The 57,671-nt window shown below is 65.1% G+C and carries 35 protein-coding genes and 1 pseudogene (1 of these 36 running past the window's edge); 24 read left to right on the top strand and 12 right to left on the bottom strand.

Annotation, left to right across the window (positions count from 1 at the left end; genetic code table 11):
• The 13 genes from N5C91_RS24270 to N5C91_RS24210 form a co-directional block, all read left to right on the top strand.
• Positions 1-503 carry the 3' portion of a hypothetical protein gene (locus tag N5C91_RS24270; RefSeq protein WP_279832559.1) on the top strand. It extends 154 nt beyond the left edge of the window, so 503 of the gene's 657 nt are visible here — the last part of the coding sequence; its start codon lies off the left edge, out of view; the stop codon is at positions 501-503.
• Positions 504-505: 2 nt separating this feature from the next.
• Positions 506-1,030, top strand: coding sequence for a hypothetical protein (locus tag N5C91_RS24265; protein WP_279832558.1), 525 nt, complete (start codon positions 506-508; stop codon positions 1,028-1,030).
• A gap of 533 nt (positions 1,031-1,563) precedes the next feature.
• Positions 1,564-3,732, top strand: coding sequence for a lipase family protein (locus N5C91_RS24260; RefSeq protein WP_279832556.1), 2,169 nt, complete (start codon positions 1,564-1,566; stop codon positions 3,730-3,732).
• Entirely contained in the window at positions 3,729-4,517 is a 789-nt protein-coding gene (locus N5C91_RS24255) for a hypothetical protein (RefSeq protein ID WP_279832554.1), read from the top strand. The genes N5C91_RS24260 and N5C91_RS24255 overlap by 4 nt, the downstream gene beginning before the upstream one ends.
• Before the next feature lie 887 nt (positions 4,518-5,404).
• Positions 5,405-5,665, top strand: coding sequence for a PAAR domain-containing protein (locus N5C91_RS24250; RefSeq protein WP_279832553.1), 261 nt, complete (start codon positions 5,405-5,407; stop codon positions 5,663-5,665).
• 3 nt (positions 5,666-5,668) lie between these two features.
• The gene (locus N5C91_RS24245; RefSeq protein WP_279832552.1) at positions 5,669-6,832 is read left to right on the top strand and encodes a hypothetical protein; all 1,164 of its coding nucleotides are present in this window, start codon (positions 5,669-5,671) and stop codon (positions 6,830-6,832) included.
• A complete protein-coding gene (locus N5C91_RS24240; RefSeq protein ID WP_279832550.1) occupies positions 6,829-10,200 on the top strand; it encodes an ImcF-related family protein in 3,372 nt (1,123 codons plus the stop codon). The genes N5C91_RS24245 and N5C91_RS24240 overlap by 4 nt, the downstream gene beginning before the upstream one ends.
• 60 nt (positions 10,201-10,260) lie before the next feature.
• Positions 10,261-11,847 (top strand): type VI secretion system protein TssA, encoded by a 1,587-nt coding sequence (tssA, locus tag N5C91_RS24235; protein ID WP_279832549.1) that lies wholly within the window; start codon positions 10,261-10,263, stop codon positions 11,845-11,847.
• 27 nt (positions 11,848-11,874) lie between these two features.
• Positions 11,875-13,644, top strand: a complete 1,770-nt coding sequence (gene tssF, locus N5C91_RS24230) for a type VI secretion system baseplate subunit TssF (protein WP_236173452.1) — start codon at positions 11,875-11,877, stop codon at positions 13,642-13,644.
• A complete protein-coding gene (tssG, locus tag N5C91_RS24225) occupies positions 13,608-14,705 on the top strand; it encodes a type VI secretion system baseplate subunit TssG (protein WP_279832546.1) in 1,098 nt (365 codons plus the stop codon). The genes tssF and tssG overlap by 37 nt, the downstream gene beginning before the upstream one ends.
• The gene (gene tssJ, locus N5C91_RS24220; RefSeq protein ID WP_279832545.1) at positions 14,686-15,240 is read left to right on the top strand and encodes a type VI secretion system lipoprotein TssJ; all 555 of its coding nucleotides are present in this window, start codon (positions 14,686-14,688) and stop codon (positions 15,238-15,240) included. Before tssG ends, tssJ begins: the two co-directional genes overlap by 20 nt.
• Positions 15,237-15,674: a type VI secretion system baseplate subunit TssE gene (gene tssE / locus N5C91_RS24215; protein ID WP_279832543.1), complete on the top strand. Its 438-nt coding sequence runs from the start codon at positions 15,237-15,239 to the stop codon at positions 15,672-15,674. Before tssJ ends, tssE begins: the two co-directional genes overlap by 4 nt.
• Positions 15,674-16,906 (top strand): OmpA family protein, encoded by a 1,233-nt coding sequence (locus N5C91_RS24210; protein WP_279832542.1) that lies wholly within the window; start codon positions 15,674-15,676, stop codon positions 16,904-16,906. Before tssE ends, N5C91_RS24210 begins: the two co-directional genes overlap by 1 nt.
• Positions 16,907-16,964: 58 nt before the next feature.
• On the opposite strand, the gene N5C91_RS24205 is transcribed toward N5C91_RS24210, so the two are convergent.
• From N5C91_RS24205 to N5C91_RS24180, 6 genes are all read right to left on the bottom strand, one after another.
• Positions 16,965-18,581, bottom strand: coding sequence for a gamma-glutamyltransferase family protein (locus N5C91_RS24205; RefSeq protein WP_279832540.1), 1,617 nt, complete (start codon positions 18,579-18,581; stop codon positions 16,965-16,967).
• A 17-nt stretch (positions 18,582-18,598) separates the two neighbouring features.
• Complete coding sequence (locus tag N5C91_RS24200; RefSeq protein ID WP_236200168.1) at positions 18,599-19,684, bottom strand: polyamine ABC transporter substrate-binding protein; 1,086 nt, start codon at positions 19,682-19,684, stop codon at positions 18,599-18,601.
• A gap of 21 nt (positions 19,685-19,705) precedes the next feature.
• A complete protein-coding gene (locus N5C91_RS24195) occupies positions 19,706-20,485 on the bottom strand; it encodes an amino acid ABC transporter ATP-binding protein (RefSeq protein ID WP_236173446.1) in 780 nt (259 codons plus the stop codon).
• A 1-nt stretch (position 20,486) separates the two neighbouring features.
• Entirely contained in the window at positions 20,487-21,254 is a 768-nt protein-coding gene (locus N5C91_RS24190; RefSeq protein ID WP_279832537.1) for an amino acid ABC transporter permease, read from the bottom strand.
• A gap of 11 nt (positions 21,255-21,265) precedes the next feature.
• Positions 21,266-22,072 carry an ABC transporter substrate-binding protein gene (locus N5C91_RS24185; protein WP_236200170.1) on the bottom strand — a complete coding sequence of 269 codons (807 nt, stop codon included), beginning with the start codon at positions 22,070-22,072 and terminating at the stop codon, positions 21,266-21,268.
• 126 nt (positions 22,073-22,198) lie between these two features.
• Positions 22,199-22,864 (bottom strand): GntR family transcriptional regulator, encoded by a 666-nt coding sequence (locus N5C91_RS24180; RefSeq protein ID WP_236200171.1) that lies wholly within the window; start codon positions 22,862-22,864, stop codon positions 22,199-22,201.
• Positions 22,865-23,853: 989 nt separating this feature from the next.
• Between N5C91_RS24180 and mqo the strand changes: the two genes are divergently transcribed.
• From mqo to N5C91_RS24155, 5 genes are all read left to right on the top strand, one after another.
• On the top strand, positions 23,854-25,488 hold the full coding sequence (gene mqo, locus N5C91_RS24175; RefSeq protein WP_279832533.1) for a malate dehydrogenase (quinone): 1,635 nt from the start codon (positions 23,854-23,856) through the stop codon (positions 25,486-25,488).
• An 823-nt stretch (positions 25,489-26,311) separates the two neighbouring features.
• On the top strand, positions 26,312-37,894 hold the full coding sequence (locus N5C91_RS24170; protein WP_279832532.1) for an Ig-like domain-containing protein: 11,583 nt from the start codon (positions 26,312-26,314) through the stop codon (positions 37,892-37,894).
• Positions 37,895-37,909: 15 nt separating this feature from the next.
• On the top strand, positions 37,910-39,154 hold the full coding sequence (locus tag N5C91_RS24165; RefSeq protein ID WP_309295672.1) for a TolC family protein: 1,245 nt from the start codon (positions 37,910-37,912) through the stop codon (positions 39,152-39,154).
• Positions 39,154-41,313 carry a type I secretion system permease/ATPase gene (locus N5C91_RS24160; RefSeq protein WP_279832531.1) on the top strand — a complete coding sequence of 720 codons (2,160 nt, stop codon included), beginning with the start codon at positions 39,154-39,156 and terminating at the stop codon, positions 41,311-41,313. Before N5C91_RS24165 ends, N5C91_RS24160 begins: the two co-directional genes overlap by 1 nt.
• Positions 41,303-42,493, top strand: coding sequence for an HlyD family efflux transporter periplasmic adaptor subunit (locus tag N5C91_RS24155; protein ID WP_236173440.1), 1,191 nt, complete (start codon positions 41,303-41,305; stop codon positions 42,491-42,493). Before N5C91_RS24160 ends, N5C91_RS24155 begins: the two co-directional genes overlap by 11 nt.
• 921 nt (positions 42,494-43,414) lie before the next feature.
• Here N5C91_RS24155 and N5C91_RS24150 read toward each other — a convergent pair.
• The 3 genes and pseudogenes from N5C91_RS24150 to N5C91_RS24140 all read right to left on the bottom strand — a co-directional run bounded on the left by N5C91_RS24150 (position 43,415) and on the right by N5C91_RS24140 (position 47,324).
• Positions 43,415-46,126: a cation-transporting P-type ATPase gene (locus N5C91_RS24150; RefSeq protein ID WP_279832530.1), complete on the bottom strand. Its 2,712-nt coding sequence runs from the start codon at positions 46,124-46,126 to the stop codon at positions 43,415-43,417.
• Positions 46,127-46,346: 220 nt separating this feature from the next.
• Positions 46,347-46,466: pseudogene (locus N5C91_RS24145) on the bottom strand (AraC family transcriptional regulator); the annotation flags it as partial.
• Positions 46,467-46,766: 300 nt separating this feature from the next.
• Complete coding sequence (locus N5C91_RS24140) at positions 46,767-47,324, bottom strand: helix-turn-helix transcriptional regulator (protein WP_279832529.1); 558 nt, start codon at positions 47,322-47,324, stop codon at positions 46,767-46,769.
• A 215-nt stretch (positions 47,325-47,539) separates the two neighbouring features.
• Here N5C91_RS24140 and N5C91_RS24135 point away from each other — a divergent pair, with 215 nt between their 5' ends.
• Entirely contained in the window at positions 47,540-48,451 is a 912-nt protein-coding gene (locus N5C91_RS24135) for a LysR substrate-binding domain-containing protein (protein WP_236173437.1), read from the top strand.
• 160 nt (positions 48,452-48,611) lie between these two features.
• On the opposite strand, the gene N5C91_RS24130 is transcribed toward N5C91_RS24135, so the two are convergent.
• The 3 genes from N5C91_RS24130 to N5C91_RS24120 are packed head-to-tail and all read right to left on the bottom strand — an operon-like array spanning position 48,612 to position 51,006.
• Positions 48,612-49,865 carry an OprD family porin gene (locus N5C91_RS24130; RefSeq protein WP_279832656.1) on the bottom strand — a complete coding sequence of 418 codons (1,254 nt, stop codon included), beginning with the start codon at positions 49,863-49,865 and terminating at the stop codon, positions 48,612-48,614.
• 14 nt (positions 49,866-49,879) lie between these two features.
• The gene (locus N5C91_RS24125) at positions 49,880-50,290 is read right to left on the bottom strand and encodes a DoxX family protein (RefSeq protein ID WP_279832528.1); all 411 of its coding nucleotides are present in this window, start codon (positions 50,288-50,290) and stop codon (positions 49,880-49,882) included.
• A gap of 59 nt (positions 50,291-50,349) precedes the next feature.
• Positions 50,350-51,006 carry a hydrolase gene (locus tag N5C91_RS24120; RefSeq protein WP_236173435.1) on the bottom strand — a complete coding sequence of 219 codons (657 nt, stop codon included), beginning with the start codon at positions 51,004-51,006 and terminating at the stop codon, positions 50,350-50,352.
• Positions 51,007-51,352: 346 nt separating this feature from the next.
• On the opposite strand from N5C91_RS24120, the gene N5C91_RS24115 reads away from it, so the two are divergent.
• The 5 genes from N5C91_RS24115 to N5C91_RS24095 all read left to right on the top strand — a co-directional run.
• On the top strand, positions 51,353-52,309 hold the full coding sequence (locus tag N5C91_RS24115; protein ID WP_236200179.1) for a GlxA family transcriptional regulator: 957 nt from the start codon (positions 51,353-51,355) through the stop codon (positions 52,307-52,309).
• Between the two features lie 204 nt (positions 52,310-52,513).
• A complete protein-coding gene (locus N5C91_RS24110; protein ID WP_236200180.1) occupies positions 52,514-53,884 on the top strand; it encodes a winged helix-turn-helix domain-containing protein in 1,371 nt (456 codons plus the stop codon).
• Between the two features lie 501 nt (positions 53,885-54,385).
• The gene (locus N5C91_RS24105; RefSeq protein WP_236173432.1) at positions 54,386-54,955 is read left to right on the top strand and encodes an antibiotic biosynthesis monooxygenase; all 570 of its coding nucleotides are present in this window, start codon (positions 54,386-54,388) and stop codon (positions 54,953-54,955) included.
• 72 nt (positions 54,956-55,027) lie between these two features.
• Positions 55,028-55,846, top strand: coding sequence for an alpha/beta hydrolase (locus N5C91_RS24100; RefSeq protein WP_236200181.1), 819 nt, complete (start codon positions 55,028-55,030; stop codon positions 55,844-55,846).
• 11 nt (positions 55,847-55,857) lie between these two features.
• Positions 55,858-57,671: amidohydrolase (locus tag N5C91_RS24095; RefSeq protein ID WP_279832524.1), on the top strand; the 1,814-nt coding region annotated here is incomplete at its 3' end.

Genomic DNA, 57,671 nt, shown 5'->3' with positions numbered 1-57,671 from the left:
CTACGAGCAGACAAACTGTCGACCTTATTTCACCATTCAGGGAGAATGTAGATAGATTTATCGCTGCCCTGAGTTCTGCGGGGGTGGGCGTGGACATCTCCGCTACTCTTAGGCCGCCTGAAAGAGCATATCTCATGCACTATTGCACTCGGATCGCGGCGGGGGCGATTGCTCCTCAGGATGTTCCCGAAATGGAAGGGGTTGATATTGAGTGGGTCCATCGCGATGCGCAGGGTCAAATTGATTTGGCTCGCTCCAAACAAGCCGCGAGAGCCATGAAGAGTGCGTATCAAATCGTACATCCACCTGCTTTAGTGTCGAGGCACTCGCAAGGACGCGCTATAGATATGACACTGTCAAATGTTATGAATAGGAATGTCGTGAATGGGCAAGGAGTGGAAATTTTGATTTCTTCATCTGCCATTCTTTATCAAGTAGGCTCTAGCTACGGTGTCAGAAAGCTGGTTAGTGATGCTCCCCACTGGTCTGATGATGGGCATTAATCATGAGTGGATTCATTGCTTTTTTGTGCATGACTCTGTTTTCTCTTCTGTGCCAGGCGGAAGAAATTAGCATGGGGTTTATCGAGGGGGTAGAAAAGGGGGGGGAGGGCAAGGTTTACATCCATACTGATAAAAGAATTTCGCGTGGAAGTGCTGTGGAATATCAGTATTCCATTGAAGATGAAACAAAGTGCTGTGGCGTTTTGAAAGGAAAAGATTTGAAGTTTATAGGGACGAGTCAGAGCCTCTATAAGGATGGCGGTTCTCATGGCCTCGTCTATCAGGTTGATGCAAAAAAAATTGATTATCGAAAGGTTGATGGATTTGTCGGCTTCTTAGTGGTAAATGCTCCCGGCACAACAGAAGACTCACCCACAGTTCTGAGAGCGCCGACTCCCAGTGGGGAGGTTGTAATTGAATCATGCTACGGGACTGAAGGGATTAATCTCTATCGGAAGCAGGCCGATAAGGTTGAGGGGCATTTGTATTTTTATTTGAACTACGACATAGAGGCAGATTGCCCGTGATATATCTCTGTTCGAATAATATGGCCTCTCAGTGGCTGATGGCTATTTGGTATGCGACCTGTGAGCACCTGCATACATAATTGCACTATGACTAGCTGAGGCGTCTCTGGAGGAATAGAAGGTCGCAGTTTTTACTATCCTCACATTTATTTTGCTAGTAGTGATTTTGGCGCTGCTGCTTATTTATATGGCAGTCCATGATGCAAGAAAGGTGGGCGAGGTGTTTCGCGAAATTAGAGTGATTTCTTCGTACTATGAAATCTGGGGTAACGGGTCAATCGCTGGGCGCTGCACCGTCCTGATGATAGCCACCGGCTCAATCCTTTGGCCTAGTATTCATATTGCGAGGGGGGATTTGTTGCCTGAAGAACTGGATGAACTTCCCAAGGGCATCCTTGTGCGCATGCGCTTTGCTGCAGGATTAACCATATCCGCTTGCTTGTTAGTTCTAGGATTATTGATTTACGGAAAATTCATTAAATAACTTTAATCAAATATTTGGCTCAAGATATGAAGCGGACTGAGGAGCTGGCATGAACGATAGATTGCATAGAACAGATACATTATGCCCAAGTAAAGACGTTTTGTGTGGCCCTCAGAAACTACACTGGCTTGAGTTTCAGCTCATCGACGAGCGTGGCGATTCCTTGCCTAACCAGACGTACCGGGCAGTCAATGATGCTGTGCGAAGTGGTGAGATCAAGGAGTATACGGGGCAGAGCGATGCCAACGGAGTGATCCGACTGGAGGGGCTTAAGCTACTCGCTGTTACATTGTTTATTGCCGCTGATCCATTCGCCAAAGAGTTGCAAACACGGCGCCTGCGTCCGATGCGTGCCGAAACACCAGTGGAGAAGGTCCACGCCTATACCTACGAGCCATCACCACCAGGCTTCTCACCGCGAGAGAAAGAAGCGCGGGCAGCGGGGCACCTGTACCACTACGTGCGCATTGGGCAATTGAGCGACCGGCTGCCGACTCTCAAACCGCCCATGACGAAAAAAGAGAAACAGCCCGGCTTCCATTTTCCAGACCCGGACTTCAAAGGTTTCACTGTACCGGCTGAGCAATTGGATCGCCGTCATGTGTTGGAAGTCTGCCCCTTCCGTGCCTGGCAACTGGTGCTGCATCACCAGCCCGAGTACAGCATGGTCAACGCTTACAACCTGGGGCTGATGGCCAATCTGTCATACAGCACGCTAGTACAAGACCAGCGCAAGGCGGCAAAGAAGACGGGCAAAGTGGTTGACCCGGCGGTGATATTTGGTGGAGTGGAAGAACTGTTCTTCCGCCAGTGCCTGGACCTGTCGCGTACGCCGACGATGCTGGACCCCAAAGGGCAGAAGTTCCCGGCTGTAGTGGTGGATGTGCCCTTCAACGAGCGCTACACCACCGCGATCATGTTGGACTCGACCGAGGCGGAAACGCTGCCGAGTGACCCTCGCACGCCGTTCCACATCATTGAAAACACCCAACTGTTCTATTTCAGCAACAAGACGCAGGTGGTGGTGGCATGGCGTGGCACCCAGGAACCTACGGATTGGCTGACGGATGCCCAATATCGACCACGACCTGCCGATGGCACCGGTTGTGACGTGAAAAAGTCGGGGAACCAATGCACTTTCCTGACGGCGACGGGCAGCGTCCATGACGGTTTTTTGCAGGCATTCGAGATTGCGAAGAAGTTATTTCCAACCCGCTTTTTAGAAATTGAGCAAGAGATTACCAACAAGAAGCTATTCATCTGTGGGCACAGCCTTGGCGGCGCGTTGGCATTAATACATTCCGCGGAACTGAAAAATGCCAACCCTCTGCTCTATACCTACGGTATGCCCCGCACCTTCACGCAGAAGGCCGTGGAAAGCCTCAGTGCCTTCACCCACTTCCGACATGTAAACGACGCCGACACCATCACCAGCGTGCCGCCTGAGGCGGAGTTGGATAACTGGCTGTACAGCGCCTTCGGCCCGCTTGGGCCGGACCTGGGCTATGTCTGGTCGGTGCCCGAGTTGCTGGTCAGCAAACTCACGGGGTTCGGCGATCCCTATTGGCACCACGGCAAGATCGCCATGCACTATCGCGCCGATCAGCACACGATTATCCCCGCGTCAGCTTACCCGGCCTACAAGAGCAAGGATGGTCTCGGCGCTCCTTACTACAACACCATCAAGGCGCCTCTGCCCGAGCGCGCTTTCCTCTATCTGGTGCCCAGCCTGGATGATGCCGCCAGCCGTTACGCCGGGGAGGAACAAAAGGCGCTGATGAAGTCGTTGTCGAGAGAAAGCATGCAACGTTACTTCCCGCCGCACACCAACCCGGACCGCAGTAACGGCCGTACCAACCCGATGGATCATTCCATGATCAATGCGTATCTGCCGTTCCTGCATAACCAATTGCTGGAACTAAGCGACCCTACTCGAGCGTTGGTGCGGAAGGAACAGCGCAAGCGCTTCGAAGAGCAGATGAGCCACAAGGATATTCCCAAGGCGGAGCTGCAACGCAACCAGCATTTCCTTGCCTTACAGAAGCTGATGCCCATGACCCTGCGCATGACCCAGGAAATGGAAGGTGGCCGCGAGGCATTGCAGCGTTTCTGCGTGGAGCAGGAAGCTGGCGTACCCATCGAGATCATGCGGGCACGCTCGCACGGTCGAGTACCGCCCCAGGTCGCGACAAGTAAGGTGGAGGAACTCATACCATGAACCAGCGTTCCCGCATTTCTTCCGCCTTGGGTGCCCTGGCGCTACTGGCCAGCCTTAGCAGTTGCGCACAGAGCCAAGCGCTCTCGCCTCCGTCTGGTGGTGCGCAGGTGACCTTTCGTATCAAGGTTCCGCAGGATCTCGCGGCAGACCCTATGCGAGTGATGTATCGCTCCATGAAATGCCCGGTACAGCGCTCAGATGGCAGTGGCGGAAGTTTCGAGGTGGATGGTTATCATGCTGTCGAAGCGGTTCCGCAACGCCAAGGGCAGAGTGATCTGTACGTGGCGACTGTAGCCCGTGATGGCGGTGGCGCTTGTCATTGGCAGTTGAGCAACGTGACCTTCGGTGTGCACTACCAAAACACTTTGCGCTTTGGAGAAAACGTTCTGCCCGGAGGTGGCGGGGGTATTATTGTTTTGTTTGACGATAATCAACCGCAGCAACGTTCTTTGCTGGAGGACCCCGAAGAGGTCAATGGGGACCTTCTAGTCACTAAGGACTATTACTCCTGGGTCGATGAGCAATTTCTTATCCGTCATGAAAAGCGTGCGTGGCTTTTTGGTGATGGCGATATTTATCTAACTTACAAAGCACCACAGGCAAAAGTCGTAATGTTCGAGCCGAGGCTGCATGCTAATGGCGTGGTGTATTCGGTAGGCCCAAAATTAAAGAAAGAAGGAGTTTATACCCAATTCACTTACCCTGACGGCAGCAAAGTGGCTGATGGCAGCAGCAAGCCGAGCTTCGAGAAGTTGCAAGCCATTCGGCTAGGGCGTGATGAATGACATCGCATTCAGTACTGCTATCAGTAGTTCTTGTAATGTTGATCAGCCTTAGCGGTTGTGCACAGAGCCAAGCGCTCTCGCCCCCGCCTGGTGGCGCGCAGGTGACCTTCCGTATCAAGGTTCCGCAGGACCTGGCGGCAGACCCGTTACGGGTGATGTATCGCTCCGAGAAATGCCCGGCACAGCGCTCCGATGGCAGTGGAGGGCGTTTCGAGGTGGACGGTTATCACGCCGTTGAAGTAACTCCTCAACGCCAGGGGCAGAGTGATCTTTACGTGGCGAATGTAGCCCGTGATGGCGGCGGAGGCTGCAAGTGGCAACTGAGTAATGTGACTTTTGGTGTTCGTTACCAAAACACTACGCGATTTGGACAGGATGTTAAGTCGGGAAGGGGGGCGGAGTAATTGTAATATTTGACGAAAATCAGCCTCAGCGAAGATCTCTATTAGAAGAGCCTGAAGACGTTTCTGGGGATTTGGTTATTAAGAAAGACTATTATCCTTGGGTCGATGAGGAGTTTCTTGGTCAGTACGAAAAGCAAGCTCGGCTATATGGGGAGGGGGATTTTTTTCTCACGTTTCGAGCGCTAAAAGCGAACATGGTTTCATTTGAACCCGTGCTACATGAGAAATATTTGGTTGAATCTGCAGGGCCAAGGGTAAAACAGGAAGGTAACCACACTCGCTTCATCTACCCAGATGGTAGCGTAATTGCCGACGGCAGTACCAAGCCAAGCTTTGAGAAGTTGCAGGCCATTCGGCTAGGGCGTGGTGAATGACATCGCATTCGGTGCTGTTATCAGAAGTTCTTTTGACGTGGTGTCGAAGCACTGATGTATCTCGCTTTCTGGTGCTCATGGATCTTTTTGTCAAAGGAAGGAACTCTTGATGTCTCGTGGATTCGTTTTACTGGGTGACAAGACCACCCACGGTGGCCAAGTCATCTCCGCGACCTCTACCTATGAGGTGCACGGCAAGTTGGTGGCGCTGGTAGGTGATCAGGTCAGTTGCCCCGCCCATGGCGTCAACGCCATTGTCGAAGGTTGCACAGACTGGTCCGAGAACGGCCGCGCTCTGGTGGTGAATGGTTGCCGCAGCGCTTGCGGCTGCCAGGTGATTTCCAGCGCCCCCGACTGCTCGGTGTTGTAAGCCATGGCCTGGAATCGTCGTGCGCCTGACGTCATCGAGGCACCCGCGCCGCTGTCGATGATCCGTTGGCTGGGCGCTGCTCTGTTGGCGGTGATCATTGGCATCGGATTGTTCGTGCTGGTGGTGTCCGGGCGGTTGCCCGAACTGAGTAGCTTCAATCCCTGGATGCTGGCCGCCTCGCCGTTGCTGGCGTGGCTGCTGGCGTTCGCGGTGCGTAGCTACACGTATGGCGGTGCGCTCGGTCATTTCCAGTTCCTTGAGGAGCAGGCTGATGACGCCAAGACCGCATGGAACCAGTGGGCGCAGCGGGGCTTTGGGGTGCAGGCGAGTTGCGTGGTATTGCCGGAGCAGGTGTCTGCTGCCGTGATCGTCCGGGGCGCCCCTGGTGAGCCTCGTCGTCCTGGAGAGGTCTGCCGAATCGCCGAACTGCCGGCAGAAGGTGATGGGCGCGTACTAGCGGCGTTGCAGAAGCTGATCGCAGGCGTTGGCCCCGCCTTGAATGCACTTCCTGCAGATCGTGACTTGCGGGTGACCGTGCTGAGTGACCTCGACATAGATGGCCTTGAGGTCTTCCGCACAGCGTGGGGAAAAGCTTGGCTCATGGCCATGCCTGGACGGTTGCAGATTAAGCCGAGCTTTGTCAGCGAACTCTCTCTGCAATGGCTGGAAGACAACCTGAAGGCCCCCGGCGCGGCGATCGAACTGATCCTGGTACTACAGGTCAACGGCGCCAAGGCCTACTCCGATGGATTGGCTGCCTTGTTGCTGTGCCCGGATGCCCTGGCACAGGAGTGGGAGCTGCCCGTGCAAGGCCGGCTGCTGCGGCCGATGCCGCTGAATGTCGAGCAGTTGGAGATTGAGATTCCACTCTTCCTGGACACCCAACTGGCTGCACGGAGCGCCACCGGCATCCTCGCCGACAGTGCGAACTGGCAGCCAAGCCTGGGGGGCATTCTCTCAATGGGGGAGGCGCAGCAGGCGAAGTTCAAGGTGGGGCAGCAGTGGATACAGGAGTCGCTGTGCGGCGTGCCGGGGCCGTTCAGCGCCTGGCTGCTGGCGGCGTTGGGCCTTGAGCTGAGCCGGCACTTCCAGCAACCGCTGGTGTTACTCAGTCAGGAGCCCTCGCAACGTTGGATCAGTACTGTCGCCCCAGGGGAGTTGGCATGAAGACCTATAGCAACTCGTGGCGCCGCGTGGGTGGTTCAACGTTGATCGTGGTGGCGCTGGCGGCAATGGGCTGGCTGATCTGGCGCTATGGCGAGCGGATAGGGCTGGTCGAGGATCGCGACAAGGTACTGGCCTTCCTGCTGCTCTCGGTGATTGTGCTGATTCTTCGATTCGCTCCCAAGCTGCTGGCCCATGTCAAACGCCAACAGCATCAGGAACAGGGCGTGGCGACAGGTATTCGTCCCGCGTCAGATGGCACTCTACCGCCCTCCAGCAAGCGTGCTTCGCCGAAGCAAGAGATCCCTGGACAGTTGCAGGCCCAATACGGCCACTTCTGGAAGCGCAAGGTCCGCCTGCTACTGGTAGTTGGCGAGCCCGAGCAGGTCGAGGCCGTAGCACCAGGGCTGACCAAGCAACTCTGGCTGGAAGGCCAGGACACCGTACTAGTGCATGGCGGTTCGCTCAAAGGCCAGTGGCAAATCGATGTGACCGCACTGTTGAAATCGCTGCGCCGCTCGCGCCCCGTGGACGGTATCGTCTGGGCGCTGACGGAGGCGCAGGGCAGTGACGTGGCCTCCTTGAGTACCGGCGTGCGCCAATTGCGCGACTTGAGCCAGGCGCTGCGCTGGCAGGCACCCTTGTACCTGTGGCAGGTTTGCTCCAGTGGCTGGGTGCAGGAAGGTCGCGAGGGGCAGGCCGTGGGTTGCCTGCTGCCGGCAAACGTCACCGCAGAGCAGATCGAGGCATCACTGCGCAAACTGGTGGTGCCGCTGCGTGAGCGGGGGATGGGCCAGATTGCCGGGCACGCTTCGCATGATTTCCTGCTGCGCCTTTCCCGGGATATGGGGCGTTCCGGCATCGGCCAGTGGCGTCAGGCACTCAGCCCTTTCCTGGCACAGCTCAACCGCTCGGTGCCGCTACGCGGCCTGCTGTTCAGCCCGAAGCTCGCCGGCATCGCTACCGGAACACCGAATGCCTGGTGGCCGGAGGCAAGCTGGAGTGCGGTGCTGGGGGACAAGCAATCCCGAGGCGGTCGGTTGGCCTGGTCCTGGGCGCGCGGGTGCTATATCGCCGGACTGGCGTTTGCCAGCCTCTGCGCCCTGGCCTTGCTGCTGTCCTTCGCCAGCAACCGCAGCCAGATCGCCACGGTGGAGTCGGCGCTGGCGACCATCAATACGCCGGGCGATGCGGATGCGCAGCTCAAGGCCCTGCACGAACTGACCCGCGAGATGGCGCGGCTGGATTATCGCCGCGAGCACGGCGAGCCGTGGTACCAGCGTTTCGGCCTGAGCCAGAACGATGCCTTGCTGGCTGTACTGTGGCCGCGCTACACCGAGGCCAACAACCGATTGCTGCGCGATGTGGCGACGCAGCACCTGGAGCAGCAACTGACGGAGCTCGCCGACTTGCCGGCAGACAGCCCCGAGCGTGCCTCGCGGGCGGAAGAGGCGCATGCCCAGCTCAAGGCCTATCTGATGATGGCCCGCCCGGAAAAGGCCGATGCGGAGTTCCTGGGCAAGTTGCTGACCCGCGAGGAGGCCGCTCGCCCCGGTGTTACGCCGGGCCTCTGGCAGGACCTTTCGCCCAATCTGTGGGCCTTCTACGCGCAGCACCTGGCGGCGCATCCCGAGTGGCGCACGCAGACGCAACCCGGCCTGGTATCCCAGGCCCGGCAGGTACTGCTGGGCCAGTTGGGCCAGCGCAATGGCGTGGCCAACCTGTACCAGCAGGTGCTCGATCGCGCCAGCAACAACTACGCGGCGCTGACCTTGCGCGACATGGTCGGGGAGACCGACGCCCCGATGCTCTTCGATACGCCCAACAGCGTGCCGGGGGTGTTCACCCGCCAGGCCTGGGAAGGCCAGGTGCGCCAGGCCATTGACGAGGTGGCCGAGGCGCGGCGCGAAGCGATCGACTGGGTATTGAGCGACCAGCAGAGCACCCTCGACAGCGACCTCAAACCCGAGGTGCTCAAGGCCCAGCTGACCGAGCGCTACTTCCAGGAGTTCAGCGACGCGTGGCTGGCCTTCCTCAACAGCACCCGCTGGCGCAAGGCAGACAGCCTCTCCGACGCCATTGCACAGTTGACGCTGCTCAGCGATGTACGCCAGTCGCCGTTGATCGCCTTGATGAACACCCTGGCTTACCAGGGCAAGACCGAGGTCAAGGGTGAGGCCCTTTCCGATTCGCTGATGAAGTCGGCGCAACAGTTGCTGGACAAGGACAAGCAGCCGGTGATCGACCAGAACGCCGCTGGCCCGCGGGGCCCGCTGGATACCACCTTCGGGCCGATCCTCGCTTTGCTCGGCAAGGAGAAGTCCGCGACGGCCACAGGCGACAACCTGAGCCTGCAAGCCTTCCTCACCCGTGTGACGCGGGTGCGCCTGAAGCTACAACAGGTCACCAATGCCGCCAACCCGCAGGCGATGACCCAGGCCCTGGCGCAGACGGTATTCCAGGGCACCAGCGTGGACCTCACCGATACCCTGGACTACGGCAGCCTGATCGCCGCCAGCCTGGGTGGGGAATGGAGCGGCTTTGGCCAGAACCTCTTCGTGCAGCCGCTCAACCAGGCCTGGGAAGGCGTACTGCAACCCTCGGCGGCCGGCCTGAACCGCCAGTGGCAGCGGGCAATCGTCGGCAACTGGGAACGCGCCTTCGACGGTCGCTATCCCTTCGCCGTCAGCGGCAGCGATGCCTCGTTGCCGATGCTCGGCCAGATGATCCGCTCCGGCACCGGGCGCATCGACCAGTTCATCAGTTCGCAACTGGGCGGTGTGCTGCACAAGGAAGGCAACCGCTGGGTGCCGGACAGCGGCAATAGCCAGGGCCTGCACTTCAACCCGCAGTTCCTCAAGGCGGTGAACGAGCTGGGCGAGCTGGCGGACATTCTCTACACCGATGGCGGCATGGGCATGTCCTTCCAGTTGCAGGCCAAGCCGGTGCGCAACGTGGTGGAAACGACCTTCATCCTCGATGGGGTGACGCTGGAGTACTTCAACCAGATGGAGAGTTGGCAGCAGTTCACCTGGCCGGGCGGCACCGATCATCCCGGGGCGTCGCTGAGCTGGACCAGCCTCAAGGGCGGGGCGCGGCTGTTCGGCGACTATTCGGGAGTCTGGGGGTTGATCCGCCTGTTCGAGCAGGCCCAGGTGAGGCGCCTGGACGACAGCAATTCGCTGTTCGAACTGGTGCTGACCGCGCCGGACAAATTGCCGCTGACCTGGCACCTGCGCACCGAGCTGGGCAACGGGCCGCTGGCCCTGTTGCAACTGCGCAGCTTCAAGCTGCCGGCGAACATCTTCGATGTCGGGGCGGGGCAGGCATTGCCCTACGCCAACGCCGAGAGCGAGTACATGGGGCAATAGCCGCTGCATGCAGATCAGCGTTGATGCTGCGCCGTATATCTGGGGATGTAGGACACACCGATGAGTTTGCAAGGACTGATATCCACCTGCCTGGATGGGCAGGACGCCGTGGCGCTGGCCAAGGCCCGGGCGAGCCACTGGGAAGCCTGGCTGAAACCCATCAGCAAGGCTGCGCCGGTGGGCGAGGACCCCGGCTACGAGGATGACTTCCAGCACTTGCGCGAGGAGGTCAACAAGCTCTCCGGAGCCGATGTGGAGCGGGTGATAGGGCTGGCGGAACGGTTGCTCAAGCAGCGCTGCAAGGACCTGAGGATTGTCACCTACTACCTCTGGGCACGTACGCAACGCGACGGCGAGGCGGGGCTCGCGGATAGCCTGGAGCTGTTGGCGGCGCTGCTCGAACGCTTCGCCCGGAAAGTCCTGCCCAGCCGCCCGAACAGTCGCCGCGTGGCCCTGGAGTGGGTGGCCAGCGGCAAGGTGCTGGATGGCCTGTCGCTGTTCCCGGAAGTGGTCAAGGCCGAGGCGCAGCGCACCGTCGCTGCCTTGGCCTGGCTGGAGCAGATCGTTTCCGCCTGGCCAAAGAGCGAGCGGCCGGGCCTGGGGGCGCTTTATGCCGCCCTGAGCGCACGCCTTACGCAGTCCGGCGGGGTGAACGCGCTGGTACCGCAGAACAGCGCCGTGCAGGCCGAGCCCACGGCGCATCCGGCCGCGCCAGCGATGTCGGCGATCAACTCCGGGCGCGACCTGCTCGACAGTGGCAAGGCCTTGGCCGGTTATCTTCGCGAACAGCCCCTGGGCTGGCTGGCGGCTCACCGCCTGCTGACCGGCCTGCGCTGGGACACGGTGCACCAGTCGCCGCCGCAGGAGGCCAATGGCAATACCCGCCTGGTGCCTCCACGCACCGAGTACCGCGCGCAGCTCAAACGCCTGTATCTGCAACAGAGCTGGGGCGAATTGCTCGACCAGGTGGAGCGCATGTACGCCGAAGGCGTGAACCATTTCTGGCTGGACCTGCAGTGGTACCTCTGCCAGAGCCTGGGCAAGCTGGGAGTGCCGTACGAGGCGTGGGCGGACATCGTCAAGCGCGACCTGGGGATGTTCCTCGATCGTCTGCCGGGCATCGAACAACTGCGCTGGAGCGACGGCACGCCCTTTGCCGCCGAGCCCACGCGCGACTGGATCACGCAGCACGTCAGCGGCAATCAAGCGGCGGCCTGGATGTCCACGCCAATCAGCGCCAGCGCGGCAACGGACGACATCCTGGCGCTGGAAAGCGAGGCGCTGGCCCAGGCCGACAGTGATGGCGTCGAGGCGGCACTGGCTTGGCTGGCGGCCCGCCCCGAGGTGCACACCGGGCGCCAGCGCTGGCTGCTGCGTCTGTTGATGGCGCGGGTGGCGGAGCAGTACGGCAAGAGCGATCTGGCGACCTACCTGCTGGGCGAACTAGACAGTGTCGCCCAGCAACAAAACCTGCATGCCTGGGAGCCGGAGCTGGGCTTCGAGGTCAAGGCCCGCCTGCTCAAGTTGCTGCGGCAGAAAGCCCAGCGCAATGACGTCGACAAGGCCGCGCTGGCCCAGCGCATGGAGCATCTGCTGGCCACCCTGGTGGCAGTCGATCCGGTGCGTGCCGCGGTGCTCTGTGGCTAGGTCCCTCTTACTTTCAGGATTTTCGTTGTGAGCATGGATAATCTGACGCTGCGCTATTTCGACGCCGAAATGCGCTACCTGCGCGAGGCGGGCAAGGAGTTCGCCGAGGCATTTCCGGATCGGGCGGCGCAGCTCAACCTGGACAAGGCCGGCGCGCGCGACCCCTATGTAGAGCGCCTGTTCGAAGGCTTCGCCTTCCTCATGGGGCGCCTGCGCGAAAAACTCGACGATGACCTGCCGGAGCTGACCGAGGGGCTGGTGAGCCTGCTCTGGCCGCATTACCTGCGCACCATCCCGTCGCTGTCGGTGGTCGAGTTGGCGCCGGACATTCGCGAGATGAAGCGCTGCGAAACCATCGCCAGGGGCTTCGAGGTCCTGTCGCAGCCGGTAGGCGCCAAGCGCACGCGTTGCCGCTACACCACCACCCAGGACATCACCCTGAACCCGATGCGTATCGAATCGGTGCGGGTGGCCAACGAGCCGGATGGCCGTTCGGTGCTGCGCCTGCGCTTCGCCTGCAGTCCGTTGGCGGACTGGTCGCTGATCGACCTGAGCAGCCTGCCGCTCTATCTCAATGCGGATGGCCCACTGGCCTGTGCGCTGCACCGCGCACTGACGCTGAATGCGCAGACGCTTTACGTGCGGGTGCCGGGCCAGACCGACCGATTGAGGCTCGACGGGCATTTCTCGCCCAGGGGGTTCGGCGACGACGACCGACTCTGGCCCAAGGGCGACAGTGCCTTCAGCGGTTACCAATTGCTCCTGGAGTACTTCACCTTCCGCGAGAAATTCATGTTCGTCACGCTCCGTGGTCTGGAGCAGATGCCGATTCCCGCGGAGCTGTCAGGCTTCGAGTTGGACGTGGTGCTGAGCGAGCAGTGGCCGCACGAGTTCACGCTGACGGCCGAACATTTGCGCCTGCACGCCGTGCCGGTGATCAATCTGTTCGCCCTGGAGGCCGACCCGCTGACGTTGTTGCCCCTGCAGACCGACTATCTGTTGCGGCCGATGCGCCTGCAGGATGGCCACACCGAGATCTATTCGGTGGACAGCGTTTCGTCCTCCAAACACTCCAGCAAGCGCGACTACGTGCCCTTTACCAGCTTCCGCCACAAGGGCGGCATGTTGCGCGACGATGCCCCCGAGCGCTACTTCCATACACGGATGAAGCGTGGCGCCAACGGTATGCACGACACCTGGCTGATCCTGGGCGGCGAAGGCTTCGACGCCGACCGCCTGAGCGAGACGGAAAGCCTCTCCCTGCGCCTCACCGGCACCAACGGCCAGCTGCCGCGCAAGGCGTTGCAGAGCACGCTGCTGGACTCACTGGTGAAGTCGCCGCTGGCCGGCCTGCGGGTACGCAACCTGTGTGCGCCGACCTTGCCGTGCTACCCACCCAACCAGGATCGTTTCCATTGGCGGGTCCTCAGTCACTTGGGTTCGAACTTCCTGCCGATGCTGGACAACGCCGAGGTACTCCGCGGCACGCTGGCACTCTACGACTGGACCCACAGCGAGCTGAATCGCCGGCGGCTGGCGGCGATCGTCGAGGTGCGCCATCACCTGATCCAGCGTTTCGAGAAAGGCTTCCTGCTGCGCGGCGTGGATATCGAGGTGACGCTGGACGCCAACGGCTTCAGCGGCGAGGGCGACATCAGCCTGTTCGGCGAGATGCTCAACCGCTTCTTCGCCCTGTATGCCGACATCCACCTGTTCAACCAGCTCACGCTGATCCTGCAACCTACCGGGAAGTGCCTGCGATGGAACGAGAATCACAGTCAGCGTATTCCCGGCTGAAGGCCAGCGGCCTGCTGGAGGCGCTGGGCGGGCGGATTGCCGAAGCGAACCTGTACCGCTTCTGCCAGTTGCTCGAAGCGGCGACGGCGGGCAACCCGCTGCTGGGCTCGACGACTCGCCCCGGCGATGACGCGGTGCGCTTTCGCCCGCACCCCGGCATGGGCTTCCCCGGCGGCGAGCTCAAGGCCATCGAGTACGACGAGGAGCACCCGCAGCGACCGCCCACGGTGCGGACGCGTCTGCTTGGGCTATACGGGGTCGACTCGCCCTTGCCGACCGTCTACCTGGACGACATCGCCCAGCGCCGGGAGGGCCACGAAGCGCTCGAAGCCTTCCTCGACATCTTCAACCACCGGGTCTTCACCCAGTTCTACCGCATCTGGCGCAAGTACTCCTATCCGGCCACCTTCGAGCCCGGCGGCGCGGACAAGACCTCGCAGTGCCTGCTGGGCCTGATCGGCCTGGGCATACCGGGAACGGCCAACCACATCGCCACGCCGGTTTCGCGTTTCCTCGCGCTGCTCAGCGTCATGCGCCTGCCGACGCGAAACGCCGAGGGCATTGGTGCTCTGGTGAAGCTGCTGGCACCGAACACCCAGGTGCGGGTGACGCCGCACTGGCCGCGCAAGGTGCCACTGGCGCAACCCGCCAGCCTGTCGCGGACGAACCCGGTGAGCCTTTCCCAGGGCACTCCGTTGGGAAGCTTGGGCGCGGATGCCAATAGCCAGGTACAGCTTGAACTGGCCACCGAAGACCTTGCCGAGGCCCAGGGCTGGCTGCCAGGGCGACAGCTGCACACTGACCTGCTGGTGCTCCTGCGGGTGTACCTGGGGTGGCGCTGCAATGCCAGGCTGGTACTGACCCTGCCAGTGAAATGCCTGCCCAGGCCGGTGCTCGGCGGCCCTCCGGTCTGGCTCGGGCTGACCGGTGTGCTCGGGCTCGATCCTGATGAGCCGGAGCAGGCCGGGCAGCCGTGCGTCACCGTCAACCTCGGGCGCTACCAGGGACTGACCGAGAACATGAATTCCAGGGAGATACAGCATGTCGCGTACCGTATTTAGGATGCTGCTGGCCACCGCCACACTGGCCTGCGTGCTTATTGGTGGCTGCGGACTGACCCAGCGCGCCGTGGACGGGGGCAGCACGCTTGCCCACGGCATTTTCTACAAGCAGGTCAAGGTGCTGCACCTGGACCTGAACGCCCGTGCCGCTCTCAACACCCAGAGCACTGACATGTCCGGCTTGTCGCTGTCGACGATGGTCCGGGTTTATCAGCTGAAGGACCGCAAGAGCATGGATGCGGCGGACTACCAGGGGCTGTTGAACGAAGGCGATAGCCTCCTGGCCGGCGACCTGCTGGATTCGCAGCGGCTGGTGGTGAAGCCTGACGAGGGGGCGCAACTGAACGTGCCATTGTCCGCGGAGGCGCAGTACGTCGCGGTGGTCGCGCTGTTCCGCTCGCCAGATACGGAAAACCATACCTGGCGCCTGCTGCTGGCCCGCGACGAGCTGGATCCAGACCTGCCCCGGGTGATCGAACTGGGCGACAACGCGTTGCACCTGGTGCCAGCTCCGAAGAAGGATTCCTGGTGGTGAGCGAGCAGAACCCGTCGCTGTACGAACTGTTGCTGCAGAACTTCACCGGCGAACTGGACCTGCACCAGGTACGAGAAGAGGACCAGGTTCTGTTGTCGGTGCTCGACAACCTGCTGCGTATCCTCAACTGCCGCGCCGGCACGCTCAGCCACCTGCCCGATTACGGCCTGCCGGACATGAGCCAGATACTCCACGGCATGCCGGGCAGTGCGCACGGGCTGATGGGGACCATGACCGGCACGCTGCGCAAGTACGAGCCGCGCCTTGCTGCGGTGCAGGTGCTGCTACTGCCGCAAAGGCTCCCGGGGCATCTGGAGTACAACCTGGAAGTCGAACTGCGCGACGGTACCCGCGCCACTTTCGGCACGACGCTGGACCCTCAGGGCAAGGTGCTCATGCGCCATCTGAAGCAGCACGATCATCTGGTGCACTGATGGCAACGCAACTGGATGACGAAGGGGCGGTAGTCGAGGAGAAACTGCGCCTGGGTGGCAATCCCCAGGGGCATGCCCTGTTTCTCGCCTTGGGTTCCGAGCTGGCGAAACTGAGCCACCCAGCGCAGCCGGATATCGACTGGGCGCGGGTGGAGCACCTCGGTCTGGTGCTGTTCCGCGAGCACGGCATGGAGTTGCAGTCGGTGATCGCCTTTGCTCTGGCCAGGGCGCACCTGTACGGGCTACCGGGGGGCAGCCAGGGCTTGCGGCTGACCTGCACGCTGCTGGCCGGCGAATGGAACAGCCTCTGGCCGCGTGCTGCGGCAGTTCGCGTGGAGATTCTCGATTGGTTGTTCGCACAGCTGCGCGCGTGGCTGCGCGGCCTGCCGTTGTCCGACGCGGACCTGCCGGAGCTGCTGCAACTGGGGCAGCCACTGGAGGAACTGGAGGCACTGCTGCAACGCCGGGCGGAGGTCTCCCTGGCGTCGCTGGAGGCCCTGCGCAGCCAGTTGCAGGGGCTGATCAGGCGTCTGTCGGCCGAAGTGGACCCGCCGGCCTCCCGGGGAGCCAGCGTTGCAGCGTCGCTGCCGAAGGTCGATCCGCCTGCGGCCACAATGCCCGTGGCGTTGCCTGCGGTGTTGCGTGAGCCTGATGCCGATGTTCCCGCAGCGGCGGCGCTGGAGCCGGAGCAGGGCGATTTGACGGCCGAGCACAGGCGCCGCTGGCTCTGGCCGTGGCTGTTGGCGCTGGTTGCGCTGATGCTGCTGACGGGGCTGTTTGCCTGGGCGTACAGCCGCGGCTGGCAAACCGTGCAGGTCGAACCGGCGTCGCCGCAGCCAGAACCCCGGGCGCTGCGGTTGGACGGCCAATTGCTGTTCCCGCCGGGCAGGGCCGTGCTGCGCCCCGAGTCGGACAAGGTGCTGGTCAACAGCCTGATCGACATCAAGGCGCAGCCCGGCTGGCTGATCATCATCACCGGCCACAGTGACTCGACCGGCGATGCCCGGCGCAACCTGGAACTCTCGCGAAATCGGGCAGCCGCTGTCCGCGACTGGATGCAGCGGATGGGCGACATCCCTGACGATTGCTTCGAGGTTCGCGGTGCCGGAGACAGCCAGCCGGTGGCGAGCGACGAGACGGAGGAGGGGCGCAATGCCAACCGGCGAGTCGAGATCACCCTGGCTCCCGAGGGCGGAGCCTGCCGCAAGGACAAGGCGCGCCCGGAAGGCTGAGGCTTGCACCGCAGCGGAAGTCAGCCGTGGCTGGCGTCCGTTGCGGCGCAAGGTGGCATCAGCACACCGCGATGTGCGAATCCGCGCGCGGTTCGGTGCCGCCGCAGAGCACGCCGGTCTGCGGGTCGCGGACGATGATCTGGCCGCGCCCGTAGTCGGTGAGGTCGCAGGCGATCTCCACCTCGTGGCCGCGCCGGGCCAGGCCGAAGGCCAGGTCGCGGTTGGCGTGCTGCTCGATGCCGACTTTCATGCCGCCCAGCCATTGCCAGCGCGGGGCGTCCAGCGCTGCTTGCGGGTTGAGGCCGAAGTCCACCAGATTCATCACCATCTGCACGTGGCCCTGGGGCTGCATGTAGCCACCCATCACGCCGAACGGGCCGACGGCCACGCCATCCTTGCTGAGGAAGCCGGGGATGATGGTGTGGAAGGTCTTCTTGCCCGGCGCCAGGGCGTTGGAGTGCGCCGGATCGAGGCTGAACTCCGAGCCACGGTTCTGCAGGCCGATGCCGCTGTCAGGCAGCACCACGCCGGAGCCGAAGCCGTGGTACGCGCTCTGGATGAACGAGACCATGTTGCCTTCGCCGTCGGCGGTGGCGATGTACACGGTGCCGCTGGAGTGCGGGTCTCCATGCCTGGGCTCGGCGGCGTGTTCGCCGATCTCGGCGCGGCGGCGCGCGGCGTAGTCTTCGGAGAGCAGCGCGGTGGTGCTGACGCGCATGTGCTCGGCGTCGGTGATGTAGTGCAGGCCGTCGGCGTAGGCTTTCTTCATCGCTTCGAGCTGGCGGTGCCAGGTGAGCTGGCTGTCGCGCTGGTCGAAGTCGTAGCCCTGAAGGATGTTCAGGGTCATCAGGGCGATCAGGCCCTGGCCGGCCGGCGGGATTTCCCAGACGTCGTAGCCACGGTAGTTGGTCTTGATCGGCTCGACCCACTTCGGCTTGTAGCCGGCCAGGTCCGCAGCGCTCAGCTCGCCACCGGTGGCGGCGGAATGCGCGGCCAGGCGCTGGGCGAGGGCGCCACGATAGAAGCTCTCGCACTTCGTCTCGGCCAGCTCGGCGAGGGTTTTCGCCTGGGCCGGGTTGCGGAACAGCTGGCCGGCGCGCGGCGCTGCGCCGTCAATGGTGAAGGTGTCGAACCAGGCTTCCAGCACCGGCACGGCGGCGCGGCTTTCCTGGTACTCGCGGCGGGCGACTTCCCATTGGTGGGCGACCACCGGGGATACCGGGAAGCCGTCACGGGCGAGGGCGATGGCCGGCTGCAGCAGGTCGGCGAAGGGCAGCTTGCCAAAGCGCGCGGACAGCTCGGCCCAGGCCGAGGGAATGCCCGGCACGGTGACCGGCAGCCAGCCGTGCACCGGCATCTTGTCGTGCCCGGCGGCTTTCACCTTGTCGATGGAAATGGACGCCGGCGCGTGGCCGCTGGCGTCCAGGCCGTGCAACTGGTCCTTGACCCAGACCAGGGCGAAGGCGTCGCCGCCGATGGCGCAGCCGGTGGGTTCGACCACGGTCAGCGCGGCGGCGGTGGCGATGGCGGCGTCAATGGCGTTGCCGCCGGCACGCAGCATGGCGATGCCGGCCTCGGCAGCCAGCGGCTGCGAGGCGGCGACCATGCCGTTGCGGGCGAACACGCTCTGGCGCTGGGAAGCGTAGGGGTACTCGTGGGCAGAGAAGCTCAGCATGGAAAACTCTCTTCGGTTCAGCGGTCAGTCTTGATACGGGTCCATTCGCGGGTGATCACGCGCTGGATTTTCGGCGGCAGGTCGGCGGAGACGTAGAGCTTCTCGATCACCGCGTCGCTGGGATAGATGCCGGGGTTGTCGCGCACTTTCGCATCGAGCAGCGGTGTCGCATCCGGGTTGGGGTTGGCGTAGCCGACGTAGTCGCTCACCGGGGCGATCACTTCCGGGCGCAGCAGATAGTTCACCAGCTCGTGGGCGCCCTTGGGGTTCTTCGAGTCACGCGGGATGGCGAGCATGTCGAACCACAGGTTGGCGCCTTCCTTGGGGATCACATAGCGCACGTCGATCTTCTTGCCGGCTTCCTGGGCGCGGGTCTGCGCCTGCATGACGTCGCCCGAGTAGCCGACCGCCACGCAGATGTCGCCGTTGGCGAGGTCGGTGGTGTACTTCGAGGAGTTGAAGTAGGTGATCGACGGACGCAGCTTCTGCAGCAGCGCCGAGGCCTTGGTGTAGTCCTCGGGATTCGTGCTGTTCGGGTCGAGGCCCAGGTAGTGCAGGGCCTGCGGGATGATCTTCACCGGCGCGTCGAGGAAGGCCACGCCGCAGCCGTGCAGCTTGGCGAGGTTCTCAGGCTTGAAGATCAGGTCCCAGGAATCCAGCGGCGCGCTATCGCCCAGCGCGGCCTTGACCTTGTCGTAGTTGTAGCCGATGCCCACGGTGCCCCACATGTAGGGCACGGCGTACTGGTTGCCCGGGTCGGCGGCTTCCAGGCGCTTCATCAGGCGCGGGTCGAGGTGCTTCCAGTTGGGCAACTGGGCGCGGTCGAGCTTCTGGTAGACGCCGGCGTTGATCTGCTTGGTGAGGAACTGGCTGGACGGCACCACCAGGTCGTAGCCCGAGTGCCCGGAGAGCAGCTTGGCTTCGAGCATCTCGTTGGTGTCGAAGACGTCGTACTGGACCTTGATGCCGGTGTCCTTCTCGAAGTTCTTCAGGGTGTCCGGGCCCATGTAGTCGGACCAGTTGTAGAAGCGCACCAGCTTGTCGTCGGCTTGCGCGGCGGTGGCGCAGGCGAGAAGGGTGAACAGCAGAACTCCATTACGCATGAGCTTTCCTTTCTTCATTAGTCAGAGAACACGGCTGAGGAATTCCCGCGTACGCGGGTGGTGCGGATTGCCGAAGACCTGCGCGGGCGGGCCTTCTTCGATGAGTTCGCCCTGGTGCAGCACCACCACGCGGTCGGCCACTTCGCGGGCGAAGCCCATCTCGTGGGTGACGACCACCATGGTCATGCCTTCGTCGGCCAGCTCTTTCATCACCTGCAGCACTTCGCCGACGGTTTCCGGGTCGAGGGCGCTGGTGGGTTCGTCGAAGAGCATCGCCTGGGGCTTCATCGCCAGGGCGCGGGCGATGGCCACGCGCTGCTGCTGGCCGCCGGAGAGCTGGCCGGGGTAGTGCTCGGCCTTGTCCGACAGGCGCACGCGGGCGAGCAGCCGGCGCGCCTGCTCCAGCGCTTCGCCCCTGGGCATGCCGAGCACCTGGGTCGGCGCTTCTATGATGTTTTCCAGCACGGTCATGTGCGGGAACAGGTTGAAGCGCTGGAACACCATGCCGATGTCGCGGCGGCGCCGGGCGATGTTGCTTTCCGAGTCACGTACCAGCTTGCCGTCGGGGCGCTCGCGGTAGCCCATCAGCTCGCCGTTGACGCGGATGCTGCCGCCCTGGATGTCTTCCAGGTGGTTCATGCAGCGGATGAAGGTGGTCTTGCCCGAGCCGGAGGCGCCGATCAGCACCACCACTTCGCCACGGTGCACTTCCAGGGAAACGCCCTTGAGGATTTCCAGCTCGCCGAAGGCCTTGTGCACGTCGCGGGCCTGGATCACCACGTCTTTCATGTCCGGGATCATCTCAACGCCCCCTCAGCAGTTTCATCGCCTGGCGACCGAACATGCGGTTCGGTGCGGCGGCCTGGCCGTCGGATTTGCCGAAGCGCACTTCCAGCCAGCGCTGGAAGAAGCCCCACAGGGTGGTCAGGGCGAGGAAGTAGATCGCCACCACCAGGTACAGCTCGAACACGCGGAAGGTCGCCGAGGTGACCATCTGGGTGCTCAGCAGCAGTTCCTGCACGCCGATCACGCTGACCAGCGTGGTGTTCTTCAGCATTACGTTGAACTCGTTGCCCAGCGGCGGAACGATCACCCGGAAGGCCTGGGGCAGCACGATGCGGCGCATCAGCTTGGGGAAGGTCATGCCGAGGGATTTGCCGGCCTCATACTGGCCCTTGTCCACCGCGCCGATGCCGGCGCGGATGATCTCGGCCATGTACGCACCTTCGTTGAGGCCCAGGGCGATGATCGCCGCCTGGATGTTGCCGGGCAGGATGAACAGCCCCAGGTCGAGGTCCTCGAAGCGGAAGATGCCGCCGGCGGCCAGTGCGGTGTAGAGGAAGACGATCTGCACCAGCAGCGGCGTACCGCGCATCAGCCATACATAGAAGCGCACCGGGTATTGCAGCAGAGGGTTGGTGGAAAGGCGCATCAGCGCCGCCAGCAGCCCGAGCGCGCAGCCCAGGAGCATGGCGCTGACGGCGATCACGCAGGTCAGCCAGAGGCCGTAGAGGTAGATGTCGCTCGGCCGCAGCAGGTATTGCCAGAACACGTCCCAACTGAAGTTCATGTCTCGTTACCTCAGTCCAGTTTGTCGCCTTCGATGTGCCACTTGGCCAGGAGCGCGGCGTAGCTGCCGTCGGCCTGCATGTCCTTGATGATCTGCGTGACCGCTTCGCTGAGCTGCTTGTCTTCCTTGCGGATGCCCAGGCCGGTGAGGATGCGTGCGAAGGCCGGCACGCCGATCTCGAACAGGTCCGGGGCCATGCTCTGGTAGTAGCCGGCGGTTTCCACGGTGGTGCCGTAGGCGTCGGTCTGGCGGATACGCAGGGACTGGAAAGCGTCGGTGTCGGTGTTGTAGACCACCACCTTCATCGGCGGCTTGCCGGCCTTGGCCAGTTTCTCGTTGTGCGCGTCGAGCAGGGTGCGGATGGTCGAGCCGTTGAGAACGGCGACCTTCTTCCCGGAGAGATCGTCCAGGGTGCGAATGCCCTCGGGGTTGCCCTTGCCGACCACCACCGCCTGGCTGGAGTACATGTAGTTGACCATGTCGATCACTTCGCGCCGCTCGGGCTTGTCGAACAGCTGATCCACCAGCATGTCGCACTGGCCGGCGAGCAGCGCCGGGATCAGCCCGGAGAAGGGCGTGATGCGCCAGTCGATCTTCTTGTCGCCCAGGCGCTTGGCGATCGCCTCGCCGAGGTCGATGGTGACGCCGGTGAGCTTCTGGTTGGCGTCATAGAAGCCCATGGGCGGGGAGTCCATGCCGCCGCAGAAGGTGACCTTGCTGGCGTTCTGCAAGCGGTCGGGAATCTTCACTTCGGCGTGCGCCAGTGGGGCGGCCAGGCAAAGGGCGAGAAGGCACTGCGGGATCCTGCGTTCGAACATGTTGCTCTCCGGGGTGGGGTTGCCAGGGGCAGTTCAGGGACACAGAAGTACGGGTCTAGGCGCCCGTTGCTTCGATTCTCTTCGGTGGATAGCTCGTCGGTGGATTGGGCTTCGGTGGATCGCGGCTCAGGAGGCCTGCGCCTCGAGGAACTTCGCCAGGGACGGGATGGTTCCCTCGATGTGATCGCAGATCACCCGCTCGGCTTCGCGGGCATCGCCCGAGCGCAGGGCGTCGAGGATCACCGCGTGTTCTTCGCGGGCGCTCATGGGTTTGTCGACGTGCTGCAGCCACAGGCGCATGTGCGGCTCGATCACCGAGTACAGCGCGGTGATCTGGCGCAGCAGGCGCGGGCGCCCGGCGAGGCTGCAGAGGTATTCGTGGAAGGCGCGGTGGCGGCTGACCCACTCGGCGCTGTCGTCGCGGTAGTCGTCCATCTCGTCGAGCATGCGCTCAAGGCGCGAGAGGTCGCGGTCGCTCAGTTGCGGCACGGCAATGCGGATGGCCAGGCCTTCGAGGGCGCTTCGCATCTCGAAGACTTCGCGCATTTCCTCGATGTTCAGGCCGCTGACGATGGCGCCGCGGTTGGGCCGCAGGGTCACCAGGCCTTCGGCGTCCAGGCGCTTGAAGGCGCCGCGCACGGGCATGCGGCTCATGCCGATTTCGCTGGCGATGTCCTCGGCCACCAGGCGGTCGCCAGTCTTGTAGCGGCCGGTGCAGATGGCCTGGAGGAGGTAGTCGTAGGCCTCGTCTTCGGCACTCATCGGTGGGCGGGCAGTGGGCACCAGGCGCATGGGGTGTGTCCTCGTGGATTTTTGGATCCAATTATCCATGCATGCAATCAAGCAGTTGCCGTGCCAATGATGGCGAAATGATTGGAAGTGACCGGAATAGAGCCGCGGGCCCAGGAAAGTGGCGTAGGAACTGTGGCGGGGAGCGGGGCGGAACGGTAACGGCTGGGGCGATTCGTGCGCGCTTGCGGTGCGTTTCGGTAACGTTGTGGTGCAGCAGTCCTGTCTAGCTTTAGGTAGGAGCAACTGTCTTTCTCGGGAAGCCCGTGCCGATGCTTTCCCCTCACCCCAGCCCTCTCCCGGGGGAGAGGGAGCAGTCCGTACCGGCTGACACCCAAGATTCATCCTGCACCGAACGGTCCCCTCTCCCCTTGGGAGAGGGCTAGGGTGAGGGGTGGCCCAAGCGCAGAGGTATCTCGTAGGAGCGGATTCTGTCCGCGATGTCTTCCCCGCTGCTCCAGCGCCGGGCGGTTCGCGAGCAAGCTCGCTCCTACAGGGAGCGCTGGCGAGGTGTTCGGCACCTGAAGCAGACATCTACGTAGGAGCGGCCTCTGTCCGCGATCGATTCAAAATCGCTCCGATTGGCCGAGGAGATGGGCTGGCCCATCGCGGACGGAGTCCGCTCCTACGCGCGGAGGGAAATATTGGAGGCAATAACCTGAAACAGCTTACAGGCATACCGGCTGGTCGATAGTTGACTACGGCGCTTGGTGAATGGCCGCTGCTTTCTATAGAATGCACAAACGTTTCAGCAGACCATGCATCCCTCCCACAACAAAAGCCAAAGCCGAAGGCTTTGCGTGTCTCTCTGCGCAGGACGTCCCTCATTCCATCAAGCAGGCCTCAGAGCCGGCGGAGGAGGGAACTGAGTCCCGACTCATCCTCGTCATCTGTCGCCTTGCCCATCGCTCGCACGTTGCGCGCCGGGTTCGGCCTTCACGCTGAATGACGCCGGTGGGGAAGGCCAAGCCCTAACGACGAGAAACCTTTCGATGATCAAGAAAGTTAGCGGGGCGCTGCTGGGCCTCGCCCTGGCAGTGAATTGCGCGCCCGCCTTTGCGGATACCAAGAAAGTCGACGTGCTGCTGATCGGCGGCGGCATCATGAGCACCACCCTGGGCGTCTGGCTCAACGAGCTGGAACCGGGCTGGTCGATGGAGATGGTCGAACGCCTCGACGGCGTCGCCCAGGAAAGCTCCAACGGCTGGAACAACGCCGGCACCGGCCATTCGGCCCTGGCCGAGCTGAACTACACGCCGGAAGACAAGGACGGCAACGTCACCATCGCCAAGGCCGTGGAGATCAACGAGTCGTTCCAGATCTCTCGTCAGTTCTGGGCCTGGCAGGTGCAGAACGGCGTACTGAAGAACCCGCGCTCGTTCATCAATAGCACCCCGCACATGAGCTTCGTCTGGGGCGACGACAACATCGCCTTCCTCAAGAAGCGCTACGAAGCGCTGCAGGCCAGCCCGCTGTTCCGCGGCATGCAGTACTCCGAGGACCCGGCGCAGATCGCCAAGTGGGTGCCGCTGATGATGCAGGGCCGCGATCCTTCGCAGAAGATTGCCGCCACCTGGACGCCCATCGGCACCGATGTGAACTTCGGCGAAATCACCCGCCAGTTCGCCGGCTACCTGCAGACCAAGCCGAACTTCAGCCTGAAGCTCTCCAGCGAAGTCGAGAACATCACCCGTAACGACGATGGCACCTGGCGCGTCGAGTACAAGAACCTCAAGGACGGCAGCGTTACCGAGACCGACGCCAAGTTCGTCTTCATCGGTGCTGGCGGCGGCGCGCTGCGCCTGCTGCAGAAATCCGGCATCGAGGAAGCCAAGGACTACGCCGGCTTCCCGGTGGGTGGTTCGTTCCTGGTCACCGAGAACCCGACCATCGCCCAGCAGCATCTGGCCAAGGCTTACGGCAAGGCATCCGTCGGCGCACCGCCGATGTCCGTGCCGCACCTCGACACCCGCGTGCTCGACGGCAAGCGCGTGATCCTCTTCGGGCCGTTCGCGACCTTCTCCACCAAGTTCCTCAAGGAAGGTTCCTACCTCGACCTGCTGGGCAGCACCAACGTGCATAACGTCTGGCCGATGACCCGCGTGGGCATCGACGAGTACCCGCTGGTGGAATACCTCGCCGGCCAGCTGATGCTCTCCGATGACGACCGCCTTGCCGCGCTGCGCGAATACTTCCCGGAGGCCAAGGCCGAGGACTGGCGCCTGTGGCAGGCCGGCCAGCGCGTGCAGATCATCAAGCGTGACGCGGACAAGGGCGGCGTGCTGAAGCTCGGTACCGAGATCGTCGCTTCCGCCGATGGCAGCATCGCCGGTTTGCTGGGGGCCTCGCCGGGCGCTTCCACTGCCGCGCCGATCATGCTCAACGTGCTGGAGAAGGTGTTCAAGGACAAGCTCGCCACGCCCGAGTGGCAGGCCAAGGTCCACCAGATCGTTCCGAGCTACGGCAGCAAGCTCAACGACAGCCCGGAGAAAACCTTCGAGGAGTGGAGCTACACCGCCAAGGTCCTGCAACTGGACCCGCCGCCGGCCATCGACCAGGCACCTGCCGCGTCGTCGGCCGCCGATGTACCCGCGGCGGAAAAGGCCTCCAGCGACATGGCGCTTTAAATTGTCGCGCTGAATAAGCAAGTCCCGAAGGCTGGATTTAAAACCCGGCCTTCGGCATTTTCCGCTCAATATCCATCCACTCTCGTAGTGCCCGAACTAAAGTCGGGTGCCAGTGGCCGGATAATCTCCCGGCCCTCATGCTGTATTCCCGCATCAACCATGACGCCTGGTGTGTATTTGCGCAGGGACGGGCCATTTCGCGAGTGCCGATCGGGCACGACTGAATATCGACACGGAGTAATCCGCGCATTAGTCGAAGTTTCGCGCTCACGCACTCGCTGACGACGAGCTGTTGCCCATGCCATTGCAGCGCCGGAATTTACATTCATTTTTGCATGTCCACCTGTCTATTCCGCCGCTTCGCTCTGGAGCGCGCACCGGCGGTGGGCGGCAGCCTGGGAATGGCATGACCGTACCGACAGGTTTTCCCAGTGGAATTTTCCGACGAACGGTAATTTTGTAGTCCCTGGATTACGACCATGTAAGCCATCGGTGATAGCTGGAGCAGTGACTGAATATTGTCATGACGATATCGAGGCCGCGAAGTGAAGCAGGCAATCGATGATATCGGGAAGATCTTCCCGGATTGGCGCTGCCTGCAGCTAATGTCAATTAATTGTCGAGAGTGAAATAGGCAGATAACAGCGCTTATATCTGTCGCTGTGCAATGAACTCAGAACTTTTCGGCGGGTGCTTAGGCTACTACCTTTCGATTAAACCTTTTGTCCAAGAGCCTATTGGAGTGCCTCCGGCGACTTGTACAGAAGCTGCTATTTCTTTCAGGCCATAAACAACAACATTGTTCTGGTCAGAGGAAGTCAGCATGGCGATCCAGGCGAAGGTCGTGGCATCTCAGGTGGAGGTAGCCACCGCCACGCAGCAGACGGTTCAAGGAAGCATCGTTCTCGAGCAGGCCAGCAACGTGGCCCTGGATGTCACCGCGGATGCGGTCGCCAGCTACCAGCAGGTCGGCGCAGACCTGGTGGTACACCTGAAGGATGGCGAAACCATCCGCATCGCCAATTTCTACGCGCCGAACCAGCCGCCCAGCCAGCTTTACCTGGTGAATGAGAAGGGCGACCTGGTGGTGACCGACCTGGACCAGGTCGCTGCCGATGGCACGCTGACGCCAACTTATGCCGCCGAACCCATCGATGGCGGATTCGAATCGCTTACCGGCGCCGAGGCGGGCGCCGCCGCAGGAACCGCCGCTGGCATCGGCGGCCTGGGCCTGGCCGGGACCATCCTGGCCGGCGTGGCGGTAGTCGGTGCAGGTGCCGCCATTGCCAATAGCGGTGGTGGTGGCGGCGGCGGAGGTGGTGGCAGCACTCCGCCGCCGGCACCGGCTACGGAAGTCTCCGTCAGCGCCGACGGCTCGATGGTCAGTGGGCGTGCCGCGCCTGGCTCGACCGTGGACGTCGACGTCAATGGCGACGGCACCCCGGACTACAGCGCGCCAGTGGATGGCAACGGCAATTTCCAGATTCCGCTGAACCCGCCGTTGAGCAACGGTGAAACGGTCACCGTCGTTGTGCGCAATCCCGGCGGCAGCAGTTCCGCTGTATCGACCAGCGCGCCGGACACCACCGCGCCCGGCGCGGCCACGGGCGTCGTGGTTTCTGCAGATGGCAGCAGCATCAGCGGCAGCGCCGAGCCAGGCTCGACCGTCAAGGTCGACACCAACGGCGATGGCATTCCCGACGCCACGGGGGTGGCCGGTTCCGACGGGCACTTCCAGATTCCCCTGCCCACGCCGCTGACCGATGGCCAGAGCGTGTCGGTGACGGTGACCGATCACGCCGGCAACACCGGCCCGGCCACCGCGGTCAGCGCGCCCGATACCACGCCGCCGGCGCCGGCCAGCGGCCTGGCCATCAGCACCGACGGCAGCCAGCTGACGGGCCATGCCGAGCCTGGAAGCTCGGTGTCCATCGACCTGAACAACGATGGCGTACCCGATATCACGCTCACCGTGGGGGCGGATGGTGGTTTCAGCCTCACGCTGAATCCGCCGTTGCTGAATGGCCAGCCGGTTTCGGTGATCGTCCACGATGCCGCCGGCAATGCCAGCCCGCAGGTACAGGTGATCGCGCCGGACCCGAGCAGCCTGCCCTCGCCGGTGATCGAGGCGAGCAACGGCCACGTCATCCAGGGCACCGCCATGGTCGGCACCACGGTGTACCTGAGCAATGCGCAGGGCGTGGTGATCGGGGTGGCGCTGGTCGGCGGCGACGGTCACTGGAGCTTTACGCCCGCCGCGCCGCTGCCCGATGGCACGGTAGTCACTGCGATGGCGCGTGGCCCGATGGGCAGCAGCGGCACCTCGAGCGTGACGGTGGACGCGCTGGCGCCGAGCGCGCCGAGCATCGCGCCGAGCAACGGCAGCCTGCTGGAAGGTACTGCAGAGCCGGGCAGCACTGTGGTGCTGACCGGGCCCGGTGGAGTCCCGATCGGCACCGTACAGGCCGACGGCAGCGGCCACTGGAGTTTTGCTCCAGGTTCGGCACTGCCCAATGGTACCGAGGTCACTGCCACGGCACGTGACGCTGCTGGCAACACCAGCCTGCCAGGGCACGTCACCGTCGATGCGCTGGCGCCTGCGGCGCCGCTGGTGAACCCGAGCGACGGCGGACTGTTTTCCGGCACCGCCGAGCCAGGGGCGACGATCCTGCTGTTGAATGGCAATGGCCAACTGATCGGCCAGACCCAGGCCGACGGCGGCGGTGCCTGGTCGTTCACCTTCTCCCCGCCGCTGGCCAACGGCAGCGAGGTGAAAGTCCTCGCCAAGGACGCTTCCGGCAATGTCGGCGCTCCGACCACGGTCGTGGTCGACGACGGCACGGTGCCCGCTCCGATTGTCGAGCCCAGCGACGGCCACATGATCTTCGGCCATGCCGAGCCCGGACTGCGGGTGGAGATCCGCGATGCCAACGGTACGCTGCTCGCTGCGGTCACCGCCGACTCGAACGGCAGCTGGAGCTATACCCCCGGCACGCAGTTCCCCAATGGCACGCAACTGCAGGTGACCGCGGTCGACACTAGCAACAACCACCAGAGCAGCGTGGTCCTGGTGACCACGGACTCCGTGGCACCGGCCGCGCCGCACGTCGACGCGAGCAATGGCAGCGTGATCGCCGGGACCGGCGAGATCGGCGCGACGATTATCCTGCTCGATGGCAATGGCAATCCGATCGGCCAGACCTCCGTCGACGCCAACGGGCACTGGAGCTTCAGCCCGCAAACTCCACTGGCCAACGGCACGCTGGTCAATGCCATTGCCCGGGACGCCGCCGGCAACTCCAGCTTGGCCGGTACGGTAACGGTGGACACCATTGCACCACCGCCGCCAGGCGTGGCGCCGAGCAACGGCCTGGTCCTGACCGGCACCGCGGAGGCGGGCGCCACCGTGCGGATTCTCGATGCCGGCGGCAACCTTATCGGCCAGACCAGCGCCGATGGATCCGGCAACTGGTCGTTCACGCCGCCCTCACAGATCCCCAGTGGTTCAGTGCTGAGCGTGGTCGCCGTCGATCCGTCGGGTAACCCGAGCCTGGCCAGCAGCGTCACGGTGGATGGCCTGGCGCCGTCCGCGCCGGTCATCGCTGCGAGCAACGGCAGCGTGATTTCCGGTACGGCCGAGGCGAATGCCAGGGTGATTCTCACCGATGGCAGCGGCAATCCGATTGGCCAGGTCACTGCTGACGGGACGGGTCACTGGAGCTTCACTCCGGGCGTCCCGCTGGCCAACGGCAGCGTGGTCAATGCCGTGGCGCGCGACGCTGCCGGCAATACCAGTGTGTCGGCACAGACCACCGTGGATGCCGTGGCGCCGCCGGCGCCGCAGGTGAACCCGAGCAACGGCCTGCAGCTCAGTGGTAGCGCGGAGCCGGGAAGCACCGTGCTGATCAGCGATGGCAACGGTAATCCGCTGGGCCAGGTGACGGCGGGCGTGAATGGCGCCTGGTCATTCACCTTCGGCCAGCAACAGCCGGACGGTACGCTCCTGCAGGTCACGGCGCGCGATGCCGCGGGCAATACCAGCATCGCCGCCAGTACTACGGTGAACAGCGCGCTGGTCTCGCCGCCGCAGGTGGACGCCAGCAACGGCGTGGATTTCAGCGGCACTGCGGAAGCGGGCCAGCAGATCGTCATCCGCGATGGCAACGGCAACCTCATTGGCCAGACCTCCGCTGACGGCAATGGCCACTGGAGCTTCTCGGCCGGCTCGGCGCTGGCCAACGGTGCGGCCTACCAGGTGGTCGCGGTCGACCCCGGCAGTGGCCGCAGCAGCGTGCCGGTCAGCGGCACGGTGGATTCGGTCGCCCCGGCCGCGCCGACCATCGACGGCAGCAACGGCACGTCCCTGAGCGGCAGTGCCGAAGCCGGTTCGACGGTGACGCTGCGCGATGGCAGCGGCAACCTCATCGGCCAGGTCAGCGCCGATGGTACTGGCCACTGGAGCTTCACCCCGGCCACCCCGCTGGCCAATGGCACGGTGGTCAACGCCGTGGCCAGCGACGCTGCCGGCAACGCCAGCATGCCGGCCAGCACCACGGTGGACAACGTGGCGCCGCCGACGCCCACGGTGGAGCCGAGCAACGGCGCGCTGGTCGAGGGTAGCGCCGAAGCCGGCGCGACCATCCTGGTGCGCAATGCCGGCGGCAATGTGATCGGCCAGGTGACGGCCGATGCTGGCGGGCACTGGTCGTTCGCGCCGCAGCCGGCATTGGCCAACGGTACCCAGTTGACGGTGCAGGCCCGTGACGCCGCCGGCAATGAGAGCGGCACGGCCAGTGTGACGGTGGATGCCCAGGCGCCAGCCGCGCCGGTGGTCGAACCGAGCAGCGGCAGCGAGCTCAGTGGCACCGCCGAAGCCAATGCCGAGGTGGTGATCATTTCCGCCAACGGCCAGGTGATTGCCCAGGTGCCGGTCGGCCCTGGCGGCACCTGGAGCTATACGCCGGGCACCCCGTTGCCTGACGGCGCGACCCTCAGCGTGGTCGCTGTGGATGCCGCCGGCAATCGCAGCGGCACCACCACGGTCACGGTGGACAGCACGCCGCCGGCCGCACCCGTGGTCAATCCCAGCAATGGCAGCAGCATCAGCGGCACCGCCGAGCCGGGCAGTACGGTCACCGTGACCGATGGCAGCAACAACCCGGTCGGCCAGACCACCGCCGATGGCCAGGGCAACTGGAGCGTCACACCGAGCACACCGTTGCCCAACGGCAGCACGGTCACCGTGGTCGCCACCGACGCCGCCGGCAACCCGAGCCAAGGCACCAGCACGGTGGTGGACTCCAGCGCGCCGAGCACGCCGCTGGTCAATCCCAGCAACGGCACCAGCCTCAGCGGCACGGGCGAGGAGGGCAGCACGCTGGTCTTCACCGATGGCAGTGGCAACACCCTCGGCCAGACCACCGTGGGGGCCGGCGGCGCATGGTCGTTCACGCCCCACCAGCCGTTGGCCGATGGCACTGTGGTGACGGTCGTCGCCAAGGATGCGGCGGGCAACCAGAGCGGCACGGTGCAGGTCACGGTCGATGCGATTGCGCCCGCCAATCCGACCCTGGATGCGAGCAATGGCCTGGTGCTCAGCGGCACCGGCGAGATCGGCAGCACGGTGATCATCAGCGTCGCCGGCAGTGAGGTGGCGCGGGCCGTGGTGGGCAGCGATGGCCACTGGAGCTACACCCCGGGCAGCCAGCTGGCGAACAACACCAACGTCTCGGTGGTGGCGGTGGATGCCGCCGGCAACAGCAGCCAGACCGTCAGTGGCGTCATCGACGGCGTGGCGCCGCCGACCCCGACCATTCTCCCCAGCGAAGGCCTGATCTTCTCCGGCACCGCCGAAGCAGGCGCGACGGTGATCCTTACCGACGCCAACGGCAATCCGATCGGCCAGACTAGCGCTGATGCCGATGGTCGATGGACCTTCAGCGCCGGCACCCAGGTGCCCGACGGCACCGTGGTCAACGCAATCGCGCGCGATGCGGCGGGCAACAGCAGCAGCGCCGCCAGCACCACCGTGGATGCCGATGCGCCCGCGGCACCGCTGATCAACCCGAGCAATGGCTCCAGCGTCAGCGGGACGGCGGAGATCGGCAGCACGATTACCCTGGTCTACGCGAACAATGTGCTGATCGGCCAGGCGACCACCGACTCCGACGGCAAATGGACCTTCAGCCTGATCCCGTCACTGCCCGATGGCACCGTCATCACCGTGGTTGCCCAGGACGCCGCCGGCAATACCAGCAACTCGGCGAGCATCGTCATCGACAGCATCGCTCCGTCGGCGCCCACGGTCTTGCCGAGCAACGGCAGCAGCCTGAGCGGCACCGCGGAGGCAGGCAGCACGCTGATCGTCAGCCTGGGTGGCGTGGAACTGGGGCGTGTCCAGGCCGACATCAACGGTCATTGGACGCTCCCGCTCAGCCCGACCCTGGGCGACGGCACGCAGCCGAGCGTGGTGGCAGTGGATGCCGCGGGCAATGCCAGCGCGCCCACCACGGTCACCATCGATGCCGTCGCTCCAGCTGCGCCGACCATCAGTGACAGTAACGGCACCGTGCTGATCGGCACGGCGGAGGCGGGCAGCACGGTCATCCTCACCAACGGCAGTGGCACTGTCATCGGCCAGGTCACCGCCGATGGCTCAGGCCACTGGAGCTTCACGCCTCCCGTGCCGCTGCCCAATGGCACGAGTGTGACTGCCGTGGCGCAGGACGCCGCGGGCAACACCGGCCCGAGCGCCAGTGTTTTGGTCGATACGACGTTGCCCAACCCGCCCGTCATTGAGCCGAGCAACGGCGCGACGATCAGCGGGAGCGCTGACGCCCTGGCGCTGGTGCGGATCCTCGACGCCGGCGGCAACGTGCTGATCGAGGTCAACGCGGACGGCGCCGGCCACTGGAGCTGGACGCCGAGCGTGCCATTGGCCGACGGCGTGGAGGTGCGCGCCGTGGTGGTGGACGGGACGCGCGTCAGCGGCGTCAGCAGCGTCACCATCGATGCGCAGCCCCCGGCCCAGCCGGTGGTTCAGCCCAGCAATGGCATCCTTCTCAGCGGTACCGCAGAGGCCGGCAGCATCATTACCCTGCTCACTGGCGGCAGCCAACTGATCGGCCAGACCACCGCCGATGCAACCGGGAAGTGGAGCTTCAGCCCCGGGGCCCCGCTGGCTGACGGTACCCAGGTGCAGGTGCTGGCGACGGATGCCGCAGGCAACACCAGCATCCCGGGACTCACCACCATCGACGCGGTGGCGCCTGCTGCACCAGTCGTTGCGCCGAGCAATGGCAGCGTGCTCGCCGGTACCGCCGAGGCCAACGCCACGATCCTGCTGACCGATGGCAACGGCAACGTTATCGGCCAGACCAGTGCCGATGGCAGCGGCAACTGGAGCTTCACCCCGATCGCGGCGCTGGCCAATGGCACCGTGGTGAATGCCGTGGCACGGGATGCCGCGGGCAATACCAGTGTGCTCGGCAGCACCACGATCGACAGCGTTGCGCCGGGCGTGCCCACCGTCGATCCGAGTAATGGCGTCGTACTCAGTGGCACCGCCGAGGCCAATGCCACCATCCTCATCACCGACGGCAACGGCAACCCCATCGGCCAGACCGTAGCCAATGGCAGCGGGCAGTGGACCTTCACGCCTGGCACACCGCTGGCCAATGGCGTTGTGGTGGATGTCGTGGCGCGCGATGCCGCCGGCAACACCAGTGGTGTGGCCACGACCACCGTGGATGCGGTTTCGCCGCCCACTCCCAGCATCAATCTCAGCAACGGTACGTCGCTCAGCGGCACCGCCGAGGCCAATGCCACGGTGATACTCACCGATGGCAACGGCAATCCTATTGGCCAGGTACACGCTGATGGCTCCGGCAACTGGAGCCTGGCAGTCAGCCCTGCGCTGGCCAACGGCACCCAGGTCAACGCGGTGGCCCGGGATGCCGCTGGCAACACAAGCGGGCCGGTCAGCACTACCGTCGACTCGGTGGCACCTGGCAATCCGACCATTGCTGCCAGCAATGGCACCGAGCTGCACGGCACCGCGGAAATCAACGCCACGGTGATCCTCACCGATGGCAATGGCAATCTCATCGGCCAGACCACTGCCAATGGCAGTGGCGTCTGGAGCTTCACCCCGGGCACAGCGCTGGCCAACGGCAGCGTGGTCAACGCGGTGGCGCGCGATGCGGTCGGCAACACCAGTGGCGCCGCCAGCACCACCATCGACAGCGTGGCGCCGGCTACCCCGACCATCGACCCGAGCAACGGCTCGCTGCTGTCCGGTACGGCCGAAGCCAATGCCACGGTGATCCTCACCGATGGCAACGGCAATCCGATTGGCCAGACCACCGCCAATGGCAGTGGCAACTGGAGCTTCACGCCCGGCGTTGCACTGCCAGACGGCGCCGTGGTCAACGTCGTCGCGCGCGATGCCGCGGGCAATAGCAGCGGTGTGGCCACTACCACCGTGGATACCGTGCCGCCGCCGACACCGACCGTGGAGCCGAGCAACGGCACGCACCTGGCCGGTACCGCCGAAGCCGGCGCCAGAGTGATTCTCACCGATGGTGGCGGCAATCCCATCGGCCAGACCACTGCCGATGGCAGCGGTCACTGGAGTTTCACTCCCGGCACGGCACTGGCCAACGGCACCGTGGTGAATGTGCAGGCGCGCGATGCCGCCGGCAACGGCAGCGGTATCGCCACTACCACGGTGGATTCGGTGGCGCCGCCGACGCCGACCATCGACCCGAGCAACGGCACGCAACTGGCCGGCACCGCCGAGAGCAGCGCGACGGTCATTCTTCACGATGGCAATGGCAACCTGATCGGCACCACCCAGGCCGACGGCAGCGGCCACTGGTCGTTCACCCCGAGCCCGGCGCTGGCCAACGGCACCACGGTGAATGCCGTGGCCCAGGATGCCGCTGGCAACACCAGCGGCGCGGCGTCCACCGTGGTCGACAACCTGGCGCCCAATCCGCCGGTCTGCGACCCGAGCAACGGTACCCTGCTGAGTGGCACCGGCGAGGTGGGGGCAACCATCCTGATCAGTGTCGGCGGGGTAACGCTGGCGCAAGTGCAGGTGGATGGAAGCGGCCACTGGAACTACGCGCCACCTATCGGACTGCAGAATGGCGTCCAGGTAAGCGTGGTGGCGCGCGATGCGGCGGGCAACCTCAGCAGCGCCGTGAACGTCACGGTCGACGCCGTGGCACCGCCGCCGCCGGTCATCGCCGCGAGCGATGGCACGGTCTTCGCCGGCACCGCCGAGGCCAACGCCACCGTGGTGCTGAGCATCGGCGGCAGTGTGCTGGCCGAGGTGAAGGTCGATGCCAACGGCAACTGGCAATACGTCCCGGCCGTCCCGGTGGGCGACGGTGTGCTGGTGAGCGCCAGTACGCGTGACGCCGCAGGCAATGTCGGGCTGCCAAGCGATGTCACGGTCGACGCCAGCCTTCCGGCCATCCCGGTCATCAATCCGAGCAACGGCCTGTCCATCAGCGGTACCGCGGAGGCCAATGCGACGGTCCTGATCAGTGTCAACGGCGTCCAGGTCGCGCAGGTGTCGGTCAATGGCGCCGGTAACTGGAGCTATGTCCCCGGCCTGGCGCTGGCCGATGGTGCGGTGGTCACCGCGGTCGCTCGCGATGGCAGCGGCAACCTCAGCGCTGCTGCCGTGGCGGTGGTCGATGCACTGGCACCGGCGGTACCGGTGGTGACACCGAGCAACGGCAGTGTCCTGAGCGGTTCCGCCGAGGCGGGTGCGACGGTGATTCTCAGCGTGGGCGGAGTTCCCATCGCCCAGGTCACTGCCGATGCCAGCGGGCACTGGAGCTATGCGCCGGGTACTGCGCTGGCCAATGGCGTGCAGGTCAGCGTCGTGGCCCGCGATGCCGCCGGCAATACCAGCGGTGCCGCCAGCGTCACCGTGGACAGCGTCGCACCCAACGCCCCGAGCATCGCTGCCAGCAATGGTGTCACCTTCAGCGGTACCGCCGAAGCCAATTCGACGGTGATCATCAGCGGCGCCAACGGCGCGCTGCTCGGCCAGGTCACCGCCAACGCCAGCGGCATCTGGAGCTTCACCCCCGGCGTGCCGCTGGGCAATGGCGTGGTGGTCAGCGTGGTGGCCAAGGATGCCGCGGGCAATGTCAGCGTCGCCGCCAGCACCACGGTGGACGCCCTGGCGCCCAGCGTACCGGTGGTGACGCCGAGCAATGGCGCGTTGTTCAGCGGTACCGCCGAGGCGGGTTCGACGGTGATCCTCAGCGTCGGTGGTGCCGTCATCGGCCAGGTGACCGCCAATGCCCAGGGACAATGGAGCTTCGCCCCCGCTACGGCAGTGGCGAACAACACCCAGGTGAGCATCGTCGCCAAGGACGCGGTGGGCAACACCAGCGTCGCCGCCAGCGTCACCGTGGACGCCGTGGCGCCCACCGCGCCGATCGTCGCGCCGAGCAATGGCACGCTGCTCAGCGGTACGGCGGAGATCGGTTCGACGGTGATTCTCAAGGTCGGCGGCGCGATCATCGCGCAAGTCACCGCCGATGGCAGCGGGCACTGGAGTTTCACGCCGGGTACGGCGCTGGCCAACAACACCCAGGTCAGCGTTACCGCCAAGGACGCTGCCGGCAACGTCAGCGTGGCGACTACGGTCAGTATCGACAGCGTCGCCCCGGTGGCGCCCAGCGGCTTGAGCGTCAGCGCCAACGGCACGCTGCTCACCGGTATCGCCGAAGCCAACAGCACGGTGAAGGTGATCATCAACGGCGACACGAACAACCCGATCACCGTACAGGCCAACGGCAGCGGCAACTTCACGGTCAACCTCAGCCCGGCGCTGACCGCCGGCCAGGTGCTGACGGTGAACGCCGTGGATGCCGCCGGCAATGTCGGTTCGGCGATCCAGATCCAGGCGCCGGACCTGACCCGGCCGGTGCTGAGCATTGCCGAAGCGGCAGACGGCTACATCAACAAGACCGAGCTCTCCGACGGTATCCAGGTGCGGGTGGGCCTGACCGCCGGAGCGCAGGCCGGGCAGACCCTGACCCTGCGCTACAGCGGTGCGGGCGGTTTCACCTACACCCAGGCGCATGTACTCACGGCGGCGGAAATCCTTGCCGGAGTGGCGCTGGTGACCGTATTGCCGGGCGCCGGCGTCGGGGTGTTCCCACAGGGGGCGGCGACCCTCACCGCCGACGTCAACGGCGGCCTGACGGCGACTCCGGCGGCCTTTACCGTCGATACCCTGGCGCCGACCGCGCCGGTGCTGGCGCTGGTCGGCAACGTGCTCGGCATCAATGGCGAGGCCAACAGCACCTTGCTGGTGGACGTCAATCTCGCCGGGCTGAGCTCGCACACGGAAGTGTCGGCTGGCAGCAGCGGTGCCAATACGCTGGACCTGTTGACTGGACTGACCGGCGTCAGCCTGACCTGGGACCAGTTGCTCGATGCCAGCATCGCGGTGGCGGCGCGTGACGCCGCCGGCAACGTCGGCACCGCGGCGAGCCTCAACCTGGAGAGTGTGCTCACGCAGAACACCGTGACCATCGGCGGCCTCGGCCTCGCCGTGGGCCTGCTGCCGCCGACCCTGGGTATCAGCGGTGCGGCGATTGCCGGCGGCAGCCTGGCCGTGCAGGTGATCACCCCGGCGCTGAACGTGACGCTGCATCCCACGGTCGACGCCACCGGGCACTTCACCATCAACCTGCTGGCACCGGACCTGCTGGCGCAGCTCGGCCTGTCGGTGACCCAGATACTCAACCTGGGCAGCCAGCTCAGCCTCCAGCTGATCGCCTATGACGCCGCCGGCCACCCGAGCGCGACCTATGGCCTGTCGCTCACCGGCTCCGGCCTGACCCTGGCTATCGGCGAGGTCAGCGTCACCGGCACGGCAGGCGCCGACGTGTTCGTCGGCCAGAGCGGCGCCGAACACTTCTACGGCAACGCGGGGGCGGACCTGTTCCTCCACGTTGGCACCAGCGACATCGTCCAGGCCGGTGACGGCAACGACACCATCCAGTTGCAGGCCACCAACTTCAAGAGCATCGATGGCGGTACCGGCTTCGACACGGTGATGCTCGGCAATGGCATCAACCTGAACTACGGCGCGGTCGGTACCGGCACCTTCACCAACATCGAGCGCTTCGACATGGTCAAGGGTGACGCGGGCAGCAACCTGACCCTCACCGCCGCCCAGGTGAACGCGGTGACCGATGCCAACCACACCCTGCAGATCACCGGCGACGCCAACGACACGCTGACGGTCAGGGGCGCGGTGGACACCGGCGTCAACCAGGTGCATGGCGGTATCAGCTATGACGTCTACAGTTTTGGCACCAGCACCCTGCTGGTGGAGGAGAACACCGTCCACGTCGTCGTGTCCTGAACAAGGAAGTACTGCATGACATTACGCAACGCCTGGTTGTATGGCCTGCTGCTGGCGAGCGCGGCAGGCCAGGGGCAGACACTGGAGGAGGCCGTGCGCGCAGGCCTCGCCATCCATCCTGAAGTCCGCGCCGCAGTGGCGGAAGCGGAGCGCGGCAAGACCGACGTGGAGATCAGCAAAGGTGGCTACTACCCGCAGGTGAGCATGTCCGGCGGGCCCGACGAATTCGACTTCGGCGAAGTCGTCTATGACCTGACCGCGTCGCAGATGCTCTACGACTGGGGGCGCATGAAGAGCAAGGTGGACAGCGCCAAGGCGACCCACCGCCAGCTCGACGAGAGCGCGCTGGTGAGCCGCGAGGACGCGGCGCTGGACATCGTCGAGACCTACCTCGACGTGCTCGCTGCGCAAGCGCGGATCGAGACCGTGCGCGAGCATATCCAGCGCCTGGGCGACATCCGCGAGATGACCCGGGCGCGCGGCGGCGACGGCTATTCCGACCGCAGCGAGCTGGACCGCGCCAACCTCGAGCTGTCCCGCGCTCAGGAGCAGCTGGCGCTGGAGAAGGGCGCCCTGCAGGACGCCCGCAACCAGTACGAGGTGCTGGTCGGCAAAGCGCCCGCCGACCTCGCCGAACCGGAGCCGCTGTCCATGCAACGCTACCTGGTCGGGACCGACATGAATCGTCTGATCGTCGACAGCCCGCTGTATCGCAAGGCCGCCGAGGACGCCGAAGTGGCCGAGGCCAAGCTGCGCGAGAGCAAGGCCTCGCTACTGCCGCAGGTGAACCTGGAGGCCTCGTCGTTGCGCCGCGAGATCGGCGGGCACCTGGAGAATGACTCCGTGGTATCGCTGCGCCTGCGCATGGATACCTTCGAAGGCCTCTCCAACTTCCGCCGGCCCACCGCCGCCCAGCAGCACCTGGAGTCCACCCGCTGGACGCGCGACGCCATGCAGCGCGATATCAGGCGCAAGCTGCAGACCCTGTTCGACACCGACGACACCCTGCGCTGGCGGCAGGACTCGCTGGTCCAGCAGGTGCACGAGTCCGACCAGGTCAGCGGCGTCTACCGCGACCAGTTCGAAGTCGGCCGACGCGACGTGATCGACCTGCTCAATGTGCAGCGCGAACGCTTCGAGGCCGAACGCCAGTTGGCCAACCTGCGCTTCGAACGCAAGCGCGTGGAGTATCGCGCCGCTGCGCAGATCGGCCTGCTCGGGCCACTGCTGGAAAATCACCTCGCTCCGGGAGCCTCCTGATGAACGCCGACAACGTGGTACTGCTGGCGGAACACGAAGCCGCTACCGACCCGCTGCGCCTGGGCCTGGCCCTGCTGTGCCGGCAACTGGGTCGCCCGCTGGGCGTGGCCGAGCTGGGCGAGGGCATGCCGCTGCAACAGGGCCGCCTGCCGTTGCGCTTCGTACCGCGCGCGCTGCGCCGTGCGGACATCGTGGCGCGGGTCGAGCGCCTGCCGCTGGCGAAGATGGACAGCTACCTGCTGCCGGCGCTGCTGGTGCTGGAGGACGGCGCCACCCTGGTGCTCTGCGAGCTGGACGGTGAGTCCGCCAGCGTCCTGGTGCCGCACAGCGATGGCGGCGTCGAACGCCTGGCGCTGGCGGCATTGCAGAGCCGCTACAGCGGCATCGCGGTCTTCGCCAAGTGCCGCTACCGTGCCGACGGCCGGGTTGGCGACTTCGCCAAGCGGGCCCAGCAACACTGGTTCTTCGGTCCGCTGCGACAGCTCTGGCGTTCCTACTTCGAAGTGGCGATGGCGGCGATGATGGCGAACCTGCTGGCGATCGCCTCGGCGCTGTTCGCCATGCAGGTGTATGACCGCGTGGTGCCCAATGCGGCCATGGACACGCTGTGGATCCTGGCCAGCGGTGTCGGCCTGGCGATCATCCTCGAAGGCGTGATCCGTTCGTTGCGCGGCCACCTGCTGACCACCATGGGCAAGCGCATCGACCTGCAGCTGTCGACCTTGCTGTTCGAGCGCGTGCTCAATACCCGGCTGGCGGCCAAGCCTGCCTCGGTGGGCGCCTTCAGCACCCAGGTGCGCGAGTTCGAGGGCGTGCGCGAGTTCTTCACCTCGTCCAGCGCAGCGATGATCAGCGACCTGCCGTTCGTCTTGCTGTTCCTGCTGATCATCGCGCTGATCGGTGGTCACCTGGTCTGGGTGCCGGCGGTGGCGGCTGTGCTGATGCTGTTGCCGGGCCTGCTCTGCCAGGGTCTGCTGGCGCGGCTGTCGCGGGAGAACCTGCGCGAGGGCGCGGTGAAGAACGGCATCCTGCTGGAGTCGATCGAGAACCTCGAATCAGTCAAGGCGACCCATGCCGAAGGCCGTTGCCTGCACCTCTGGGAAACGCTCACCGCGCAACTGGCGGGCAACGCCATGCGCACCCACACGCTGACCACGGCATTGTCCTATGGCGCGAGCATCGTCCAGCAACTGTGCTACGTCGGCGTGGTGGTGTTCGGTGTCTACCGCATCAGCGCGGGCGAGCTGAGCGTCGGCGCCCTGGTCGCCTGTTCGATCCTCGCTTCCCGCGCGGTGGCGCCGCTGTCCCAGGCGGCGGGCATCCTGGGTCGCTGGCAGCACACCAAGGTGGCCATGGAGGGGCTCGACCAACTGATGCAGGCGCCGATGGAGCGCCCCCAGGACAAGCGCTTCGTCAGCAAGGAGCGCCTTGCCGGGCATTACCGCCTGGAGCGCGTGCGCCTGGTGCACGGCGAGAACCCGCCGGCGGTGGACATCGCTGCGCTGGAAATCCGCCCCTACGAACGTATCGCCCTGCTCGGTGGCAATGGCGCCGGCAAATCCAGCCTGCTGCGCTTGCTGGCCGGGCTGTATGACCCGGAATCCGGGCGCCTGCTGCTGGATGACGTGGCCCTGGCGCAGATCGATCCGTCCGATCGCCGCCGCCATATCGGCTACCTGCCGCAGGACGTCGCGCTGTTCTACGGCACGCTGCGTGACAACCTCAACCTGGAGGGCGCGGCAATCAGCGACGAGGAGATGTTCGAGGCACTGGATGGCGTCGGCCTTGGGGATTTCGTCCGCGCCCATCCGCTCGGCCTGGACCTGCCATTGCTGGGCAACGGCAGCCTGTCCGGCGGCCAGCGCCAGGCCGTCGGCCTGGCCCGGGTGCTGCTGCAGGACCCACCGGTGGTGCTGCTCGACGAACCCACCGCGAGTTTCGACCAGAGCACCGAGCTGCACGTGATCGGCTACCTGCAACGCTGGCTGGAGGGCCGCACCCTGATCATGACCACACACAAGAAGAGCATGCTGGCAGTGGCCACCCGCGCGGTGGTGCTGAGCCAGGGCCGGGTGGTGATGGACGGTGCGCTGGAGCAGATCGTCCAGGACCGCACGGTGCAGATTCCCGAGCAGGAGGGCGCTGTCCATGGCCAGTGAAACCCGCGCCGCCGCGCGCCTGCGCCGCGAACTGCAGGACCCGCTGCTGGCCGCCAGCCATCCGCTGTCGCGCCCGCTGCTGTGGGCATTGCTGCTGAGCCTGGGGGCGGCCATCGCCTGGGCCGCGCTGGCGCAACTGGACGAAGTGACTCGCGGCGATGGACGCGTGGTGCCGTTCAGTCGCATGCAGAAGATCCAGAGCCTGGAGGGCGGCATCCTTGACCGCCTGCTGGTGCAGGAGGGCGAGCTGGTGCAGGTCGGCCAGCCGCTGGTGCGCCTGGACCGCACGCACTTCGAAACCTCCTGGCAGGAGGCCGCCAACCAGGCCGAGGTGCTCAGTGCCGCCATCGCCCGGCTCGACGCCGAGGTGATGGGCCAGGACCACATCGTCTTCCCCGACAGCATCGCCGCCGATGGCCCGGTGGCACGCTCGGAGCGCGAACTGTTCAAGTCGCGCCGCGACAAGCTGGAGGAAAACACCCGTTCGCTGCAGAAGCAGATTCGCCTGGCACAGAGCCAGCTGGCGCTGGTCGAGCCGCTGGTGGCGCGCCGTGCGGTGAGCCAGATGGAGGCGCTCAAGCTGAGCCAGGACATCGCCACCCTGAGCGGCAAGCTCACCGAGCTGAAGAACACCTACTTCCAGGACGCCTACACCGAGCGCCAGGAGAAGAAAGCCCAGCTGGCGCAGATCGAACCCATCGTCCAGCAGCGCAAGGACCAGTTGCGCCGCACGGAAATCCTCTCGCCGGTGCGCGGGCGGGTGAACACCGTGCTGATCAGTACCCGCGGCGGCGTGGTGCAGCCGGGCGAGCCGATCATGGAAGTGATCCCGGTGGAGGAGCGCCTGCTGGTGGAGGCCAAGGTCAAGCCACGCGACGTGGCCTTCCTGGTGCCGGGCATGCCGGCGAAGGTCAAGATCACCGCCTATGACTACAGCATCTACGGTGATCTGAAAGGCACCCTGGAACAGATCAGCGCCGACACCATCGAAGAAGATACGGTGCATGGCAAGGAGTACTACTACCAGGTACTGATCAAGACCGACGGCAGCCAGCTGATGCGCAACGGCGAAGTGCTGCCGATCATCCCCGGCATGGTCGCCGAGGTAGACATCCTCAGCGGCAAGCGCAGCGTGCTGAACTACCTGCTGCGGCCGCTGCTCAAGGCGCGGTTGATGTAGTGGCCATCGGGCACGGATCGCCCTGGTAGGGGCGGACTCCGTCCGCGATGGTTTCGCCCAGCTCCTTGGTCGATTGGAGCGGCGAAGAGTGAATCGCGGACAGAGTCCGCTCCTACGCCAGGCTTGCTAACTGGCAGCAATCGGAACACCCGGCGTACGCCTCCTTCCCGCGACAGGAAAGGGCCGGGGACCTGGGGAGGGAAAGGCGTGGCACTGTAGGGGCGAGCCCGCCGGCCATGGGTATCCGGGCGGGGCTTGCCGCCGGGCTCGCTCCTACGGCGGCCAATCAATCCTCCCACCACTCTGGCTGTTCCTGTAGGAGCGAGCTCGCTCACGAACCGCCCAGCGCCGGAGCCACCTGGAAACTCTTTCGCGAGCAAGCTCGCTCCTACAGGGCATGGCCAAGCGTAGGAGCGGACTCTGTCCGCGATCGACTCATCGCCGCTCCAATCTTCCAGGGAGCTGATCGCAATCATCGCGTACAACGTCCTCTCCCACGCGAGAAACACCTGCTGCTTCGGCCCTTCCTGTAGGAGCGAGCTCGCTCGCGAACCATCCAACGCCGGAGCCACCGGGAAACTCGTTCGCGAGCAAGCTCGCTCCTACAAGGGCATGGCCAAGCGTAGGAGCGGACTCCGTCCGCGATTCACTCATCGCCGCTCCAATCTCCCAGGGAGCTGTGCGCGATCATCCCGGACAAAGTCCGTTCCCACACGAGAAGCTCCTGCCGCCGCTGCGGCTCTTCCTGTAGGAGCGAGCTCGCTCGCGAACCGCCCAGCGCCGGAGCCAACGGGAAACTCGTTCGCGAGCAAGCTCGCTCCTACAAGGGCATGGCTTTGCGTAGGAGCGGACTCCGTCCGCGATCGACTCATCGCCGCTCCAATCTCCCAGCGAGCTGAGTTTGCTCCTGCGCGCGCCACATCAGCCGCGCGAGGCTTTCCAGCGGCGGATCACCAGTTTCTCCAGCTCCACCGCGAAGAACACCGCGATGCCGATGCCCAGCGAGATCATCCAGCCGCTGAAGGGCAGGGCGACGGTGTGGAAGGCGGTCTGCATGAACGGCACGTAGATCACCAGGCACTGCAGCAGGATCAGCGCCAGGGTCACGGTGAGCAGCGCGCCGTTGCGCAGCAGCGCCAGGTTCAGCGAGAACTCTTCCTGCAGGCGGCAGTTGAACAGGTACGCCCACTGCGCGGTGACCAGGGTGTGCAGGATCATGGTGCGGATGTAGTCGGTATCGTGGCCGTTGCTGACCAGCCAGGCTTCCAGCAGGAAGGCCGCGGCGGTGAGCAGGCCACCCACGTAGAGCACCCGCCAGACGGCGAAGCCGTTGAGGATCGACTCCTTCGCGTTGCGCGGCGGCCGGCGCATCATGCCCGGCTCGCCAGGCTCGAAGGCCAGGGCGAAGGACAGGGTGGTGGAGGTCGCCATGTTCATCCAGAGAATCTGCAGCGGCGCCAGCGGAATCACTGCGCCGGCGAGGATCGCCATGACGATCAGCAGGCCCTGGGCCATGTTGGTCGGCAGGATGAACAGCACGGTCTTCTTCAGGTTGTCGTAGACCCGGCGGCCCTCGCGCACGGCGCCTGCGATGGTGGAGAAGTTGTCGTCGGTGAGCACCATGTCGGCGGCCTCCTTGGTCACCTCGGTGCCCTTGATGCCCATGGCGATGCCGACGTCGGCCTGCTTCAGTGCCGGAGCGTCGTTGACTCCGTCGCCGGTCATGCCGACCACTTCCTCGTTGGCCTGCAGCGCGCGCACCAGGCGCAGCTTGTGCTCGGGGCTGGTGCGGGCGAACACCGAATACTGCAGGGCGAGGGATTTCAGCTGCGTATCATCGGCCTGCTCCAGTTCCTGGCCGGTCATGGCGCGCAGGTCGTTGCCCATGCCGAGCATGCCGGCGATGGCGACGGCGGTGTCGGGGTGGTCGCCGGTGATCATCTTCACCTGGATACCGGCGCGCTTGCACAGGGCGATGGCTTCGATGGCCTCCGGGCGCGGCGGGTCGAGCAGGCCGGCGACGCCGAGGAAGATCATGCCGTCCTGCACGTCCTCGTGGTCGATCACGCCGTCATCGGGCTGCACCGGCTTGTAGGCGGCGGCGAGCATGCGCAGGCCTTGCCCGGCGATGAAACCCATCTCGCGCTCCCAGTACTGCCGATCCAGCGGCTCCACGCCACTGCCGCCGAGCTGCTGCTGGCACATGCGCAGCAGCACGTCCGGCGCGCCCTTGAGGTAGACCAGGCTCTGCCCGGCGACGTCGCAGCGCCGCGCCATGTACTTGTAGGCCGAGTCGAAGGGGATCTTGCCGAATTTCTGGAACTCGATCTCCGGCAGATTCGCCTTGCGCGCCAGGACCTTCAGCGCGCCCTCGGTTGGGCCGCCGACCACGCCCCAGCGGCCTTCGTCGTTGAGCGCAAGGCTGCTGTCGTTGCAGATGTCCACCGCGCGGATGAAGTCCTGCAAGGCGCGATGCCGGGACCAGTCCAGCTCGTCGCTGGTGCTGCCGAAGGTGATGCGGCCCCTGGGCTCATAGCTCTGGCCCTCGACGGCGTAGATACCGTTGGCGAGCAGCACGCTCTTCACGGTCATCTCGTTCATGGTCAGGGTGCCGGTCTTGTCCGAGCAGATCACGCTCATGGCGCCCAGGGTTTCCACGGTTGGCAGTTTGCGGATGATCGCCTTGTTCTGCGCCATGCGTTGCACGCCCAGCGACAGGATGATCGAGACGATGGCCGGCAGGCCTTCAGGCACCGAGGCCACGGCCAGGCTGATCAGCGACAGCAGCAGCTCGCCGAACGGATAGTCGTGCCAGAAGAAGCCGATGATGAAGAGCACCACCATCATGCCGACGATCAGCTGGAAGATGCGCTTGCCCAGCTCGGCGATCTGCCGCAGCAGCGGGGTTTCGCTTTCGTCGACGTTGGCGATCAGCTTGTTGATGCGGCCCAGCTCGGTGTTGCCGCCGGTTTCGATCACCACGCCGCGGGCGTTGCCGGCGCTGACGTTGGTGCCGGAGAAGCCGAGGTTGGTGCGGTCGGCCAGCAGCGCGTCCTTGTCCAGCGCAGCGGCGTGCTTGCCGACGGTGAGGGATTCACCGGTGAGCATGGATTCCTCGACCTGCAGGTGGTGCACGTCGAACAGGCGCACATCGGCGGGGATCTTGTCACCGGGGCGGAGGATGACGATGTCGCCGGGCACCAGCTGGGCGGCGTCCATCTCGATTTTCTTGCCGTTGCGCACCACATGGGCGGTGCTGCTGAGCATGCCGCGCAGGGCGGCGAGGGATTTCTCCGCCTTGTTTTCCTGGAAGAAGCCGATGCCGGCGTTGATCACCGCCACCAGCAGGATGACGATGGTATCGGTCCAGTGGCCCATCAGCGCGGTGGCGACGGCGGCAGCCAGGAGGATGTAGATCAGCACGTCGTTGAAGTGCCGGGCGAAGCGCAGCCAGAGTGGATCGACATCCTTGGCCGGCAGCGCGTTGGGCCCGACGCGCTGCAGGCGCGCCTCGGCCTCGTCTGGGGAGAGGCCTTCGGCGCTGGTCTGCAGATCGGCCATGGCCTGGTCGACGCTCTTGCGGTACCAGTCGGTGGTTTGCGGTTTGCCGTCGGTGGTTTGCTGTGCAGTCATGCGCTGACTCCCGGCTCCTGCCTGTTGGGAAATTGGGACTGCACCCAGACTAGACGGTGCGGATGACGTCGGACCTGTCATACCTCAAGGTTCTTCCCGTCCTGGCTGAACGCTTCCTGAACGGCGTAGGAATCGAGAGCGTAGGGCGCATAACGCGCCAGCGTTATCCGCCGCGAGCCAATCGGCGGATAACCCGTTCCGGGTTATGCGCCCTACGGTTTTATGAAACGTCCGGTGCCAATTCCTGCGTTGCGCCCATCCGGCTGGCTTGCCGCCAGCGCTTCGGCGTGCAGCCCACCAGCTTGCGGAAGCTGCGGCAGAAGTGCGATTGATCGGCGAAGCCGCACTGCTGACGGCGTAGGAATTGCCATCAGAAGTGGCGATTGGCGTAGGAGCGGACTCTGTCCGCGATCGACTCAGCATCGCTCCGATCCGTCCCGGAGTGGGGCAAACCATCGCGGACGGAGTCCGCTCCTACAAAGCTCAAGAGCCCCTCTCACGCAAGCGGGAGAGGGGCTCGGGTGGTGCAGGATGAAGCTTCGGCGTCAGCCGGCACGATCTGCCCCCTCTCCCTGAGGGAGAGGGTTGGGGTGAGGGGGGAAACACAGGCACGGACTCTTCCAGGAAAAGACAGTTGCTCCTACGCTGTCGATGGCTCCAGTTCCCGCACGCCACCAACCCGGCTGGCTTCCCGCCAGCGCTTCGGCGTGCAGCCCACCAGCTTGCGGAAGCTGCGGCAGAAGTGCGATTGATCGGCGAAGCCGCACTCCTGGCTGACCTGGGAAATCGGCGCGGCGCCGTTGGCCAGTAGCTCGCGGGCGCGCTCGATACGCAGGCGCAGGGCCCACTCCCGCGGCGCGAGCCCGGTGGCCTGCTTGAACGCGCGGGAAAAATGGCTGCGCGACAGGCCGCACTGCTCGGCGACGTCGGCAATGTACAGGCGGCTGAGCAGGCAGCCGGCGAGGATCTCCTTGGCCTTGCGCTCCTGCCAGGGAGCGAGGGCGAGGCGTTCGCCCTCGCTGGGCGCGTCGTAGCACGGCGGTGGCAGGCGGTAGTGTTCCAGCAGGTGCCGGCACAGGCGCTGGCTGGCCTGCCGGATGCCTTCTCCCTGGCTTTCCAGCTCCTCCATTAGCTGCTGTACCAGACGGTGGGTCTGGGGGGCGAGCATGGTCGCTACCTGGTGGGCAGGTGCGGGCATGATGTCTCTCTTCCGGTCGGCTTGCAGTGGCGGGAAAAACCGCCTTGGAAATAAAAAATTCAAGGTAAATCAAGGTGATCCGATCCTCAATCGAATTCGCCAGGCATTCCGTCTTCAAGCACATCCGTCCAAGAAAAACACCGTGAGGCATGCTCGACTGGCGTGACCTTTGTCTTGTGCAAAGATGCCCACTCCCACAGCCCGAGCGACCAGCCATGAACCGAAACGACCTGCGCCGCCTGGACATGAACCTGCTGGTGATCTTCGAATCCCTGATGCTGGAGCGAAACCTTACCCGCGTCGGCGAAAAGCTGTTCATTACCCAGTCCACCGTCAGCGCCGCCCTGGCGCGCCTGCGCGACCTGTTCGACGACCCGCTGCTGGTCCGCGCCGGCCGCGCCATGGAGCCCACCAGCCGGGCGCTGCACATCTTCGAGGAACTGCGCCCGGCGATGGACGTGATCTCTGCGGCGGTCAGCCGCGCCAAGTCCTTCGAACCCGAGACCAGCTGCAACATCTTCCGCCTGGGCCTTTCCGACGATGCCGAGTTCGGCCTGTTCCCCGCCCTGTTGGCGCGCCTGCAGCAGGACGCCCCGAACATCACCGTGGTGGTACGCCGGGCCAACTTCCTGCTGATGCCGGCGTTACTGTCCTCAGGCGAAATCACCGTCGGCGTCAGCTACACCACCGACCTGCCGGCCAACGCCAAGCGCCGCAAGCTGCGCGATATCGGTGTGAAGGTGCTGCGCGGCGACGACCGCCCCGGCCCGCTGACGCTGGATGAGTACTGCTCGCGGCCGCACGTGATGGTGTCGTTCTCCGGCGACCTGAACGGCGCCATCGACCTCGACCTGGAGCGTATCGAGCGCCGCCGCCGGGTGGTTCTCGCCGTGCCGCAGTTCGGCAGCCTGCGGGCGCTGCTGCGCAACACCGAGATGATCGCCACCGTGCCGGACTACGCCGCCTGCGCATTGGTGGAAGACAGCTGCCTGCGTGCCGAGGACCCACCGCTGGACATCAAGCCGGCGGAGTTGTCGCTGGTGTGGAGCGCCGCCCACGACAACGACCCGGCCGAACGTTGGCTGCGCGAGCGGATGGTCGAGTACATGAGCGCGCCGCTGCCGTGAACGGAATTCATCGGCATTTGTAGGATGGGTGGAGCGCAGCGATACCCATGCCGTTGGGGCAGGGTAATGATGGGTATCGCTTCGCTCCACTCCATCCTACGACGTGCTTTTCCAGTAACGCAGGGCGCATAACGCGCCCTGCGTAGGCGGCGCCGCAAGCTCAGAACACGCCCTTGAGCGGGTACTCGATGATCACGTAGATGCGGTCGATATCCGCGCCGCCCTGGGCGTCGTTGGCGCGGTGCGAAACCTGGGCGAAGCTAAGCGCCAGGTCCTTGGCCGGGCCGGACTGGACCACGTAGCGCACGTCGAGATCGCGCTCCCAGTGCTTGCCGTCGTCGCCGTAGGCCGGCTGGCAGGTGCCGCCCTGCATGGGGTTGTAGGCGCCGCCGCAAGGCGCGTGGGTGCCGTCGATGCCACTGCCGCGCACGTAGCGTGCGGAAAGGGTCAGGCCGGCAAGTCCGGCGCTGGCGCCGTCCCACTGATAGCGTGCCTGCCAGGAATGCTCGCCGGGGCCGTTGAAGTCGGCGTACTTGATGGAGTTGGCGAGATAGATGGAGTCGCCGCCGACGAAATCGAAGGGCGTGTCGCCGTCGATCTTCTGGTAGGCGAGGCTCAGCGCGTGGCTGCCCAGGGCGACCTTGCCCAGCACGCTCCAGGCCAGGGTGTCGATGTTGCCGGCGCGGGCGCTGCCGGTGTCGCCGGTCTTGTAGAGGTTGGCGTCCACCGACCAGCGGCCGAGGTGGCCGTTGAGGTTGGCGTAGGCCTGGTGCCAGACATCGTCCAGTTGGCTGGCATAGAGTGCGCCGCCCCAGTTCGAACCCGGGGCGCTCCAGGTGGCGCCGGCCAGGCTCAGGCCGCCGAAGCGGGTGCTGGCGCCGTAGCCTTCGAATTCGCCGTGGCTGGAGCTGGAGTTCTGGTTCTTGAAAGCGGTGAAGCGCCCGGCTTGCAGGCGCAGGCCAGGCAGGCTGCGATCGTCGAGGAACCAGCCGGTGGCGTATTCGGGTTGCAGGCGTTTGTCGCCGGTGTCGAATACCGGCGTTTCTACTTCCATCTCGCCCCAGGCGAGGCTGCTCTTCTCATGCACCAGGCGCAGCGCGGCGCCGGCATCGGAGTAGTCGCTCTCGCTGCGGCCGTCGCTGTCCAGCGGCAGCAGGCCGGTACCGGCATGGCCGCGCCCGCCATCGAGCTTCAGGCCGAGGAAGGCGTGGGCGTCGACGCCCAGGCCAATGGCGCCGGGCGTGACATCGCTGCTGAACTTGCCGATGAAGCCCTGCGCCCATTCACGGCGCAGGCTCTGGCCGTTGGGGCCGGGGCTGCGGTAGTCGTTGTCGAGGAAGTAATTGCGCGACAGCAACGACCAGTCGGCAGCGTGGGCCTGCGCGCAGGCGAATGCCAGGGCGCAGGGAAGCAGGACGTTTCTCACGCTCAGGGCTCCGTGTGGAAGACGGCGAGGCGGGGCAGGGCGAAGCGATAGCGCCCCGGCCCGGCAATCGCCAGACCGGTGAAGAGAATCAGCATCCACCAGGCGAACTGGCCTTCCTCCAGCGACCACTGCGGGTGCACGAACACCAGTGCCACCAGCAGCACGGCGATCACCGGCAGGCAGGCGAGGCGGGCGAACACGCCGAGGATCAGCAGGATCGGGCAGAGCACTTCGGCGAACACCGCCAGCGCCAGGGTTGGCACAGCGCCGAGGCCGAAGGGGTCTTCGATGCGCTGCAGCTCGCTCTGCCAGTGCAGCAGCTTGGGCAGCCCGTGTACCTGCAGGAGCAGCACGGCGGCGGCAACGCGCATCAACAGCAGCGCCAGGGCGCCGTTGCGGTCTTGGGTCGGCATGGTCTGTCCCTCGGGAATGAAAAAGGGGCGGCCACGCCGCCCCCTTCTGGTGCGCCGGCTCAGTGGCCTTCGCTGGCGTTGAACATGGTCTTGGCATAGATCAGGCCGAGGCCGTAGGCGCCGCCGTGTTCGATGGAGGTCTTCACGGTGGCATCGTAGGTCTCGCCGCGGGCCCAGTCGCGTTGCAGTTCCAGCAGGTACTGCAGGGAGGTCATCGGGCGCGCGCCGAGCTGGATCATTCGTTGCAGGGCCATCTCGTGAGCCTCGGTGGAGACGTCGCCACAGGCATCGGCGATGACGTAGACCTCGAAGCCCTGGTCGATGGCCGACAGGGCCGGGCCGACGATGCAAACGGAGGTCCAGAGGCCGGCGAGGACGATCTTCTGCTTGCCGAACTTGTTCACTTCCACGGCGATGCGCGGGTCTTCCCAGGTGTTCATGCTGGTGCGGTCGATGACGTTGTGTTCGGGGAAGACCGACTTGATCTCGTCGAAGATCGGGCCGGAGAAGCTCTTCTCGGCGACGGTGGTGAGGATGGTGGAGACGTCGAATTCCCGGGCCGCCTTGGCCACCAGGGCAGCGTTGTTGCGCAGGGTCACGGCGTCGATGGATTTGGTCGCGAAGGACATCTGCGACTGGTGGTCGATCATGATCAGGGTGTGGTCGGTGGGGTTGAGCAGGGTCTTGCCGGGAGTGGCTTTGGCGATGGCGGTCATGGCGATGATCCTTGTGGATGATGTGGGTGGTGACGCTTCGAGTGGTCGGTGGGCGCGGCCTGCGGAAGTCAGTGCCGAACCGTGGAGGCATCTTTGCCGATCGGCGAAAGGCGCGGAACAGACAGCCTTGCACGGCCACTTTGCAGTTCTGCAAGACCTGCCCGAAGGCGCCGAGGGGCAGACTATGGTTTCGCCGCCAGAGCATTTATTGGACCTGTGTGCTCGGCCCGCCTGGCGGAGAATGATGCAAACGTGCGATTCGCCCGAACCGCGAATGGGTACAGTGGCGATTTCCGATACCGGGGCAGGCGAAACCGCCAAGCTCCGTTTGCGTGCGAGCAGAAGAATGAAAACAGTGGCCATGGTGCTGTACGACGATGTGCTGGCGCTGGATGTGACCGGGCCGATGGAAGTGTTCTCCATGGCCAACCGCTACCTGCCGCCGGAGCGGCACTACCGCTTGCTGACGGTGGCGGCGAAGCCCGAGGGCGTACGCGCCTCCAGCGGCCTGAAGATGAGCGCCGACCTGCCGCTGGAAGCACTGCTCGCCGGCGTCGACCTGCTGCTGGTGCCCGGCGGGCCGGGCGCCTACAACGGCCGCAACGACGCGCTCACTGCCTGGCTGCCGGTAGCGGCGCGCGCGGCGAAACGCTATGGCGCGGTGTGTACCGGCGCCTTCCTGCTCGGCGCCGCCGGGCTGCTCGACGGTTACCACTGCACCACCCACTGGAACTACCTCGAGCGCCTGGCGCAGCTGTACCCGCGCACCCAGGTGCAGGCTGAGCGCATCTACGTCATCGACCGCAACCTGATCACCTCGGGCGGCGTTACCGCCGGCATCGACATGGCGTTGGCGGTGGTCGCCGAGGACCACGGCAAGGACGTCGCCCTGGAAGTCGCCAAGGTGCTGCTGGTGGTGCTCAAGCGCCAGGGCGGGCAGACACCGTTCGGCCCGCTGCTGGTATCGGTGGTGCGTGACGGCTCGGTGATCGCCCGTGCCCAGGCCTACGTGGTGGACCACATCGACGAGCCACTGACGGTGAACCGCCTGGCCGAGCAGGTGGCCATGAGCCCGCGCAACTTCGCCCGCGCCTTCCAGCGCGAGACCAGCATGACGCCCATGCAGTACGTGCAGAGCGCGCGCATCGACCACGCGCGCAAGCTGCTGGAAGGCAGCGACCTGCCACTCAAGCAGGTGGCCTGCCGCAGCGGCTTCGGCAGCCCCCGGCACATGCGCACGGTATTCGGCGAACGCATCGGCATGACGCCGAGCCAGTACCGCGAGCAGTTCGGCTTCGCCTGATGGCAGTGCGCCGCATTTCCTGCCGGTTGACCGTCCGGCGCACCCTGATTGGCCGAATCCTTCCCCCTGCGGGAATTGCGCTGTCACACGAGGACGGGAAAATACCCTGACCACCAATCAGGGGCGCGTCACCTCGGTACTGGCCAGATCGCCTGGAGGACCCGTAGTAGAGCGATCCGTCAGATCCGCAGACGTGAGCAGGACATGAGCGCAAGCACGGAAAACCGCACCGAGACCGTCCTGCAGTTCGGTCGCTTCCAGTTCCACCCCTACAAGCGCCAGTTGCTGCAGGGGGATCGCCCGGTGCGGATCGGCAGCCGCGCGCTGGACATTCTCCAGGTGCTGATCCGCCAGCCCGGCGAGATCATCGGCAAGGACAGGATCATCGCCCAGGTCTGGGGCGATACCGTGGTCGAAGAGATCAACCTGCGCGTGCACATCGCCGCCCTGCGTCGCGCCCTTGGCGAAGGTCGCACCGGCGAGCGCTACATTGCCAATGTGCCGTTGCGCGGTTATGGCTTCGTCGGCGTGGTGGAAACCGTCAGCGCGCCGCTGCAGGCCGTCGCACTGCCGTGCGAGGTGCGCGCCAGCAATCTGCCGGTGCTGCTGATGGGCCTGGTCGGGCGCCAGGCGCTGCTGGAGCGGGTGCTCAAGCAGATGCCGGCGACGCGCCTGCTGACCCTGGTCGGCCCCGGCGGCATGGGCAAGACCTCGCTGGCGATCCATGCCGCGGAACAGCTCGGCAAGCACTTCGCGCAGGTGCGTTTTCTCGACCTGTCCATTGACCCGGACGGCGTTTCCCTCAGCCAGAGCCTTGCCATCCTGCTGCGCGAACCGACCTTCGAGCCGACCCTGCTATTGCTGGATAATTGCGAGCACCTCGCCGAACGCTGCGCCGAGGCGGTGGAGCACCTGCTGCGCCTGCATCCCGCGCTGAGCATCCTGGCCACCAGCCGCGAGCCGCTGCGTGCGGAGGGCGAGCATGTGCTGCGCCTGCCGCCGCTGGAGGTGCCCGTGCGGGACGATGCGCCGCTGGCGCTGGCCATGTGCAGTTCGGCGGTGCAGCTGTTCGTGATGCGCGCGCGGGAGGTCTGCGACCGCTTCGAACTCAAGCCTGGCCAGGTGCGCGCAATCATCGACATCTGCCGGCGCCTGGACGGCATTCCCCTGGCCATCGAGATAGCGGCGCGGCAGGTAGGCATCCTCGGCCTCGCCGGCTTGCCGGCGCTGCTGGACACGCCCATGCAACTGCTGATGCCCGGCCGCCGCACCGCCCCGGCGCGGCAGCAGAGCCTGCGCGCGACCTACGACTGGAGCTATGGCCTGCTGGATGCTGCCGAGCAGCGCTGCCTGGGCCTGCTCGCGCAGATCGCCGATGGCTTCACCCTGGACGCGGCGGTCGCTTCGCTGGACGACAAGCGCTGGTGCCGCGAATGCGTGTTCGCCGCCGTGCGACAACTGGCGGACAAGTCGTTGCTGTGGGTAGAGCAGGGCGACAGCGAGGTGCGCTACCGCGTGCCTCACACCGCGCGCGCTTACCTGCGGCAGGTCGACATGGCCAGCACTGCGGCCTGAAGGCGCACAGGAGCGGACTCCTTCCGCGATAATTTTCGGCGCACTGCGGACCTATCGCGGACGGAGTCCGCTCCTACAAAAACCCGGCGTCCCGTTCTCCACGTCGCCACGTCGGCGCTTTTCGTAGGAGCGAGCTTGCTCGCGAACCGCCCAGCGCCGGAGCACCCGGGAAGAGCGTTCGCGAGCAAGCTCGCTCCTACAGGTCGCCCGGTCACCCATGCAGGGTCCTGACTCAGCGCATGCGTCCAATAGGGCAGCCGCTGCCGAGGCCAAAGCCGTGCGTCCCGTGCTTCACATCGAGCACGCTGACGCTTTTCGTAGGAGCGAGCTTGCTCGCGAACCGCCCAGCGCCGGAATGCCCGGGAAGAGCGTTCGCGAGCAAGCTCGCTCCTACAGGTTGCCCGATCGCCCATGCAGGGCCATAACCCAGCACATGCGTCCAATAGGGCAGCCGTCGTCCCCGCCATAGTGACCGGACCTCAACTTGAGCCCGGAATAGCCATGAGCGCCGATGCCATCGATCTGAACAGCGTGGTGACGCTGGTGGTTCACCACAAGGTGCGTTGCGAAGCCCTGCCCAGCTACGAGGCCTGGCTGCGCCGCACCGTCGCCGCGGCGCGGCGGCAGCCCGGGCACCTGGGCGTCAACGTGATCCGCCCGGACGGCGAGGGCGCGATGTTCACTACCGTGGTGCGTTTCGCCCGCGCCGGCCAGCTGCAGGCCTGGATCGACTCCCGCGAGCGCGCCGAGCTGGTCGCCGAGGTCCTGCCGCTGCTGGAGGAGGGTGACCACCCGCTGATCCACAACGATGCCGAGTTCTGGTTCACCCCCGAGCACGGCAGCGTGCGCCAGCCACCGAAATGGAAGCAGGCGTTGCTCACCTATCTGGTGATCAGCCCGCTGACCATGCTCATCCCGCCGCTCTGGGCGCCGGCGTTCGAGCGCTTCCCGGTGCTCGCCGGGGTGGTCCCGAGCAATCTGCTGGTGACCCTGTGCATCGTCCTCCTGGTGGTCTACCTGATCATGCCCTGGGTGACCCGCCGCTGCGCCGGCTGGCTCAACGCCGACTGAGCTTTCCCCTCCCGCGGCGCCTGCCTGGCGCCCGTACCCACATCGTCCTGCATGGCAGGCAGAGGAGTTTCCATGAGCACTTTCGTAACCCGCGACGGCACCGAGATCTATTACAAGGACTGGGGCAGCGGCAAACCCGTGCTGTTCAGCCACGGCTGGCCGCTGGACGGCGACATGTGGGAATACCAGATGCAGTACCTGAGCAGCCGCGGCTACCGCAGCATCGCCTTCGACCGCCGCGGCTTCGGCCGTTCCAGCCAGCCGTGGAGCGGCTACGACTACGACACCTTTGCCGATGACATCGCCGGCCTGATCGAGCACCTCGACCTGCGCGAAGTGACCCTGGTGGGCTTCTCCATGGGCGGCGGTGACGTCAGCCGCTACATCGGTCGGCATGGTACTGCCCGCGTCGCCGGCTTGGTGCTGCTGGGTGCGGTGACGCCGATCTTCGGCCAGACCGCCGACTTCCCGCAGGGCGTGGAGAAGGGCGTGTTCGACGGCATCAAGGCCGGCCTGCTGCAGGACCGCGCGCAATTCATCGCCGACTTCGCCGCGCCGTTCTACGGCACCAACCACGGCCAGAAGGTCTCCGCCGGCGTACTCACCCAGACCCTCAACATTGCCCTGCTGGCATCGCTGAAGGGCACCGTGGATTGCGTCACCGCGTTCTCGGAAACCGATTTCCGCGCCGACCTGGCCAAGGTCGACGTGCCGACCCTGGTGATCCACGGCGACGACGACCAGATCGTGCCGTTCGAGACCACCGGCAAGCTGGCCGCCGAACAGATCCCGGGCGCCGCACTGAAGGTCTACGCCGGCGCTCCCCATGGCTTCGCCGTTACCCACGCGCAGCAACTCAACGAAGACCTGCTGGCCTTCCTGCAACGCTGAGGTACCCGAGCATGAGCAACGCAGAACTGATCCTGTTCAACGGCAAGCTGCACACCGTCGACCCCGAGCGCCCGCACGCCACCGCCGTGGCCATTGCCGACGGCAAGTTTCTCGTGGTGGGCAGCGACGCCCAGGCGATGGCCTACCGCGACGCCTCGACGAAGCTGGTCGACCTCAACCGCCGCACCGTCATCCCCGGCCTCAACGACTCGCACCTGCACCTGATCCGTGGCGGCCTGAACTACAACCTCGAGCTGCGCTGGGAAGGCGTGCCGTCGCTTTCCGACGCCCTGGAAATGCTGCGCCTGCAGGCCCAGCGCACGCCGTCGCCGCAGTGGGTACGCGTGGTCGGCGGCTGGAACGAATTCCAGTTCGCCGAGCGCCGCCTGCCGACCATCGAAGAGCTGAACAAGGCGGCGCCGGACACTCCGGTGTTCGTCCTGCACCTGTATGACCGCGCGCTGCTCAACCGCGCCGCGCTGCGCGTCGTCGGCTACACCAAGGACACGCCGAACCCGCCCGGTGGCGAGATCGTCCGCGACAGCAACGGCGAGCCCACCGGCATGCTGATCGCCCGCCCCAACGCGATGATCCTCTACGCGACCCTGGCCAAGGGGCCGAAGCTGCCGCTGGAGTACCAGGTCAACTCGACCCGCCAGTTCATGCGTGAGCTGAACCGCCTCGGGCTGACCAGTGTGATCGATGCCGGCGGCGGCTTCCAGAACTACCCGGACGACTACCAGGTGATCCAGCAACTGGCCGACGCCGGCCAGCTCACCGTGCGCATCGCCTACAACCTGTTCACCCAGAAGCCCAAGGAAGAACTGGCCGACTTCAGGAACTGGACCAGCAGCGTGACCTACGGCCAGGGCACCGATTTCCTCCGCCATAACGGTGCCGGCGAGATGCTGGTGTTCTCGGCAGCGGACTTCGAGGACTTCCTCGAGCCGCGCCCGGACCTGCCCGCCAGCATGGAAGCGGAACTGGAGCCAGTGGTGCGCCACCTGGTCGAGCAACGCTGGCCGTTCCGCCTGCACGCCACCTATGACGAATCCATCTCGCGCATGCTCGACGTGTTCGAGAAGGTCGACCGCGAAATCCCGTTCAACGGCCTGCCGTGGTTCTTCGACCACGCCGAGACCATCACGCCGAAGAATATCGAGCGCGTGCGCGCCCTGGGTGGCGGCATCGCCATCCAGGACCGCATGGCCTTCCAGGGCGAGTACTTCGTCGACCGCTACGGCAAGCAGGCCGCCGAAGCCACGCCGCCGATCAAGCGCATGCTCGCCGAAGGCGTTCCCGTCGGCGCCGGCACCGACGCCACCCGTGTGTCCAGCTACAACCCGTGGACCTCGCTGTACTGGCTGGTCAGCGGCAAGACCGTGGGCGGCCTGAGCCTGTACCCGGAGGGCCTGTCCCGCGACGTGGCGATCCAGCTGTTCACCCATGGCAGCGCCTGGTTCTCCAGCGAGCAGGGCAAGAAGGGCATGCTCAAGGCCGGCCAGCTGGCGGACCTGGCGGTGCTCTCGGAGGACTTCTTCAGCGTCGAGGAAGAGGCGATCAAGACCATCGAGTCGGTGCTTACCGTGGTGGGCGGCAAGATCGTCCATGGCGACCGCGAGTTCGACAAGCTGGCGCCGCCGAGCATCCCGGTGGTGCCGGAGTGGTCCCCGGTGGCCATGGTCCCCGGCCACTGGCGCCCGCAGGCACCGCTGCAGCAGGCCGTGCACCAGTGCGTCGGCTCCTGCGGCGTGCATGGCCACAGCCACGAGCGCGCGCGCCAGTCGAGCGTGCCGGTGAGTGACTTCCAGGGCTTCTGGGGCGC

The sequence above is a fragment of the Pseudomonas sp. GD03903 genome (assembly GCF_029840045.1).
Classification (GTDB): Bacteria; Pseudomonadota; Gammaproteobacteria; order Pseudomonadales; family Pseudomonadaceae; genus Pseudomonas; species Pseudomonas pseudonitroreducens.
Note: the sequence above shows the minus strand (reverse complement) of the source record. Positions and strands in the feature narration are given on the sequence as shown.

Bases quoted from the DNA above. Each gene is read 5' to 3' on its own strand.
- N5C91_RS24105 (WP_236173432.1), top strand. From the start codon at position 54,386: ATGAGCGCCGATGCCATCGATCTGAACAGCGTGGTGACGCTGGTGGTT.
- N5C91_RS24150 (WP_279832530.1), bottom strand. From the start codon at position 46,126: ATGACTGCACAGCAAACCACCGACGGCAAACCGCAAACCACCGACTGG.
- N5C91_RS24265 (WP_279832558.1), top strand. From the start codon at position 506: ATGAGTGGATTCATTGCTTTTTTGTGCATGACTCTGTTTTCTCTTCTG.
- N5C91_RS24125 (WP_279832528.1), bottom strand. From the start codon at position 50,290: ATGCCGACCCAAGACCGCAACGGCGCCCTGGCGCTGCTGTTGATGCGC.
- N5C91_RS24195 (WP_236173446.1), bottom strand. From the start codon at position 20,485: ATGATCCCGGACATGAAAGACGTGGTGATCCAGGCCCGCGACGTGCAC.
- N5C91_RS24140 (WP_279832529.1), bottom strand. From the start codon at position 47,324: ATGCCCGCACCTGCCCACCAGGTAGCGACCATGCTCGCCCCCCAGACC.
- N5C91_RS24120 (WP_236173435.1), bottom strand. From the start codon at position 51,006: ATGACCGCCATCGCCAAAGCCACTCCCGGCAAGACCCTGCTCAACCCC.
- N5C91_RS24100 (WP_236200181.1), top strand. From the start codon at position 55,028: ATGAGCACTTTCGTAACCCGCGACGGCACCGAGATCTATTACAAGGAC.
- N5C91_RS24160 (WP_279832531.1), top strand. From the start codon at position 39,154: ATGAACGCCGACAACGTGGTACTGCTGGCGGAACACGAAGCCGCTACC.
- N5C91_RS24190 (WP_279832537.1), bottom strand. From the start codon at position 21,254: ATGAACTTCAGTTGGGACGTGTTCTGGCAATACCTGCTGCGGCCGAGC.
- N5C91_RS24205 (WP_279832540.1), bottom strand. From the start codon at position 18,581: ATGCTGAGCTTCTCTGCCCACGAGTACCCCTACGCTTCCCAGCGCCAG.
- tssJ (WP_279832545.1), top strand. From the start codon at position 14,686: ATGTCGCGTACCGTATTTAGGATGCTGCTGGCCACCGCCACACTGGCC.
- tssA (WP_279832549.1), top strand. From the start codon at position 10,261: ATGAGTTTGCAAGGACTGATATCCACCTGCCTGGATGGGCAGGACGCC.
- mqo (WP_279832533.1), top strand. From the start codon at position 23,854: ATGATCAAGAAAGTTAGCGGGGCGCTGCTGGGCCTCGCCCTGGCAGTG.
- N5C91_RS24135 (WP_236173437.1), top strand. From the start codon at position 47,540: ATGAACCGAAACGACCTGCGCCGCCTGGACATGAACCTGCTGGTGATC.
- N5C91_RS24115 (WP_236200179.1), top strand. From the start codon at position 51,353: ATGAAAACAGTGGCCATGGTGCTGTACGACGATGTGCTGGCGCTGGAT.
- N5C91_RS24155 (WP_236173440.1), top strand. From the start codon at position 41,303: ATGGCCAGTGAAACCCGCGCCGCCGCGCGCCTGCGCCGCGAACTGCAG.
- N5C91_RS24165 (WP_309295672.1), top strand. From the start codon at position 37,910: ATGACATTACGCAACGCCTGGTTGTATGGCCTGCTGCTGGCGAGCGCG.
- N5C91_RS24180 (WP_236200171.1), bottom strand. From the start codon at position 22,864: ATGCGCCTGGTGCCCACTGCCCGCCCACCGATGAGTGCCGAAGACGAG.
- tssG (WP_279832546.1), top strand. From the start codon at position 13,608: ATGGAACGAGAATCACAGTCAGCGTATTCCCGGCTGAAGGCCAGCGGC.
- N5C91_RS24250 (WP_279832553.1), top strand. From the start codon at position 5,405: ATGTCTCGTGGATTCGTTTTACTGGGTGACAAGACCACCCACGGTGGC.
- N5C91_RS24245 (WP_279832552.1), top strand. From the start codon at position 5,669: ATGGCCTGGAATCGTCGTGCGCCTGACGTCATCGAGGCACCCGCGCCG.
- N5C91_RS24210 (WP_279832542.1), top strand. From the start codon at position 15,674: ATGGCAACGCAACTGGATGACGAAGGGGCGGTAGTCGAGGAGAAACTG.
- N5C91_RS24170 (WP_279832532.1), top strand. From the start codon at position 26,312: ATGGCGATCCAGGCGAAGGTCGTGGCATCTCAGGTGGAGGTAGCCACC.
- N5C91_RS24240 (WP_279832550.1), top strand. From the start codon at position 6,829: ATGAAGACCTATAGCAACTCGTGGCGCCGCGTGGGTGGTTCAACGTTG.
- N5C91_RS24260 (WP_279832556.1), top strand. From the start codon at position 1,564: ATGAACGATAGATTGCATAGAACAGATACATTATGCCCAAGTAAAGAC.
- N5C91_RS24110 (WP_236200180.1), top strand. From the start codon at position 52,514: ATGAGCGCAAGCACGGAAAACCGCACCGAGACCGTCCTGCAGTTCGGT.
- N5C91_RS24185 (WP_236200170.1), bottom strand. From the start codon at position 22,072: ATGTTCGAACGCAGGATCCCGCAGTGCCTTCTCGCCCTTTGCCTGGCC.
- N5C91_RS24255 (WP_279832554.1), top strand. From the start codon at position 3,729: ATGAACCAGCGTTCCCGCATTTCTTCCGCCTTGGGTGCCCTGGCGCTA.
- N5C91_RS24200 (WP_236200168.1), bottom strand. From the start codon at position 19,684: ATGCGTAATGGAGTTCTGCTGTTCACCCTTCTCGCCTGCGCCACCGCC.